43 protein-coding genes (2 of these 43 cut by a window edge) are annotated in these 57671 nt (G+C 74.0%); 26 read left to right on the forward strand and 17 right to left on the reverse strand.

Annotation, left to right across the window (positions count from 1 at the left end; translation table 11 throughout):
• From ACIGHB_RS06710 to hutH, 5 genes are all read left to right on the forward strand, one after another.
• On the forward strand, positions 1-411 hold the final stretch of the coding sequence (locus ACIGHB_RS06710; RefSeq protein ID WP_360310871.1) for a biotin--[acetyl-CoA-carboxylase] ligase. 441 nt of this gene lie to the left of the window's left edge; 411 of the gene's 852 nt are visible here — the last part of the coding sequence; its start codon lies beyond the left edge, outside the window; it ends in the stop codon at positions 409-411.
• Positions 412-572: 161 nt separating this feature from the next.
• The gene (locus tag ACIGHB_RS06715) at positions 573-1733 is read left to right on the forward strand and encodes an adenylate/guanylate cyclase domain-containing protein (RefSeq protein ID WP_360310869.1); all 1161 of its coding nucleotides are present in this window, start codon (positions 573-575) and stop codon (positions 1731-1733) included.
• Between the two features lie 48 nt (positions 1734-1781).
• Positions 1782-2570 (forward strand): enoyl-CoA hydratase-related protein, encoded by a 789-nt coding sequence (locus tag ACIGHB_RS06720; protein WP_360310867.1) that lies wholly within the window; start codon positions 1782-1784, stop codon positions 2568-2570.
• A gap of 85 nt (positions 2571-2655) precedes the next feature.
• Positions 2656-3789 (forward strand): diguanylate cyclase domain-containing protein, encoded by a 1134-nt coding sequence (locus tag ACIGHB_RS06725; RefSeq protein WP_399910080.1) that lies wholly within the window; start codon positions 2656-2658, stop codon positions 3787-3789.
• Between the two features lie 79 nt (positions 3790-3868).
• Positions 3869-5410 (forward strand): histidine ammonia-lyase, encoded by a 1542-nt coding sequence (gene hutH, locus ACIGHB_RS06730; RefSeq protein ID WP_388867579.1) that lies wholly within the window; start codon positions 3869-3871, stop codon positions 5408-5410.
• Between the two features lie 54 nt (positions 5411-5464).
• On the opposite strand, the gene ACIGHB_RS06735 is transcribed toward hutH, so the two are convergent.
• Complete coding sequence (locus tag ACIGHB_RS06735) at positions 5465-5731, reverse strand: hypothetical protein (protein ID WP_399910462.1); 267 nt, start codon at positions 5729-5731, stop codon at positions 5465-5467.
• 114 nt (positions 5732-5845) lie between these two features.
• Between ACIGHB_RS06735 and ACIGHB_RS06740 the strand changes: the two genes are divergently transcribed.
• The 3 genes from ACIGHB_RS06740 to ACIGHB_RS06750 all read left to right on the forward strand — a co-directional run bounded on the left by ACIGHB_RS06740 (position 5846) and on the right by ACIGHB_RS06750 (position 8165).
• Positions 5846-6232: a hypothetical protein gene (locus ACIGHB_RS06740; RefSeq protein WP_399910083.1), complete on the forward strand. Its 387-nt coding sequence runs from the start codon at positions 5846-5848 to the stop codon at positions 6230-6232.
• A 190-nt stretch (positions 6233-6422) separates the two neighbouring features.
• Positions 6423-7688, forward strand: a complete 1266-nt coding sequence (locus ACIGHB_RS06745; protein ID WP_399910086.1) for an Ig-like domain-containing protein — start codon at positions 6423-6425, stop codon at positions 7686-7688.
• Between the two features lie 108 nt (positions 7689-7796).
• Positions 7797-8165, forward strand: a complete 369-nt coding sequence (locus tag ACIGHB_RS06750) for a DUF1330 domain-containing protein (protein ID WP_399910089.1) — start codon at positions 7797-7799, stop codon at positions 8163-8165.
• A gap of 7 nt (positions 8166-8172) precedes the next feature.
• On the opposite strand, the gene ACIGHB_RS06755 is transcribed toward ACIGHB_RS06750, so the two are convergent.
• The 3 genes from ACIGHB_RS06755 to ilvA form a co-directional block, all read right to left on the reverse strand.
• Positions 8173-9033 carry an ABC transporter permease gene (locus tag ACIGHB_RS06755; RefSeq protein ID WP_360310855.1) on the reverse strand — a complete coding sequence of 287 codons (861 nt, stop codon included), beginning with the start codon at positions 9031-9033 and terminating at the stop codon, positions 8173-8175.
• The gene (locus tag ACIGHB_RS06760) at positions 9030-10058 is read right to left on the reverse strand and encodes an ATP-binding cassette domain-containing protein (protein ID WP_360310853.1); all 1029 of its coding nucleotides are present in this window, start codon (positions 10056-10058) and stop codon (positions 9030-9032) included. The genes ACIGHB_RS06755 and ACIGHB_RS06760 overlap by 4 nt, the downstream gene beginning before the upstream one ends.
• A 63-nt stretch (positions 10059-10121) precedes the next feature.
• Positions 10122-11351 carry a threonine ammonia-lyase gene (gene ilvA, locus ACIGHB_RS06765; protein ID WP_360310851.1) on the reverse strand — a complete coding sequence of 410 codons (1230 nt, stop codon included), beginning with the start codon at positions 11349-11351 and terminating at the stop codon, positions 10122-10124.
• A gap of 146 nt (positions 11352-11497) precedes the next feature.
• Here ilvA and ACIGHB_RS06770 point away from each other — a divergent pair, with 146 nt between their 5' ends.
• The 4 genes from ACIGHB_RS06770 (at position 11498) to ACIGHB_RS06785 (ending at position 13101) form a co-directional block, all read left to right on the forward strand.
• On the forward strand, positions 11498-12010 hold the full coding sequence (locus ACIGHB_RS06770) for a MarR family transcriptional regulator (RefSeq protein ID WP_360310849.1): 513 nt from the start codon (positions 11498-11500) through the stop codon (positions 12008-12010).
• 31 nt (positions 12011-12041) lie between these two features.
• A complete protein-coding gene (locus tag ACIGHB_RS06775) occupies positions 12042-12509 on the forward strand; it encodes a sigma factor-like helix-turn-helix DNA-binding protein (protein WP_360310847.1) in 468 nt (155 codons plus the stop codon).
• Between the two features lie 85 nt (positions 12510-12594).
• Entirely contained in the window at positions 12595-12843 is a 249-nt protein-coding gene (locus ACIGHB_RS06780) for a hypothetical protein (protein ID WP_360310845.1), read from the forward strand.
• Positions 12844-12909: 66 nt separating this feature from the next.
• Positions 12910-13101, forward strand: a complete 192-nt coding sequence (locus tag ACIGHB_RS06785; RefSeq protein WP_360310843.1) for a DUF1059 domain-containing protein — start codon at positions 12910-12912, stop codon at positions 13099-13101.
• Positions 13102-13159: 58 nt separating this feature from the next.
• On the opposite strand, the gene ACIGHB_RS06790 is transcribed toward ACIGHB_RS06785, so the two are convergent.
• Positions 13160-14314: a cystathionine gamma-synthase gene (locus ACIGHB_RS06790; RefSeq protein ID WP_399910097.1), complete on the reverse strand. Its 1155-nt coding sequence runs from the start codon at positions 14312-14314 to the stop codon at positions 13160-13162.
• Between the two features lie 72 nt (positions 14315-14386).
• Here ACIGHB_RS06790 and ACIGHB_RS06795 point away from each other — a divergent pair, with 72 nt between their 5' ends.
• On the forward strand, positions 14387-15493 hold the full coding sequence (locus ACIGHB_RS06795; RefSeq protein ID WP_360310839.1) for a hypothetical protein: 1107 nt from the start codon (positions 14387-14389) through the stop codon (positions 15491-15493).
• Between the two features lie 80 nt (positions 15494-15573).
• Positions 15574-16242 (forward strand): peptide-methionine (S)-S-oxide reductase MsrA, encoded by a 669-nt coding sequence (gene msrA, locus ACIGHB_RS06800; protein ID WP_399910101.1) that lies wholly within the window; start codon positions 15574-15576, stop codon positions 16240-16242.
• 90 nt (positions 16243-16332) lie between these two features.
• Here the strand turns inward: msrA and greA are convergent, their stop codons facing one another.
• Together greA and ACIGHB_RS06810 are read right to left on the reverse strand one after the other, a co-directional pair.
• Positions 16333-16830 carry a transcription elongation factor GreA gene (greA, locus tag ACIGHB_RS06805; RefSeq protein ID WP_360310835.1) on the reverse strand — a complete coding sequence of 166 codons (498 nt, stop codon included), beginning with the start codon at positions 16828-16830 and terminating at the stop codon, positions 16333-16335.
• A gap of 190 nt (positions 16831-17020) precedes the next feature.
• Positions 17021-17422 carry a DUF4307 domain-containing protein gene (locus tag ACIGHB_RS06810; RefSeq protein WP_360310833.1) on the reverse strand — a complete coding sequence of 134 codons (402 nt, stop codon included), beginning with the start codon at positions 17420-17422 and terminating at the stop codon, positions 17021-17023.
• A gap of 99 nt (positions 17423-17521) precedes the next feature.
• On the opposite strand from ACIGHB_RS06810, the gene mca reads away from it, so the two are divergent.
• Both mca and ACIGHB_RS06820 read left to right on the forward strand, forming a co-directional pair.
• Positions 17522-18403: a mycothiol conjugate amidase Mca gene (gene mca, locus ACIGHB_RS06815; RefSeq protein WP_360310831.1), complete on the forward strand. Its 882-nt coding sequence runs from the start codon at positions 17522-17524 to the stop codon at positions 18401-18403.
• Between the two features lies 1 nt (position 18404).
• Positions 18405-18671: a hypothetical protein gene (locus tag ACIGHB_RS06820; protein WP_399910106.1), complete on the forward strand. Its 267-nt coding sequence runs from the start codon at positions 18405-18407 to the stop codon at positions 18669-18671.
• A 122-nt stretch (positions 18672-18793) separates the two neighbouring features.
• Here ACIGHB_RS06820 and ACIGHB_RS06825 read toward each other — a convergent pair whose 3' ends face one another.
• The 6 genes from ACIGHB_RS06825 to ACIGHB_RS06850 all read right to left on the reverse strand — a co-directional run bounded on the left by ACIGHB_RS06825 (position 18794) and on the right by ACIGHB_RS06850 (position 29821).
• A complete protein-coding gene (locus tag ACIGHB_RS06825) occupies positions 18794-19933 on the reverse strand; it encodes a glycine amidinotransferase (protein WP_360310827.1) in 1140 nt (379 codons plus the stop codon).
• A gap of 105 nt (positions 19934-20038) precedes the next feature.
• Complete coding sequence (gene panD, locus ACIGHB_RS06830; protein WP_360310825.1) at positions 20039-20410, reverse strand: aspartate 1-decarboxylase; 372 nt, start codon at positions 20408-20410, stop codon at positions 20039-20041.
• A 45-nt stretch (positions 20411-20455) separates the two neighbouring features.
• Entirely contained in the window at positions 20456-20659 is a 204-nt protein-coding gene (locus tag ACIGHB_RS06835) for an MbtH family protein (protein WP_360310823.1), read from the reverse strand.
• A 62-nt stretch (positions 20660-20721) separates the two neighbouring features.
• Positions 20722-27582 (reverse strand): amino acid adenylation domain-containing protein, encoded by a 6861-nt coding sequence (locus ACIGHB_RS06840; protein WP_399910110.1) that lies wholly within the window; start codon positions 27580-27582, stop codon positions 20722-20724.
• A 377-nt stretch (positions 27583-27959) separates the two neighbouring features.
• Positions 27960-28892 (reverse strand): TauD/TfdA family dioxygenase, encoded by a 933-nt coding sequence (locus ACIGHB_RS06845; RefSeq protein ID WP_399910113.1) that lies wholly within the window; start codon positions 28890-28892, stop codon positions 27960-27962.
• Positions 28893-28975: 83 nt separating this feature from the next.
• Complete coding sequence (locus tag ACIGHB_RS06850) at positions 28976-29821, reverse strand: thioesterase domain-containing protein (RefSeq protein ID WP_360310817.1); 846 nt, start codon at positions 29819-29821, stop codon at positions 28976-28978.
• A 181-nt stretch (positions 29822-30002) separates the two neighbouring features.
• Between ACIGHB_RS06850 and ACIGHB_RS06855 the strand changes: the two genes are divergently transcribed.
• Positions 30003-31019, forward strand: coding sequence for a diiron oxygenase (locus tag ACIGHB_RS06855; RefSeq protein WP_360310815.1), 1017 nt, complete (start codon positions 30003-30005; stop codon positions 31017-31019).
• Between the two features lie 197 nt (positions 31020-31216).
• Here ACIGHB_RS06855 and ACIGHB_RS06860 read toward each other — a convergent pair whose 3' ends face one another.
• The gene (locus ACIGHB_RS06860; RefSeq protein WP_360310813.1) at positions 31217-32848 is read right to left on the reverse strand and encodes an AMP-binding protein; all 1632 of its coding nucleotides are present in this window, start codon (positions 32846-32848) and stop codon (positions 31217-31219) included.
• 382 nt (positions 32849-33230) lie between these two features.
• On the opposite strand from ACIGHB_RS06860, the gene ACIGHB_RS06865 reads away from it, so the two are divergent.
• The 5 genes from ACIGHB_RS06865 to ACIGHB_RS06885 all read left to right on the forward strand — a co-directional run bounded on the left by ACIGHB_RS06865 (position 33231) and on the right by ACIGHB_RS06885 (position 49814).
• A complete protein-coding gene (locus tag ACIGHB_RS06865) occupies positions 33231-39758 on the forward strand; it encodes an amino acid adenylation domain-containing protein (protein ID WP_399910118.1) in 6528 nt (2175 codons plus the stop codon).
• Entirely contained in the window at positions 39755-46273 is a 6519-nt protein-coding gene (locus tag ACIGHB_RS06870; protein WP_399910121.1) for an amino acid adenylation domain-containing protein, read from the forward strand. Before ACIGHB_RS06865 ends, ACIGHB_RS06870 begins: the two co-directional genes overlap by 4 nt.
• 245 nt (positions 46274-46518) lie before the next feature.
• Positions 46519-47592 carry a guanitoxin biosynthesis L-enduracididine beta-hydroxylase GntD gene (gntD, locus tag ACIGHB_RS06875; protein WP_360310807.1) on the forward strand — a complete coding sequence of 358 codons (1074 nt, stop codon included), beginning with the start codon at positions 46519-46521 and terminating at the stop codon, positions 47590-47592.
• A gap of 54 nt (positions 47593-47646) precedes the next feature.
• The gene (locus ACIGHB_RS06880; RefSeq protein ID WP_360310805.1) at positions 47647-48417 is read left to right on the forward strand and encodes an SDR family oxidoreductase; all 771 of its coding nucleotides are present in this window, start codon (positions 47647-47649) and stop codon (positions 48415-48417) included.
• Positions 48418-48575: 158 nt separating this feature from the next.
• Entirely contained in the window at positions 48576-49814 is a 1239-nt protein-coding gene (locus ACIGHB_RS06885; RefSeq protein WP_399910126.1) for a cytochrome P450, read from the forward strand.
• 149 nt (positions 49815-49963) lie between these two features.
• Here the strand turns inward: ACIGHB_RS06885 and ACIGHB_RS06890 are convergent, their stop codons facing one another.
• Positions 49964-50767, reverse strand: coding sequence for a thioesterase II family protein (locus tag ACIGHB_RS06890; RefSeq protein ID WP_399910128.1), 804 nt, complete (start codon positions 50765-50767; stop codon positions 49964-49966).
• A gap of 147 nt (positions 50768-50914) precedes the next feature.
• Between ACIGHB_RS06890 and ACIGHB_RS06895 the strand changes: the two genes are divergently transcribed.
• Together ACIGHB_RS06895 and ACIGHB_RS06900 are read left to right on the forward strand one after the other, a co-directional pair.
• Positions 50915-51259 (forward strand): acyl carrier protein, encoded by a 345-nt coding sequence (locus tag ACIGHB_RS06895; RefSeq protein ID WP_360310799.1) that lies wholly within the window; start codon positions 50915-50917, stop codon positions 51257-51259.
• Positions 51256-52995 (forward strand): acyl-CoA dehydrogenase family protein, encoded by a 1740-nt coding sequence (locus tag ACIGHB_RS06900; protein ID WP_399910132.1) that lies wholly within the window; start codon positions 51256-51258, stop codon positions 52993-52995. Before ACIGHB_RS06895 ends, ACIGHB_RS06900 begins: the two co-directional genes overlap by 4 nt.
• Positions 52996-53031: 36 nt before the next feature.
• On the opposite strand, the gene ACIGHB_RS06905 is transcribed toward ACIGHB_RS06900, so the two are convergent.
• Positions 53032-54396 (reverse strand): helix-turn-helix domain-containing protein, encoded by a 1365-nt coding sequence (locus ACIGHB_RS06905; protein ID WP_360310795.1) that lies wholly within the window; start codon positions 54394-54396, stop codon positions 53032-53034.
• 352 nt (positions 54397-54748) lie between these two features.
• Positions 54749-55417: a 4'-phosphopantetheinyl transferase superfamily protein gene (locus ACIGHB_RS06910; RefSeq protein ID WP_360310793.1), complete on the reverse strand. Its 669-nt coding sequence runs from the start codon at positions 55415-55417 to the stop codon at positions 54749-54751.
• Positions 55418-55603: 186 nt separating this feature from the next.
• Between ACIGHB_RS06910 and ACIGHB_RS06915 the strand changes: the two genes are divergently transcribed.
• On the forward strand, positions 55604-56590 hold the full coding sequence (locus tag ACIGHB_RS06915) for a LuxR C-terminal-related transcriptional regulator (protein ID WP_360310791.1): 987 nt from the start codon (positions 55604-55606) through the stop codon (positions 56588-56590).
• A 270-nt stretch (positions 56591-56860) separates the two neighbouring features.
• On the forward strand, positions 56861-57671 hold the 5' portion of the coding sequence (locus tag ACIGHB_RS06920; protein ID WP_360310789.1) for an MFS transporter. The gene runs 1232 nt beyond the window's last position; only the first 811 of its 2043 coding nucleotides appear in the window; the start codon lies at positions 56861-56863; its stop codon lies off the right edge, out of view.

Here is a 57671-nt window from a genome sequence, read left to right on the forward strand (position 1 = left end):
ATCCTCGCCGAGCGGGCCGGCGAGCACGGCGTCGTCGTCGGCCTCGGCATCAACGTCTCCCTCCGCGCCGAGGAACTGCCCGTCCCCGGCGCCGGCTCCCTCCTCCTCGCCGACGCCGTCTCCACCGACCGCGACACCCTGCTGCGGGCCGTCCTGCGCTCCCTCGCCGACTGGTACGGCGCCTGGACGCGGGCCGGCGGCGACCCCGAGGCGTCCGGGGTCCAGGCGGCCTACGCGGCCGGCTGCGCCACCCTCGGCCACCGGGTCCGCGCCGACCTGCCGGGCGAGCGGATGCTGGAGGGCGAGGCGGTCTCCCTGGACGGCGACGGGCGCCTGGTCGTCGCCACCGAGGGCGGCGGCACGGAGGCGGTCGGCGCGGGCGACATCGTCCACCTGCGCGCGACCGGCTGAGGCTTCCGCGCGCGACCGGCTGAGCCTCCCGCGTGCGACCGGCCGATCCCCCGGCCGTTCCGGCGTGAGCCAGCCCACACCTGTCGTATCGTGGAGCGCGATCCAGGCGAACAGATCGGCAGAACAGTGGGCAGCGGCAGGGAACGGGCAGGAGGCGGCCGGTGACCGTCGACGACGCGAACACGGGCGACGACCCGTCCGGCGCGGCCGGGGCCGCGGAGACCTCGGCGTACCCGACCCCCCACCACGCCGTCGACCACACGGTCGAGCCGAGCGACGACCCGCTCGCCATCCGCCTCGAACAGCTCATCCTCGGCGCCGACCGCCGCTACACCCCCTTCCAGGCCGCCCGCACCGCCGGCGTCTCCATGGAACTGGCCTCCCGCTTCTGGCGGGCCATGGGCTTCGCCGACATCGGCCAGGCCAAGGCGCTCACCGAGGCCGACGTGCTCGCCCTGCGGCGGCTCGCCGGCCTCGTCGAGGCGGGGCTGCTCAGCGAGCCCATGGCGGTGCAGGTCGCCCGCTCCACCGGGCAGACCACCGCCCGGCTGGCCGAATGGCAGATCGACTCCTTCCTGGAGGGCCTGACCGAGCCGCCCGAGCCCGGCATGACCCGCACCGAGGTCACGTACCCCCTGGTCGAGCTGCTCCTCCCGGAACTGGAGGAGTTCCTGATCTACGTGTGGCGGCGGCAGCTCGCCGCCGCCACCGGCCGCGTCGTGCAGGCCGCCGACGACGAGGAGATGGTCGACCGGCGGCTCGCCGTGGGCTTCGCCGACCTCGTCGGCTTCACCCGCCTCACCCGCCGCCTGGAGGAGGAGGAGCTCGGCGAACTGGTCGAGGCGTTCGAGACCACCTGCGCCGACCTGGTCGCCGCGCACGGCGGCCGGCTCATCAAGACCCTCGGCGACGAGGTGCTGTACGCGGCGGACGACGCCGGCATCGCCGCCGAGATCGCGCTCCGCCTGATCGAGACCCTCAGCCAGGACGAGACCATGCCGGCGCTGCGCGTCGGCATCGCCTTCGGCACCGTCACGACCCGGATGGGCGATGTCTTCGGCACCACCGTGAACCTCGCGAGCCGGCTCACGTCGATAGCGCCGAAGGACGCCGTCCTGGTCGACAGCGCCTTCGCCGAGGAGCTCACCAGGACCGGCGAGGTGCCCGTGTCGGAGGCCGAGGCGGCGGAGGACGCCGCCCGCGCCGAGAAGGAGGGCCGGACCCCCCGGGCGTACCGCTTCGCGCTCCAGCCGATGTGGCAGCGCTCCGTCCGCGGCCTCGGCGTCGTGGAGCCCTGGCTCCTGAACCGCCGCCCGACCTAAGATCCCTCCCGGTGACTGTGAACCGTCGTTAACCGGGAGGGCTGAGGGATGACCGAGCAGCGTTTTGGTGAGTTCGTGCTGGTCCGCAGGGAGGGGCACGTCGCCGAGTTCGTCCTCGACCGGCCCAAGGCGATGAACGCGGTCTCCTCCGCGATGGCCCGCTCCATCGGCGAGGCGTGCGCGGCCCTCGCCGCCGACCCGGCCGTCCGGGTCACCGTCCTGACCTCGTCGAACGACCGGGCCTTCTGCGTCGGCGCCGACCTCAAGGAGCGCAACTCCTTCACCGACGCCGAGCTGGTCCGCCAGCGGCCCACCGCCCGCGCCGCCTACACCGGCGTCCTGGAGCTGCCCATGCCGACCGTCGCGGCCGTGCACGGATTCGCCCTCGGCGGCGGCTACGAGCTGGCGCTCGCCTGCGACCTGATCGTCGCCGACGCCACCACCGTCGTCGGCCTCCCGGAGGTCTCCGTCGGCGTCATCCCGGGCGGCGGCGGTACGCAGCTGCTGCCGCGCCGGGTGGGCGCCGCGCGCGCCGCCGAACTGGTCTTCACGGCGCGCCGGGTGGAGGCCGCGGAGGCCCGGGAGCTGGGCCTGGTCGACGTCGTCGCGGAGGAGGCCAGGACGGCCGCCCTCGAACTCGCCGGGCGGATCGCCGTGAACTCGCCGGTCGGGCTGCGCGCCGCGAAGAAGGCGATGCGGCTCGGGCAGGGGCTCGACCTGCGGGCCGGCCTGGAGGTCGAGGACGCGGCCTGGCGCTCGGTGGCCTTCTCCGGCGACCGGGCCGAGGGCGTGGCCGCGTTCAACGAGAAGCGGAAGCCGGAGTGGCCCGGCGAGTGACAGAAATGATCCCGTTTTGTACCAGATGTCACTTTCCGTGACGTCTCGAAAGGGAAAACGGATCAAACCTCCCTAAGCTGGAGGAATGGGAGAGGACGTGCGGCTGCGGGCCGTGGTGGCGCTGGCGCAGGCGATGGCGGCGGCGCACACCCCGCGCGAGTTCTGGCGGGCCGCGGCGCTCGGGGCGTCTGCCGGTCTCGACGGGAGCTTCGGCGCCCTGTCGGTCTGGGAGCGGGACCACGGGCGGCTGCGGGTGCTGGTGAACGCCGGGGCGCGGGCGGCCGGCGAGGAGGAGTTCCCGGACGGGGAGACGTACCCGGTCCACCAGTTCCCCGAGATCACCGAGTTCCTGCACGAGCGGTGGGCGGTCGGCGCCGGTCCGCACGCCTGGGTCGAGACCGCCGACGCGCCCGAGGTGACCGGCCGGGTCGCGGGCCTGCGGCGGCGCGGCCGGAGCTGCTGCGTGGTCGCCCCGGTGGTGCTGCACGGGCGGGCCTGGGGCGAGCTGTACGTGGCCAGGCAGATGGGGGCGAAACCTTTCACCGGCGCGGACGCGGACTTCGCGAACGTCCTCGCGGCGGTCGTCGCGGCCGGCATCGCCCAGGCCGAACGCCTGGAAGAGGTCCGCAAGCTCGCCTTCACCGACCCGCTGACCGGCCTCGCCAACCGGCGCGCGGTCGACGCCCGCCTCGACGAGGCCATCGAGCGCTACCGGGCCGACGGCTCCGCGGTCAGCCTCGTCGTCTGCGACCTCAACGGCCTCAAGCGCGTCAACGACACCCACGGGCACGCCGTCGGCGACCGCCTCCTCGAACGCTTCGGCTCCGTCCTCTCCCGCTGCGGCGCCCGCCTCCCCGGCGCCCTCGCGGCCCGGCTGGGCGGCGACGAGTTCTGCCTGCTGGCCGTCGGCCCCACCGCCGACGAGGTGGTCGCGGTGGCCGAGGAGCTCTGCGTCCGCGCCGCCGAACTGGAGCTGGGCGAGGGCGTCGCCTGCGGCGTCGCCTCCACCGGCGACCCCATCGGCCCCCTCAAGTCCGCCCGCCGCCTCTTCCGCCTCGCCGACGCCGCCCAGTACCAGGCCAAGGCCGCCCGCTCCACGAAACCGGTCGTGGCCGGCCGCGACGGCACCGTCATCCGCCTGGCCGACGCCCCGCCCGGCGGCCGCGACCGCCGCCGCTTCCGCGACGCGCCGACGGTGGAACTGCCTCCGGAGCCGTAAGGGGTCCAACGGTGCTCAGGCAGTGACCGATTGCCTAGTGACAGCTTCGTCTTCAATCCGTAGGGTGCTGAATATGGATATGCAGACAGTCGTTCTCGGCACGTCCGGCACGACCCCGCAGGACGTCATCGCCGTCGCCCGCCACGGCGCCCGTGTCGAGCTGTCGGAGGAGGCCGTCCAGGCGCTCGCCGCCGCCCGCGCCGTCGTCGACGCGCTCGCCGCCAAGCCCGAGCCCGTCTACGGCGTCTCCACCGGGTTCGGCGCCCTCGCCACCCGGCACATCGACCACGAGCTGCGCACCCAGCTCCAGCGGAACATCGTCCGCTCGCACGCCGCCGGCATGGGCCCGCGCGTCGAGCGCGAGGTCGTCCGCGCCCTGATGTTCCTGCGGCTCAAGACCGTCGCCTCCGGCCACACCGGCGTCCGCCCCGAGGTCGCGCGGACCATGGCCGACGTCCTCAACGCCGGCATCACCCCGGTCGTCCACGAATACGGCTCCCTCGGCTGCTCCGGCGACCTCGCCCCGCTCTCCCACTGCGCCCTCGCCCTCATGGGGGAGGGCGACGCGGAGGGCCCCGACGGCACCGTGAAGCCCGCCGGCGAGCTGCTCGCCGCCGCCGGCATCGAGCCCGTCGTCCTGCGCGAGAAGGAGGGCCTCGCCCTCCTCAACGGCACCGACGGCATGCTCGGCATGCTGATCATGGCCCTCGCCGACCTCGACACCCTCTACAAGTCGGCCGACGTCACCGCCGCGCTCTCCCTCGAAGCCCTCCTCGGCACCGAGAAGGTCCTCGAACCCGAGCTGCACGCCATCCGCCCCCACCCGGGCCAGGCCGCCTCCGCCGCCAACATGCTGGCCGTCCTCAAGGGCTCCGGCCTCACCGGCCACTTCCAGGCCGGCGAGGCCCCCCGCGTCCAGGACGCCTACTCGATCCGCTGCGCCCCGCAGGTCGCCGGCGCCGGCCGCGACACCATGGCCCACGCCCTGCTCGTCGCCGAGCGCGAGCTCGCCGCCGCCGTCGACAACCCGGTCGTCCTCGGCAACGGCGAGGTCCGCTCCAACGGCAACTTCCACGGCGCCCCCGTCGCGTACGTCCTCGACTTCCTCGCCATCGCCGCCGCCGACCTCGGCTCCATCGCCGAGCGCCGCACCGACCGGCTCCTCGACAAGAACCGCAGCCACGGCCTGCCGCCCTTCCTCGCCGACGACGCCGGCGTCGACTCGGGCCTCATGATCGCCCAGTACACCCAGGCCGCCCTGGTCAGCGAGATGAAGCGGCTCGCCGTCCCGGCCTCCGCCGACTCCATCCCCTCCTCGGCCATGCAGGAGGACCACGTCTCCATGGGCTGGTCCGCCGCCCGCAAGCTGCGCACCGCCGTCGGCAACCTCGCCCGGATCATCGCCGTCGAGCTGTACGCCGCCACCCGCGGCATCGAGCTGCGCGCGGGCCTCACCCCGGCCCCCGCTTCGCGGGCCGCCATCGACGCCCTGCGCGCGGCCGGTGTCGCGGGCCCCGGCCCCGACCGCTTCCTCGCGCCCGACCTGGCCGCCGCCGACGCCTTCGTCCGCGAGGGCCGGCTGGTCGCCGCCGTCGAGCCGGTCACCGGTCCGCTGGCCTGACCCGTACCGAAGTCCTCAGCCGGAGGGCCGCCCCGTGGGGGCGGCCCTTCCGCGTCAGGACGCGCGCCCGTGCCGCCGCATCGCCAGCGCCACGAACCCGGCGCCCACCCCGAGGAAGCCCGTCCCGCCCAGCACGTACGCCGTGGTGTCCGGGCCCCCGGTCTCGGCGAGGCGGCCGCCGCCGGGGGAGGCGGGGCGGGAGGTCCCGGTCCCGGCGCCGGCCGCGCCGTCGGAGGCGTTCGCCGACGGGACGAACCACAGGGCGCACAGCAGGGTCCCCGCCGCGGTGGCGGTCAGCAGCGGGCGTCGGGCGGCGGACACGCGGATCTCGATCTCCCTCACGGAAAGCCCCGCGGGACCCCGCGGTGGCCAGATGGTAGTGAACCCAGCGGGTCGCGGGAAAGCGGAGGCCGGGCAGACCCTACGCTCCCAGCCATGAGCACCTCCGAAACCTCCGGCACTCCCGGTACCGAGACCACCACCCGCCACGTCCGCCTCCGGGTCGACATCGTCCTGGAGATCGACGGGCCCGCCGAGCTGACCGCCGCCGCAGAGGGGCGGGTCGACTCCGACGAGTTCATGCCGGCCGAGGAGCGCGAGCACGCCCGCGCCTCCGTCCAGGAGGACCCGTCCGAGGCCCTGGCGTACCTGGTGGAGCCGTTCGACCTGGTCCGCGACCTGCCCGGCGTCGAGCTCGTCCAGGCCGCCTGGAGCAGCGAGGAGATCGAGTACGACCCCGACGCGATGGAGTGGGAGCTCGACGAGGAGGATGAGGACGGGGACGACGTCGAGGACGACGGCGACGGGGCCGGCCGGCTCTGACGACGGCCGCCCGACCGACCACGGGCCCCGGGACGGCGTCCCGGGGCCTTTTCGCGCCGTTGTGCGGCGGGCGGGAACCGGAACGTTCCGCCGAGCGTGTCGAACAGTGGCGTTCCCCACAAACCCCCCGCTTCCGGAACCGGGCGGGGTGTCATGGGTGTTCTGATGGATTGACAGGGAATCGGCGACGATGGAGAAGCGTGTGATGACGGTCGGCAAGCGCCGCAGGAGCCTGGCAGCCGCGGCGGCGGTGCTCAGCGGCGTACTCGTGCTCTCTGCCTGCAACGACGACGACGGCTCGGCCGCGTCCGGTTCGCCGACCGCCACGTCACAGGCCCAGGTCGACGAGGCCGCCGAGCAGAAGACCTCCAAGGCGCAGATCACCATCTCGCCGGAGAACGGCGCGAAGAACGCCTCGATCAACAACGACGCCAAGGTCGCCGTCGCCGAGGGCAAGCTCACCGAGGTCACCATGACCTCCGCCGAGGGCACCGAGGTCAAGGGCGAGATAGCGGCCGACGGCCTCTCCTGGAAGCCGTCCGGCCAGCTGGAGCGCGCGACCGTCTACAAGATCGCCGCCACCGCCGTCGACGCGTCGGGCCTGGAGGCGCACGAGAACTCCTCCTTCACCACCGTGTCGAAGGAGAACAGCTTCATCGGCAACTTCACCCCCGAGGACGGTTCGACCGTCGGCGTGGGCATGCCGGTCTCGATCAACTTCAACAAGGCGATCACCGACAAGAAGGCCGTCCAGAGCGGCATCACCGTCACCTCCAGCTCCGGCCAGGAGGTCGTCGGCCACTGGTTCGACGCGACGCGGCTCGACTTCCGCCCGGACGACTACTGGAAGGCCGGCTCGACGGTCACCCTCAAGCTGGACCTCGACGGCGTCGAGGGCGCCGACGGCGTCTACGGCGTCCAGCAGAAGACCGTCACCTTCAAGGTCGGCCGCAGCCAGGTCTCCACGGTCGACGTCGCGACGAAGACGATGACGGTCAAGCGCGACGGCAAGGTGATCCGGACGATCCCGATCTCCGCCGGCTCCCCGGACAACACCACCTACAACGGCGAGATGGTGATCTCCGAGAAGTTCAAGGAGACCCGGATGAACGGCGCCACCGTCGGCTTCACCGACTCCGACGGCAAGGGCGAGTACGACATCAAGGACGTGCCGCACGCCATGCGCCTGTCCACCTCCGGCACCTTCATCCACGGCAACTACTGGGGCTCCCGCTCCATCTTCGGCTCCGTGAACACCAGCCACGGCTGCATCGGCCTCGCCGACGTCAAGGGCGCCGGCGACCCCAAGCAGATGGCCGCCTGGTTCTACGACCAGTCGATCACCGGCGACGTCGTCATCGTCAAGAACTCCAAGGACAAGACGATCGCCCCCAGCAACGGCCTCAACGGCTGGAACATGAACTGGTCGGCCTGGAAGGCCGGCTCGGCGCTCTGACCCGCCCGCACGCGCGACGAGGGCCCCCTCCGGCACCGGAGGGGGCCCTCGTCCGTCATGACCTCCGGGGTAATCGACGCCGGTGACCGGCCCCGGCACGCTGGACCCATGACCGCATACGCGATGGCGAACCTGAGCCCGAAGCCCGTCCTCGACCCCGAGGTGCTCGACTACATGGAGCGGATCCAGGCCACCCTGGACCCCTTCGGCGGACGCTTCCTCGTGCACGGCGCCCCCCGGCGCGAGGTCCTCGAAGGCGCCTGGCCCGGCGCCCTCGTCCTCATCGCCTTCCCCGACTTCGACACGGCGAGGGCCTGGTACGACTCCGAGCCGTACCAGGCCCTCCTCCCGCTGCGCACCCGCCACATGGCGGGCGACGTCCTGCTGATCGACGGCACCCCCGACGGCTACGACCCGGCCACGACCGCCGCGGCGCTGCGGGCGGGTCAGTCGGCGGGGGACGGCTCGGAAGGGTGAGCCGGCGTCAGCCGTCCGCCCGTCGGTACTTGCGGACCGAGAGGGTGCGGAAGATGACGACGATCAGGACCGAGTAGATCAGTGACGCCCACACCGGGTACTGCATCGGCCACGCGTCGGACGGGGAGAGGCCCGGATCGCCGAACAGCTTGCGGCACGCCTGCACGGTCGCGCTGAACGGGTTCCACTCCGCCACCGGCTGGAGCCAGCCGGGCAGCTTGCTGGAGTCGACGAAGGCGTTCGAGATGAAGGTGACGGGGAAGAGCCAGATCAGCCCTCCGGAGGTGGCGGCCTCCGGGGTGCGCACGGAGAGGCCGATGAGGGCGCCGATCCAGGTGAAGGCGTACCCGAGGAGGAGCAGCAGGGCGAAGCCGAGCATGATCTTGCCGGCGTTGGTGGGCGCGGCGTAGCCGGGCCGCCAGCCGATGATCAGGGCGACGATCGCGAGGACCAGCAGGGTCACCGCCGTCTGCACCAGGTCCGCCATCGTGCGGCCGGTGAGGACCGCGCCCCGCGCCATCGGCAGCGAGCGGAACCGGTCGATGAGGCCCTTGTGCATGTCGTCGGCGATGCCGGCGCCCGCTCCCGCGGTGGCGAAGGTGACGGTCTGGGCGAAGATGCCCGCCATCAGGAAGTTCTTGTAGACGTCCGGGTCGGTGCTGTTCCCGATCTGCATCGAGCCGCCGAAGACGTACGTGAACAGGATGACGAACATGACGGGCTGGATCAGCCCGAACAGGATCATCTCGGGAATCCTGGACATGCGGATCAGGTTCCGCTTGGTGACGACCAGGGAGTCCGCGAACGACTGGGCGATCCCGCCGCGCGCGGCGGGGACCCGCGGGGGTGTGTCGGTGAGGGTGGTCACGCGGCCGGCTCCTTCCGGGGGGTGCGGCCCCTGGCGGCGGGATCCGTGCCGTTCTCCTCGTCCGTCGCGCGCTCGGCGGTGTGGCCGGTGAGGGAGAGGAAGACGTCGTCGAGGGTGGGGCGGCGCAGTCCGATGTCGTCGATCTCGATGCCGGCGGTGTCGAGGTCGCGGATGACCTCGGCGAGCAGCTTGGCGCCGCCGGTGACGGGGACGGTGAGCTTGCGGACGTGGTCCTCGACGGCGACGGCCTCGGGGCCCCGCGCGCCGGGTCCGTAGCGGGCGAGGATCGTCCGGGCGGGGGCGATGGCGTCCCGTTCGTGGACGACGACCTCGACTCGTTCGCCGCCGGTGCGGTCCTTGAGCTGGTCGGAGGTGCCGCGGGCGATGACCTTGCCGTGGTCGACCACGGCGATGTCGTGGGCGAGGTGGTCGGCCTCCTCCAGGTACTGGGTGGTGAGGAGGAGGGTGGTGCCGCCGGAGACGAGTTCCTTGATGACCTCCCACAGGGCCTGGCGGTTGCGGGGGTCGAGGCCGGTGGTCGGCTCGTCCATGAACATCACGGGCGGGGAGACGACGAGGGCGGCGGCGAGGTCGAGGCGGCGGCGCATGCCGCCGGAGTAGGTCTTGGCGGGGCGGTCGGCGGCGTCGGCGAGGTGGAAGCGCTCCAGGAGCTCGCCGGCCCGCTCCTTCGCCGCGCGGGCCTTCATCTGGTAGAGCTGTCCGACCATCTGGAGGTTCTCGCGGCCGGTGAGGTACTCGTCGACGGCGGCGAACTGGCCGGAGAGGCCGATGGAGCGGCGGACCTCGTTGGGGTGCCGCAGGACGTCGAGGCCGGCGACCGTGGCGGTGCCGCTGTCGGGGCGGAGCAGGGTCGTCAGGACCCGTACGGTGGTGGTCTTTCCCGCTCCATTGGGGCCGAGCAGCCCGAGGACGGTGCCCTCGGGCACGTCGAGGTCCACCCCGTCCAGTGCTGTGACGTCGCCGAAGGTCTTCACCAGTCCCTCGGCGTGGATCGCGCCTGGCATGTCCACACTCCCGGATCATTTCGGGCATTTCTGCCGATCCTAGGGCAGTGTGGGGCGCGGTGCTCAGGCCAGGACGGTGTACCCGGCCTCCCGCAGCGCCCCCTCGACCTCCCGGCAGTGCTCCGGCCCCTTCGTCTCCAGGTGCAGCTCCACCTCCACCTCCGTGAGGCCGAGCCGCGGATCGGTCCGTACGTGACTGACGTCGAGCACGTTCGCGTCGACCACCGTCAGCACCGCGAGCAGCGTCGCGAGCGCCCCCGGCCGGTCCGCCACCCGCAGCCGCAGGCTCAGATACCGCCCGGCGGCCGCCATGCCGTGCCGCAGGATCCGCTGGAGCAGCAGCGGATCCACGTTCCCGCCCGACAGGACCGCGACCACCGGGCCCCGGAACGACGCCGGGTCGCTCAGCAGCGCCGCCACCGGGCTCGCCCCGGCCGGCTCCACCACCAGCTTCGCCCGCTCCAGGCAGAGCAGCAGCGCCGAGGAGAGCGCGTCCTCCGAGACCGTGCGGACCTCGTCCACGTACTCCTGGACCAGCCCGAAGGGCACGTCCCCGGGCCGCCCCACCTTGATCCCGTCGGCCATCGTCACCGGCGCGTCCACCACCACCGGATGCCCGGCGGCCAGCGACGGCGGATAGGCCGCCGCCCCCTCCGCCTGCACGCCCACGATCCGCACGTCGGGACGGACCGACTTCACCGCCAGCCCGATGCCGGCCGCGAGACCGCCGCCGCCGATCCCGACCACGATCGTGCGGACCTCCGGGCACTGCTCCAGGATCTCCAGACCGACCGTGCCCTGCCCGACGATGACGTCCTCGTGGTCGAAGGGGTGAATGAAAACCGCGCCGGTCTCCCGCGCGTACTCCTGCGCCGCGGCCAGCGTCTCGTCCACCACGTGCCCCTGGAGCCGCACGTCCGCCCCGTACTCCCGGGTCGCCGCGACCTTCGGCAGCGGCGCGCCGACCGGCATGAACACCGTCGCGCGCACCCCCAGCAGCTGTGAGGCGAGCGCCACACCCTGCGCGTGGTTCCCGGCCGAGGCGGCGACCACCCCCGCCGCCTTCTCCTCCGGCCGCAGCCCGGCGATCCGCACGTACGCGCCGCGCAGCTTGAACGAACCGGTCCGCTGGAGGTTCTCGCACTTGAGCAGCACCGGCGCCCCCACCAGCGACGACAGGTGCCGGCTGCCCTCCAGGGCGGTCGTCCGCGCCACGCCCGCCAGCATCCGCTGCGCCCCGCGCACGTCGTCGAGCATCGGGCGGTGCAAGGGGTGTCGCGTACTGAAGGTCATGACCCCAAGTCTCGCAGCTCACCGGGGTCGCGGGCGCGCGGGCCACGGCCCCGGAGCCGGTTTGCGCACGGCCGGTACGGAGCCCGCCGCGTCCGCGTACTCTGTCCCCCACACCGACCGCCTCCGCACGAGAGAGCCCCCCAGCCATGCCCCCATCTCAGGACATGACGACTGAGCTTGACCCCGGTCTCCTCGATGCCCTCCAGCACCAGGTGGCCGTCTTCGCCCGCCGGGCCGAGCAGACCCGTCTCGGCGGCACCGGCCAGCTCCGCAACTCCATGGACCGGGCCGCCTACCTCCTCCTCAACCGCCTCGACCAGGAAGGGCCGATGGGCGTCAAGGCGCTCGCGGCGGGCATGGGGATCGACTCCTCGACCGTCACCCGCCAGGTCGCCCCGCTCGTCGACTCCGGCCTCGTCCGCCGCACCTCGCACCCCGAGGACGGCCGCGCGGTCGTCCTCCAGCTCTCCGCGCGCGGCCTGGAGCGCCTGGAGGAGGTCCGCTCCTCGCGGCGCACGCTGATGGCCGAGGTCACCGACGGCTGGACCGAGGACGAGCGCGACTCCTTCTGCTCGCTCCTCACCCGTTTCAACGCCGCCCTCTCCGCCCGCCAGTCGGCGCACCAGACCGGCACCGGGGGTTCCGCGCACGGGGGTTGACCCCGCCTCTCCTCCGGGTCCTTGATGGGGTGTGGCGAAGCGCCGGAACCGATCCGAACACGCCGCCCGCGCCCAGGAGTTCGACGCCTTCGTGGCCGGCGCGGCGGGGCGGCTGCTGCACGTCGCCACGCTCCTCACCGCCGAGACGCGGATCCGCAACCCGTACGCCCACGCCCTGCTGACCGCCGCCCTCGCGCACGCCTACGCGGTCCGCGACCGGGGCGGCGACGAGGACCCGTACGCGCTCACCCGGGACGAGCTCGCCCTGCGCTTCGCCCGCACCGCCTGGCGGCACCGGGCCGGCCGCGGCGGGGTCCTCGGCGTCCTCACGCCCCGGGAACGGCTGGTGCTGGTGCTGCGCCTGTACGAGGGAGTGTCCGAGGAGCAGACCGCCGCGCTGCTCGGCCTCCCGGAGGCCCGTATCCGCGCGGTGTACGCCCGCGCCGTGGCCCGGCTCCGCTCCACCCGAGCAACCACCCGAACACGGGAGGCGGCGTGAGACCGGCGTACGGGGAGGCGGCGGCGGAGAGCGGCGTATGCGAAGGCGGCGGCGTGGTGAGACCGGCGTACGGGGAGGCGGCGGCGTGAGGCACGGTGACAAGGAGGCGGCCGTCCGGCGGCTGCTCGACACCCCGCATCCGCCGGTCCCGGCCGGCCTCGGCGCGCGGGCGGCGGCGCGCGGCGGCCGGGTGCGGCGCCGGGAACGGGCGGTCCGCAGGACCGTCGCCGCGCTGGCCGGGCTCGCGGCGCTCGCCTTCACCGTCTGGGCGGCGGAGGCCCGGCCCTGGGAGCCGCCGCCGGCCGCCACCACCCCGCCGTTCGCCGGGCCGTGACGGCGGCCCTAGCCTGGAAGGAGGGGCCGGCCGGAACACCGTCGCAGGAGATCGCAGGAGGCCGACATGACCAGGAAAGCCGCCGACTGCCGGGACGCGCCGAGCGTGTCGGGCTGCTCGCTCTACATCTCGGGCGAGGAGGAGGAAGTCGTCCGCGCCGCCACCGAGCACGCGGTCTCCGTGCACGAGCACACGGACACCCCGGAACTGCGCGAGGAGGTCCGAGCGGGCCTGAAGGACGCCCTGCCCGGCACCTGAGCACCCGCCGAGGGCCCGGGTACGGCCGGCCGCCGCACCCGGGCCCCGGACGGACACCTCAGCCCAGCGCCTCGCGCAGGTCCGCGATCAGGTCGTCCGCGTTCTCGATGCCCACCGAGAGGCGGACCAGGTCCGCGGGGACCTCCAGGGCGGAGCCGGCGACGCTCGCGTGCGTCATCCGGCCCGGGTGCTCGATCAGCGACTCGACGCCGCCCAGCGACTCGCCGAGCGTGAAGAGCTTCGCCCGGTCGCAGACGCCGACCGCCGCCTCCTCGCCGCCCTCGACGCGGAAGGAGATCATGCCGCCGAAGGACCGCATCTGCTTCGCCGCGATCTCGTGGCCCGGGTGCTCGGCCAGACCCGGGTAGAGCACCTGCGTCACCTTCGGGTGCCGGGTCAGGAAGTCCGCGACCCTCGTCGCGTTCTCGCTGTGCCGGTCCATCCGGACCGCGAGCGTCTTGATGCCGCGCAGCACGATCCACGAGTCGAACGGACCGGCCACCGCGCCCATCGCGTTCTGGTGGTACGCCAGCTCCTCGCCCAGCTCCGCGTCGGCCGCGATCAGCGCGCCGCCGACGACGTCCGAGTGGCCGCCCATGTACTTGGTGAGGGAGTGCACGACGACGTCCGCGCCGAGCGCCAGCGGCTGCTGGAGGTAGGGCGACGCGAAGGTGTTGTCGACGACCAGCTTCACCCCCGCCTGCCGGGCCACGCCCGCGACCGCCTCGATGTCGGTGATGCCGAGCAGCGGGTTCGACGGGGTCTCGACCCAGATCAGCTTCGTCCGCTCGTTGAGCGCGCCCCGCACCGACGCGAGGTCCGAGGTGTCCGCGACGGAGAAGTCGACGCCCCACCGCTGCACCACCTTGGCGAAGAGCCGGAAGGTGCCGCCGTACGCGTCGTTCGGGATGACCACGTGATCGCCCGGGGCGAGCAGCGTGCGGAGCAGGCAGTCCTCGGCGGCGAGCCCGGACGCGAAGGCGAGGCCGCGCCGGCCGCCCTCCAGCGCCGCCAGGTTCTCCTCCAGGGCGGTACGGGTCGGATTGGCGCTGCGGCTGTACTCGTAGCCGCCGCGAAGCCCGCCCACACCGTCCTGCTTGTAGGTGGACACCTGGTAGATGGGCGGGACGACCGCGCCGGTCAGCGGGTCGGCGGTGTTGCCCGCGTGGATGGCGCGGGTCTCGAAGTTCTGGTGACTGTGCTGGTCGCTCATGGTCAGGAGCGTAGTGCCGGGGCCCGCCCACCGCCGCGATTCGTCCACGACGGTGTCCTGGACAATGGACACATGGAGATTCTCTGGTTCCTGATCGCCCTGGGCCTGCTCTTCGGCGTCCTCGGCCCCTACATGCTGCGCCGGCGCTCCGGCGGCATCCGGCAGGTCGCGCCCGGCACGCCCGACGCCGCCGACCCGGAGGCGTACGGGTTCGTCCGCCAGGAGGACCTGGACGTGCGGCTCCCCGGCCCGGACCACGATCTCCTCGACGTCCTCGACGTCGTCCAGGCCACCCAGGACTGGCGGGCCGCCGCCCAGCTCCTCGCCGGCACGCCCAAGGAGGGCGAGGTGCGCTGGCAGCGCGTCCAGGCGTTCGCCGGCGCGGCCTCCCTGGAGCTCGCGGAGAAGCCCGGCGTCGGCGGCGCCTGGCTGCGCGCCTGGCGCTCGGACGCGCCGAAGGACGCGGGCGCGGCGGCCGTGCACGCGGAGTTCCTGGCGCAGCAGGCGTGGCGTTCCTCGGCGGCCGGCTCCGACGACTTCCGGATCATCCTGGAGGAGGCCCGGAAGGTCGCCGACGAGGCCGCGCTGCTCGCGCCCGGCGACCCCGTCCCGTACATCACGCAGCTCGCGGTGGCCCGCGGGCTCGGCTACAGCCACGAGCAGTTCGACCAGGTGTGGGCGAAGGTCATCGACCGGGCCCCGCAGCACATGGGCGCGCATCTGGCGGCGCTGCACTACTGGTGCGAGAAGTGGCACGGCTCGCGCGAGGAGGCCGACCACTTCGCCACCACCGCCGCCGCGCGCGCCCCGCAGGGCTCGCTGCTCGCCGCGCTGCCGCTCTTCGCGGTCTTCGAGCACGTGCCGGACGTGGTGCTGGTGCAGGACTTCTACCGGACGGCCGTGGTGAGCAAGGCGATGGAGGGCGCGCTGTACGCGGTGCACTCGGCCCGCGCCGACGACCCGATGCTCGCGCACGTGCGCCACCTGCTGGTGTGGTTCCTGGTCCGGGGCGAGCGCTGGGCCGAGGCCATGCACCTGCTGGTCCACGTCGACGGACACGTGGGCGCGGTCCCGTGGACGCTCAGCGGCGACCCGGCCGCCGACTACACCCTCCACCGCAACCTGGCGGTCGCCGGGTACGAGGCGAACGGCGGCAGCCCGGCCACCCTCCGGCGGTGACCGGCCCGGCGGCGCGGGGAACAGGGGGAGGCGCGCCGGCGTTGTGAGGACTGCCGAACCGCGTCGAGGAGAGATGTCGCATGTTCCTGTCCCGCACCCCCGTCCTGCCCACGCCGGAGCAGGCCCTGCGCGGCCGCCCGGAGCCGGAGTTCTCCGTCCCCGAGCGCCACACGGTGCTCGGCAACCCGCTGCTCGGGCCGTACCCGGAGGGTCTGGAGACCGCCGACTTCGGCCTCGGCTGCTTCTGGGGCGCCGAGCGGAAGTTCTGGCAGACCGACGGCGTCTGGACGACGCTCGCCGGCTACCAGGGCGGCCACACGCCCCACCCGACGTACGAGGAGGTCTGTTCGGGCCTCACCGGGCACACCGAGGTCGTCCGGGTCGTGTTCGACCCGTCGAAGGTCTCGTACGAGTCCCTGCTGAAGCTGTTCTGGGAGTCCCACGACCCGACGCAGGGCTTCCGCCAGGGCAACGACGTGGGCACCCAGTACCGCTCCGCCGTCTACACCCACTCCCCGGCCCAGGCGGAGACCGCCGAGGCGTCCCGCGCCGCCTACCAGAAGGTCCTCACGGCCTCCGGCTACGGCGAGATCACCACCACGGTCCTCCCGGCCGCCGACCGCCCCTTCTACCCGGCGGAGGCGTACCACCAGCAGTACCTGGACAAGAACCCGGCCGGCTACTGCGGCATCGGCGGCACCGGCGTCTCCTGCCCGATCGGGGTGGCGAAGGCACCCGAGGCGCCGTGATCCACGGGCCCGGCGCTGCCGAGCCCGGGAACGACGGAGGGCCGGTCCCCGTGGGGACCGGCCCTCCGTCGTGTGCGGAAGGAGAGGGGCTCAGCCGGTGTACGGCTTCGCGCTGAGGATCCTCACCATGGCCTTCTTGCCGTTCGGCAGCTCGTACTCGGCGTCGTCGCCGGCCTTCTTGCCGTTCACGCCGACGCCGAGCGGCGACTGCGGGGAGTAGGTCTCGATGTCACCGCTCGCGTACTCGCGGGAGGCGAGCAGGAAGGTCATGGTGTCGGACTCGTCGCCGTCGAAGGCGATCGTCACGACCATGCCGGGCTCGACGACGCCGTCGTCCGCCGGGGCCTCGCCGACCTTCGCGCTCTGCAGCAGCTGGGTGAGCTGGCGGACCCGGAGCTCCTGCTTGCCCTGCTCCTCCTTGGCCGCGTGGTACCCGCCGTTCTCGCGCAGGTCGCCCTCCTCGCGCGCGGCGGCGATCTTCGCGGCGATCTCGGTACGCGCGGGACCAGACAGGTACTCAAGCTCGTCCTTGAGCTTGTTGTACGCCTCCTGGGTGAGCCAGGTGACGTTGTCGCTGGTCTGGGTCACAGGTGCTCCTCGTAGGTACTGGGAATACAAAGCATCGCCCTACGCGGGAAACCCTTCGCTTCCCGGGTGGGCGAAAGCACGAGCCTAACAATGAGTGGCGGAAAGCGGGAGGACATAAACCATCGGGATGGCGTCGGTCCAGGTCACCGCGGCGACCCGCCGGAACTCGCTCTTCCTCACCTACCCACCGCTACCGCGCCGTACACCCGATCAGCTCGGCGCTGGTGGCGCGGGCGGTGGTCCGGAGGGAGTACACGCGGTCGACCCTGCCGTCCGGCTCGTCGACGGCGACGTCCTTGCGGGCCACCTCGGCGCCGTCCTCGGCGCGGGAGCGGAGCGTGCACACGCCCTCGACGCCCTGGTCCTTGCGGATCTCCAGGTGCACCTGCACCTCGGTGTCGCTCACCACGTCGAACTTGATCAGCTCGGCGCTGATCTTGTTGCCGGCCACGTGGTGCCAGCCGAACCAGCCGATCATGGCCACGAAGAGGACCCCGAGGACCGCGCCCAGGATCCGGAGCTTCCGGTCGGCCCGCTCGTCCGCCGAGCGCCCGTAACGCCCCTCGGGCAGCTGCTCTCGCACGGCGCTCATGTATCGGTCCTCTCGGGGGCGGGGGCGGCGGAATTTTCCTCCCCCCGATTCCGTCACTATAGAGACCACCCTCCGCGTCGAATCACTGAGGATCGAGTCTTGACTGAGCAGCTGCGCCTGATGGCCGTTCACGCCCACCCCGACGACGAGTCGAGCAAGGGCGCGGCGACCATGGCCAAGTACGTGTCCGAGGGGGTGGACGTCCTGGTCGTGACGTGCACGGGCGGCGAGCGCGGCTCGGTCCTGAACCCCAAGCTCCAGGGCGACCCCTACATCGAGGAGAACATCCACGAGGTCCGCCGCAGGGAGATGGACGAGGCCCGGGAGATCCTGGGCGTCGAGCAGGAGTGGCTCGGCTTCGTCGACTCCGGCCTGCCCGAGGGCGACCCGCTGCCGCCGCTCCCCGAGGGCTGCTTCGCCCTGGAGGACGTGGACCACGCGGCCGGCGAGCTGGTCCGCAAGATCCGTTCCTTCCGTCCGCAGGTCATCACGACCTACGACGAGAACGGCGGGTACCCGCACCCCGACCACATCATGACCCACAAGATCACGATGGTGGCCTTCGACGGCGCGGCCGACGCCGAGAAGTTCCCCGAGGCCGAGTACGGCCCGGTCTTCGAGCCGCAGAAGCTGTACTACAACCAGGGCTTCAACCGCCCGCGCACCGAGGCCCTGCACCAGGCCCTCCTCGACCGGGGCCTGGAGTCCCCGTACGGCGAGTGGCTGGAGCGCTGGAAGGAGTTCGAGCGCAAGGAGCGGACGCTGACCACCTTCGTCCCGTGCGCCGACTTCTTCGAGACCCGTGACCGGGCGCTGATCGCCCACGCCACCCAGATCGACCCCGAGGGCGGCTGGTTCCGGGTCCCGATGGAGATCCAGAAGCAGGTCTGGCCGACGGAGGAGTACGAGCTCAGCAAGTCGCTGGTGCCGACCTCCCTCCCCGAGGAAGATCTCTTCGCGGGCATCCGCGACAATGCCTGACATGAGCGCACACCTCGCACTGACGCAGCTGGTCCCCTTCGCCGCCGAAGAGCTGGACAAGAACAAGGTGACGCCGGGCGTCCTCGGCTTCGTCGTCTTCGCGGTCCTCGCCCTCGCGGTCTGGGCGCTGATGAAGTCGATGAACCGCCACATGAACCGCATCTCCTTCGAGCAGCCCGAGGACCCGGCCGAGGCCGGGGCGGCGGCGGGGGAGAAGGCCGGTCAGAAGGCCGGTCAGAAGGCCGGAAAGGCGTCCGCCGCCTCCTAGGCCCCTGGACAGCACACCGGCCCGTATCCGCGCGGAGCGGATACGGGCCGGTGCGGTGTGTCTCGGCCGGGGTGGCGTGTCTCAGCCGGTGCGGCGTCTCCCGGCCGGGGTGGCGGCGGGGGTCAGACGAGGGGGCGGTAGTCGAGGTTCGGGAAGTAGTCCTCCCGCACGCCCTCGCGCCGCACGTCCCAGGTGGCGCAGTGCAGCGAGCCGCCGTACTCGAAGACGTTCCGGAAGGGCACCGGGAAGACCTCGAAGCCGAGGCCGTCCAGCATGTCCTGGAGCGGCTTCTCCTGCTCCTCGCAGATGACCTTGGTCGGCGAGATGCTGAGCACGTTCATCGACAGCCACTTCGACGACTGGCAGTACTGCGGCATCTCCTCGTTGGTGAGGACCGGCTCCGGGACGTCGACCAGCTTCCAGTCGTTCTCCAGGAACATCCGCTCCTCGCCCTCGCGCAGCGGGCGGTCCGGGTTGGTCAGGATCAGCCCCGGGCGCACCGGCACGAAGGTGCAGTCGATGTGCGAGGGGAAGAAGTCCAGCGGGAAGTGGACCGGGTGGACCCGGAAGCCCTTGGGCTCCAGGTGCCGCTTCAGCCAGCGGACGCCGGCCCGGTTGGTGGTCATCGACTCCTGGACGAGGACGTCACGGCCGAACCGGCTCATGTCGGCCGCGTCGAAGATCACCTCGTCCTGGTTCACGCAGAACTCGAAGCTGTGCATCCGCGCGTGCCGCTCCTCCAGCGGCCAGTCCCAGAACTCCTCGCGGTACATGCCGTCGGCCATCGACGGCTTCGGCGCCGTGGTCCACTGCACGCGCGGATCGGCGTCCCAGTACTCGTAGACCAGCTTGCGGTAGGGCTGGTACTCGAAGTACCGGGCCCGGCGCGACATGGTCGCCTCGATGATCTCGTTGCCCAGGGTGATCATCACGTCACGCGGGCAGACCGCGCAGTACTGGTTCTCCACCTCGAAGTCGGGCGTGCTCACCGGGGCGGAGAAGTCGTGGGTGTCGGGCCTGCGGACCGTGATGCCCTGGCTTTCGAGCACCTTCACCAGACCGGCCAGCTCCTCGTTGGCCAGGTCGATGGCCTCCTTGGACTTCGGGCCGGTGGGGAAGGGGGTGTCGGGGCGGTTCCGGATGCCGGGCCGGCTGCCGGGCTCCACGGGTTCGAACTGGGCGTCGTCGGCGGAGCCGACCACGATCTCCTGGAGGGGGTCCCACTCGTTCCACGAGTTGACCTGGGGAAAGTTCTGCTGCATGGGTGGCTGCCTGTCTGTGGGGTGCGGACGGGGAGCAAGAGGTGGGGGGTGTGCAGGAGAAGGGACAGGGATCGGGGACCGGCCCGCCGGACGACGCGCCGTGGATCAGGAGGAGAGGTCGGAACCCAGCTTCAGGGGCCGGTTCTGCTCGTCGACGAAGACGACCTTCGGCTCCAGCTTCTCGGCCTCCTCGTCGTCGACCGAGGCGTAGCCGATGAGGATGACCAGGTCGCCGGGGGCGACCAGCCGGGCGGCGGCTCCGTTGAGGCAGATGACGCCGGAGCCGCGCTCGCCCTCGATGACGTACGTCTCCAGCCGGGCGCCGTTGTTGATGTTGACGATGTGGACCTGCTCGCCCACGAGCAGGTCCGCGGCCTCCATCAGGTCGCGGTCGACCGTCACGGAACCGATGTAGTTGAGGTTGGCCTCGGTGACGGTGGCGCGGTGGATCTTGGACTTGAGCATGATGCGCTGCATGGCGTGTGTGGCTCCTTGACGGCGGGGCGCACCCCGGCGGATCGGTCAGACGGCGTCGGCGAGGCTCGCCGGTCGCATATCGGTCCAGTGCGTCTCGATGTATTCGAGGCAGCTCTTGCGGTCGGTCTCGGTGACGACGACGTTCCAGCCGGGCGGCACCACGGCGAAGGCGGGCCACAGGCAGTGCTGGCGCTCGTCGTTGACCAGCACCAGGAAGGTGCCGTCCTCGTTGTCGAACGGGTTGGTCATGGCGTTCTCGTCCTTGTCGTCGGTCTCTGTGACGGGGTCGGCGGTGGTGTCGGCGGTGGTGTTCAGGCGGTACGGGGGCGGGCCAGGGCCGCGGCCAGGGCGCGGGCCGTGCGGGCGCGGTAGACGGCGGCGACGTCGACCGGGTGGCCGAGCTCGGCCTCCAGGCGGCCGGCGAGGCGCAGCGCGACCAGCGAGTCGCAGCCCAGGTCGAAGATGTCCTCGTCGCCGCGGACGGCGTTCCTGCCGAGGACCTCGGCGACCAGCTCCGCCACCCGCCCGAGCAGGGCGCCGTGCGGGTCGGGCTCCGGTGCCAGGAAGCGCTGGACCGGTTCCGTCATGGCGTCGGGCAGGCCGTCGAGCAGTTCCCGCAGCAGGCCGGCGACCTCCCCGGCGACCTCCTCCCCGACGAGGTCGGGACGGTGGCCGAGCTCCAGGCGCAGCCGGTCGCCGGGCACCACCATCAGCTTCAGCGGGTAGTGGTACGCGTCGTGGCCCGAGACCTCCACCAGGCGCAGGGTGTCGTCGGGGTCGGCCGGCAGCTCCTCGGCGCCCGGGAAGTTCTCGAAGACCACGCAGGTGTCGAAGAGCGGCCCCAGACCGGCGGCCCGCTGCACGTCCGGCAGCGGCACGTGGTGGTACGGCAGCAGCTCGGCGTGCTCCTCCTGGAGCCGGGCGAGGAGCGCCGCGACGGTCTCCTGCGGCTGGAGCCGCACGCGTACCGGCAGGGTGTTGATGAACTGGCCCACCATGTCCTCGACCTCGGGCAGTTCCGCGGGCCGGCCGGAGACCGTCGCGCCGAAGACGAGGTCGTGGCTGCCGGTCCGCCGGTGCAGGCAGAGCGCCCACGCGGCCCTGACCAGGGTGTTCACGGTGACGCCGTGGGCGCGGGCGGCCGCGTGCAGGGCCGCGGTCCGCTCCTCGGAGAGTTCGACGACCGTCGTCCGGGGCAGCGCCCGGACCCGGGCGGTCTCCTCGGGCGCGGCGAGCAGGGTGGGCTCCCGCAGTCCGGCGAGCGCCGCGGACCAGGCCGACAGGACCTCGGCCGGGTCCTGGGCGGCGAGCCAGGACAGGTACCGGGGGTACTCCGGCGGGGTGGGCAGGGCGGTGCCGGCCGGGTCGTCGTACAGGGCGAGCAGGTCGCGGAGGACGAGCGCGGTGGTCCAGCCGTCGACCAGCAGGTGGTGGAGGGTCAGGACGAGCTGCCGGCGGCGCGGGGCCAGGTCGATCAGGGTGCACCGCATCAGCGGCGGGCGGGCCGGGTCGAAGCGGTGGTGCCGGTCCTCGTCGAGGAGCGCGGCGAGCCGGTCGTCCCGCTCGGCCGGGTCGAGGCCGGTCAGGTCGTGCCGGTGCCAGGGCATCCGGGCCTCGGCGGGGATCGCCTGCACCGGCTCGCCGGAGCGGAGCTGGACGAAGCCGGCCCGGAGCATCGGGTGGCGGCGCAGCAGCGCGTCGCAGGCCGCCCGCACCCGGTCCGGCTCCAGGTCGCCCTGGACCTCCAGGACCATCTGCACGGTGTAGACGTCGAGGTTCCGGCTGTCGTACCGGGCGTGGAAGAGCAGGCCCTCCTGGAGCGGGGTCATCGGCAGCACCCGGGCGACCGGCAGGCCGGTGCGGGCGGTGAGCCGCGCGAGCTCCGCGGGGTCCGCCTCGACGGTGCCGGACGGCAGCCGCCGGGCGCGTACCGTCTCCGCGTGCTCCGTGAGCGCGCGGAGCGCCGCGGACCACAGCCGGCCCAGTTCGGCGGTCTCGGCGTCGGTCAGGTGGAGCCGGGCCCAGAGCCAGTGGGCGACGAGCCGGGGGCCGGTCGGGGAGTCGTCGATGGCCGCGTTGACCTCGACGACGTGCGTCATGGGCATCCGGGGGTCGGCGCCGAGGGGCAGCGCGTCCGCCTCGGGCGCCACGCTCCAGTCCTCGTCGCCGTCCTCGGAACCGCCCTGCCTGCCCAGGTAGTTGAAGCCGATCTGGGGGGCGGGGCAGGCGGCGAGCTCGGCGGCCGTCTCCCGGTTGAGGTGGCGCAGCAGTCCGAAGCCGATGCCGCTCTCCGGCACCTCGGCCAGCTGGGCGGCGACCCGGCGCACGGCGGCGCCGAGCCGCGGGTCGGCCGGGTCGCCGTCCGCCGTCCAGCCGCCGGTCCCGGCGTCGACGCGGACCGGGTACATCGAGGTGAGCCAGCCGACGGTGGCCGACAGGTCGGTGGTGTCGTCGAGCGGCTCGCGGCCGTGCCCCTCCACGTCGATGAGCACGGCGGTGCCGCCGTCGGCGCCGGTCCCGCGCCAGGCGGAGACCGCGAGGGCCAGGCCGGTGAGCAGCACGTCGACGGTCCGCACGCCGAAGGCGGCGGGCACCGACGTCAGCAGCGGCGAGGTCAGCTCGGACGGCAGGGTGAGGACGAGCTCGCCGGCCGTCGCGTAGATGTCGTGGGCGGGGGAGAGGCGGGCCTCGCTGAGCGGTACGGAGCCCGCGCCGAGCGTCCGCCGCCAGTACGGGAGCTCCCGCAGCACCTCGGGGCTGTGGGCGGCGGCGTCGAGGCGCCGGCTCCACTCGCCCAGCGGGCACGGCACCGGTTCGAGGGCGGGCGCGGCGCCCGAGGCGACGCTCCGCCAGGCCGTGTACAGGTCGGTGAGGAGGATCCGCCAGGAGACGGCGTCCACGGCGAGGTGGTGGATGGTGACGAGGAGCCGGCCGGGCCGGGCGGGGCCGAGGTCGAACCAGGTCGCCCGGACCATCGCCCCGCGACGGGGCGCGAGGGCGGCGGCGTCCTGCCGGGCGTGGACCGTGAGCGTGGCGCGCAGCGCCTCCTCGGTCAGCCCGGTGACGTCGACGCGGCGCACCGCCTCGCGGATCGCGGCCTCGTCGACCGGCTCCACGACCAGGCCGCCGGTCTCGTCGAGACGGCCGCGCAGCGACTGGTGACGCTCCGTCATGGCCTGTACGGCGGCGGTCAGATGGTCGATGCCGAGGCCCGGAGGTACGCGCAGCAGCGTCGACTGGTGGAAGGCGTCGACGGCGCCGCCGCTCTCGTGCAGCCAGCGCATGATCGGCGTCGCGGGCACGGACTCGGCGGGCGGTCCGTCCTGCCGCGGCGGGCGGGGGGCGGCGGCCGTCCTCCGGGGCGCGGTGTCGGCCGCCGGGCTGGACGTGGTCGTGGACGGGGACGGGGCCGGGGGCGGGGTGGGGGCGTTCTGCTGGAGGAAGTCGGCGAGGGCGGAGGCGGTGCGGTGGGTGAAGATGTGCTTCGGGGTGAGGCGGATGCCGGCCTTGCGGGCGCGGGCGACGAGCTGGATGGCGGTGATGGAGTCGCCGCCGAGGGTGAAGAAGTCGTCGCCGTCGGCCGCGTCGTCCAGGTTGAGGACCTGGCCGAAGAGCTCGCGCAGGGTGGAGATGATCTCCCTGTCGTTCCCGCTCTCGGACTTCTCGGACTTCTCGGACTTCTCGGCCTTCCCCGCCTGCTCGCCCTGCCCGCCCGGGGCGTCCTTCGCGCGCGGCGCCTCCGCCCGGTCCGCGGCCGGCGGGGTGGGGGCGTTCTGCTGGAGGAAGTCGGCGAGGGCGGAGGCGGTGCGGTGGGTGAAGATGTGCTTCGGGGTGAGGCGGATGCCGGCCTTGCGGGCGCGGGCGACGAGCTGGATGGCGGTGATGGAGTCGCCGCCGAGGGTGAAGAAGTCGTCGCCGTCGGCCGCCTCGTCCAGGTGGAGCACCTGGCCGAAGAGGCGCGAGAGGGTCTCCCGCACCGACGGGGCCGGCTCCTCCTCGGCCCGGGGCGGGGCGGTCCGGCCGGCGGACTCCCGGCGCGGCTCCTCCCGCCCGGCCGTGCGCTGCGACGGCTCCTCGCGCCCGGCCGTGCGCTGCGAGGGTTCCTCCCGCTCGGCCGTGCGCTGCCTCGGCACCTCCTCGGCGGTGACCGGGGGCTGCTCGCGCGGCTCCTCCGCCCCGGTGGGGGCGCCGCCCGGGGCCCGTACCGGCTCCTGCTCGTGCTCGGGTCCGGGCGCGGGCAGCGCTCCGCGGTCCACCTTGCCGTTGCGGGTCACGGGCAGGTCGGCCAGCGGGACGAAGGCCGCCGGGACCATGTAGGCGGGCAGCCTGCGCGCGGTGCGCTCCGCCAGACCGGGGAGCTCCGCGTCCCGGCCCGCCGCCGGCACCACGTACGCCACGAGCCGGGCCCGGCCGCGCCGGTCGGGGCGGACCGCGACCGCGGCCCTGGCCACCGCCTGGTCGGCGCCGAGGGCGCTCTCCACCTCGCCGAGCTCGATCCGGTAGCCGCGGATCTTCACCTGGTCGTCCACCCGGCCGCCGTAGACCAGCACGCCGTCGGGCCGCCACCAGGCGACGTCGCCGGTGCGGTACATGCGGGCGCCGGGCGCGCCGAACGGGTCGGCGACGAACCGGGTGGAGGAGAGCCCCGGCCGGTTGAGGTAGCCGCGGGCGAGCACCTCCCCGCCGATGTAGATCTCACCGGGCACGCCGGCCGGCACGGGGCGCAGGAAGCCGTCGAGGACGTGGATCCGGGCGTCCGGCACGGGGCCGCCGATCGGCACCGGGCCGGTGGGCAGCGGGTCGCCCGGTGCGAGGCGGTACTCCATGCAGCCCACGGTCGCCTCGGTCGGACCGTACTCGTTGACCACCGTCACGCCGGGGTGCAGCTCCCGCCACGACGCCAGCGCCTCGCCGGTCAGCTGCTCGCCGCCGAGGACCAGTTCGCCGGTCGGCGAGAACGTCTCCTCCGAGGCGTCCAGGATCGGCAGGTGGCTCGGGGTGGCCTTCACGAACGCGGGCGGCGTCCGCAGGTCGAGGGCGGCGTCCGCCTGGTGGTCGTCCTCCAGGTCGATGACCCGCACCAGACCGCCGGCGGTGAGCGGGCCGAAGATGCCGGTGACGGTCAGGTCGAAGGACGGCGGCGAGTGCACCAGGGCCTCGGCCGCGAGGCCGGGGTAGGCGGCGCGGGCGAACGCCAGGTAGCTCTGCACCGTCCGGTGCTCCACGGCCACGCCCTTGGGCAGGCCGGTGGAGCCCGAGGTGTAGATGACGTACGCGAGGTCCTCGGGCCGCGCCGGGCGGCCGCGCTCGGCCTCCGAGGGCGCGGTGTCCGGCATCAGCAGCAGCTCGGCCTGGACCGCCGGGTCGCCCAGCGGGAGCGGCGCCGGGTGTCCGGCGAGCGCCGGGTGGGAGGTGTCGGCGCACAGCACGACGCGCGGCTCGACGTCCTCCAGGACGAAGGTGATGCGCTCCGCCGGGTGGGAGAGGTCGACCGGCACGTAGTACGCGCCCGTCCGCACCACCGCGAGCAGCGAGACGATCAGTTCGGTGCCGCGCGGCATGGCGACGGCGACCGGGTCGCCGGGCCGCACCCCGCGGTGCAGCAGCAGCCGGGCCAGCCGGTTCGCGGCCGTGTCCAGCTCCCGGTACGTGAGGGAACCGCGGGCGTCGGCCACCGCCGGGGCCTCCGGGCGGAGCAGGACCTGCTCGGCGAAGCGGCCCAGAATCGTTTCCCCCGCCTCCGGAGCCGCGCCGGCGGACCCCGGCCGGCGGCCCCAGGTCTCCAGGACCCGGTGCCGCTCCTCCTCGGTCAGCAGCGGGACCTGCGCCACGGGGGTGCCGGGGGCGCGGGTGAAGGTGTCGAGCAGCAGCCGCAGCCGGGAGGCGACCATCTCCACCCGCGCGGTGTCGAACACGTCGGCGCGGTGGTTGAGTTCGAGGCGGAGCCGGGCGCCGGGGACGGCGACCACGCTCAGCGGGTAGTGCGTCGAGCCGCTGATCCGCTGCTCGTCGCCGTCGCGCTCCCCTTCCGGCGCATCGTCCTCGGCGAGCGGGCTGAGCCGCAGGCCGGGGGCGATCTCGGCCATGGACGCCCAGTCGGAGGGGGCGTTGCCGAAGCCGGTGGAGGTGTCGTACAGGGCGCCGAGTCCGGCCAGCCGCTGCACCTCGTCGAGGCCCAGGTGCTGGTGCGGGCCGAGCGCCAGCTGTTCGGCCTGCACCCGGGAGAAGAGCGTGGCGAGCGACTCGCCGGGCGCGATCCGCACCCGTACCGGTACGGCGTTCATGACCAGGCCCACCATCGCGTCGGCGCCCGGCAGTTCGGCGGGCCGGCCGTGCACGGTCTGCCCGAAGACCACGTCGTCCCGGCCGGTCAGCAGGGAGAGCAGCAGCGCCCAGGCGCCCTGCACCACGGTGTTGAGCGTGAGGCCGTGGGCCCGCGCCGTCGCCGTCAGCGCCTCCGTGGCCTCCTCCGACAGCGTCAGCGGCACCATCGCCGGCATGGCCCCGGCGCCCGCGGGCGCCGCGCCGGGCGCCACCAGGGTCGGCTCCTCAAGCCCGTGCAGGGCCTCCTGCCACGCCTTGCGGGCGGTGTCGCCGTCCTGCCGGCCGAGCCAGCGCAGATAGTCGGGGAACGGGGTGGCCGGCGCGAGGGAGGCGCCCGAGGGGTCGGCGTACAGCGTGCACAGGTCACGGATGACCAGCGGCAACGACCAGCCGTCCAACAGAATGTGATGGTATGTCAGGGCAAGGGCGTGCCGCTTCTCGGCCAGCCGGATCAGGGTGAAGCGCATCAGCGGGGGCGCCGCCATGTCGAAGCGGCGCAGCCGGTCCTCCTCGAAGAACGCGAGCAGCGCCGCCTGCCGTGCCGCGCCGGCGCGGTCCGACAGGTCGAGCTCGGTCCACGGCGTCGTCACCGTGCGCCGCACCAGCTGCACCGGCTGCCCGTTGGCCCGCACGCGGAATCCGGTCCGCAGGACGGGGTGCCGGGCCAGGGTGCCCGCGCAGGCGGCGCGCAGCCGCTCGGCCGAGACCTCCCCGTGCAGCTCGAAGGCCGCCTGGATGGTGTACACGTCCACCGCTTCGGTGTCGTACAGCGCGTGGAAGAGCATGCCCTGCTGGAGCGGGGTCAGGGGCAGAGCTGACTCGATCGGCGACTGGGTCTCTTCGTTCACTGGAGGTCCTCCCCGGACGCGGGCGGGGCTCGGCTGCGCAGGGGCGCGCAGGGCGGGTGGCAGGGGGTCGGCGGGCGGGGGAGGGGGGAAGGCCGCCGCCTCGGCACCGGCGATGCTTCCGTGCGGCCGGAGGCAGGGACCAGGCACACGACCGGCAACTTCCGGCCGAGCCCGGCCCGGTCGCGATCCGGGCGGCCGGAATCAGCCCGTCCGCGACCCGGTCACGCGGGATCGGATCCGTCCGGGACCCGGTCGCCCGGGATCTGGTCCGTCCGGGACCGGGTCGGCCGGGATCTGGTCCGTCCGGGACCGGGGCGCGGGGGGCAGGAAGGGGCCCGTCCGGGACCGGGGCGCGGGGGAGCCGGCCCGCCCGCGACTCAGTCGCGGGTGATCAGGTCCGTCATCGAGACCAGCACCCGGCGCTCCCCGGTGAACGCCTCACGCCCGTGCGACCAGCGCATGTTGTCGATCACCATCAGGTCGTGGAGCTCCCAGTCGAAGCGCTGCGTCCGCCGGCCGAACGCCTCCCGGACCTCCGCCACCAGGGCGTCCGGGATCGGCTCGCCGTCCCCGAACAGCACGTCGTTCGGCAGCCCGTCCTCGCCCAGCACCGCCACCAGGTCCTCGCGCAGGCTGCCCGGCAGCGACGACTGGTGGAACAGCACCAGGTGGTTGAACCACAGCCGGCGGCCGGTGCGCGGGTGCACCGCGAGCGCGGGCGCCCGGCGCACCGTCCGCAGGCAGTCGTCCTCCAGCCACGCCCACTCCATGCCGGCCGCCGCGCAGAACCGGTCGACCTCGGCCCGGTCCTCGGTCTGGAAGGCGTCCCGCCAGTCCAGACCGGCGCCGCTGCCGTAGTTCCGCACGTACATGAGACCGCGCCGCTCCAGCTCCTCGACCACCGCGGCCGGGATGTCGTCGAGCACCCGCGTCACGTCCGTGATCGGCGTCGCCCCGCCGGTCAGCGCCGGCACGGCGCTGAAGAACGCGAGCCGCCCCGGCCACGCCCCCGCGTACGAGGACTCGCAGTGCTGCGGGATGATCTCGCGCGCCGGGTACTCCGTCGACGTGAAGACACCGTCCCCGACCTCGCTGCGCGGGGTGGAGCGCTCCGTGTACTGGAGCGGGTCGAAGCCGAGCCGCTTCAGCGCCCGCCCGAACTCCTCCGCCCCGTCGGCGACGGCCCCGCGGACCAGGACCGCGCCCGCCTCGGCGACGGCCGCGCCGATCTCGGCGGCGTGGTCCTTGGTGTAGGACTCCAGGCCCGCGCCGGCGGCCTCGAAGACGACTATGCCGGTCAGATCGTTCAACTCTTCCAACTCCCTGGGAATGAGCGGCGGAGCCGGTGCCCCGTGGCGGGGCCGGCCGGGGCGCCGGGCCGGCGCCGGTGCCGTCAGAGCAGCGTCGCGGCCAGCGCGGCGGTCATCGCCGCCGCGCCGGTGAACAGGTAGTCGTGCCCGCCGGGCAGCAGCCGCGAGGTGAACCCGCCCGCGGCGCACTCCCGCCACAGCTCCAGCTGCTCCGCGCCCACCAGCGGGTCCTCGGCCCCGCCGAACACGTGCAGCGGGCAGCCGACCGGGACGGCGGCGGCGGGCCGGTACTCCTCGACCAGGGCCAGGTCGCGGCGGACGGTGCGCAGCGCGTACGTCAGGTAGGCGGGGTAGCGGGACAGCTCCGGCGGGAAGCCGCCGAACCCCTCCAGCCACGCCAGCAGCCCCGCGTCGTCCAGGTGCGAGACGCGCTTGCGCACCGGGGCGTGCGGCGCCCGCGAGGCGGACACCACGAGCGCGGACGGCGGGCGCAGGCCGCGCTCCGCCACCCGGACCGCGATCCGGTGGCCGAGGAGCGCGCCGAAGCTGTGGCCGAACAGCGCGTACGGCATGTCCAGCTCGTCCCGCACACCGTCGATCACGGCGTCGGCCAGCTCTTCGAGGGTGTCGGGCATCGTTTCCCCGCTGCCCACGCCCCGGCCCGGCAGTTCCACGGTGGCCAGCTCGAAGCCGGGCAGCCCCATGGCCAGCCGCCAGGGCGCGAACGAGCCCGTGCTGCCGCCGGCCTGGGGCAGGCAGAGCAGCCGCAGCCGGTCCTCGGGGCCGCCGACCCGGCCGACGATCCACGGGCGGCCCGCCGCGCCGGCGGCGTCCCCGCCGTGCCGGTGCGGCGGCGCGTCCGCGACCCCGGGCCCCGGTCCGCCCGCCGGGGCGGGCTCCGTGGCGAGTTCCGCGGCGTAGGTGCCCATCCGCTCCCCCGATTTCCTCGTCTGCGCTCCGGCCGGCGCCCGCTGGGGGCGGCGGCCCGTTGCGCACATCGTGGGCAGGAGGCGGGCGCGGGACCAGGCACAGGCACCGGCAACCGGGCTGCCGCCTAGTTGCCTCGCCGGTTCCTGGAGGGGGGCGGAGGCCGCGTCGCACACTCCTGCCATGACCACTGTTCCCGATGAGGCGTCCGCAGCGACGTTCTTCACCCTGGACTCCGTCGCCGCCGAACTCATGGAAGTCGACGCGGTGTTCAAGGCGTGCATGAACTGGAACTACGGAAACCGAGACAGCCGTGTGTGGAGCCTCTACGAGAAGAACAAGGTCTCGCAGTGGAACGCCGCCACCGACATCGACTGGAACCACGACATCCAGTTCGGTGCCCCGCTGACCGAGGAGAACGGCGCGAAGCTCGCCTCCTTCGTCGTCGGCGAGGACAGCCCCGTGCCGCACCACATGCTGACCGACTTCCGCTGGGAGTACCAGGCGTGGATGTGCAGCCAGTTCCTCCACGGTGAGCAGGGCGCGCTCGTCACCACCGCGCGCCTCGTGGAGACCGTGCCGGACATCGACGCCAAGACGTACGCCGCCTCCCAGGTCGCCGACGAGGCCCGGCACGTGGAGGCGTTCGCCAAGTACGTCGACGAGAAGCTCGGCGTCGTCTACCCGATCAACCCCGGCCTGAAGACCCTGCTCCAGGACCTTCTGTCGGAGTCCCGCTGGGACATCGTCTACCTCGGCATGCAGGTCGTCGTGGAGGGCCTGGCGATCACCGCGCTGCGGCTCGCCAGCAGCAGCTTCGGCGACCCGATCATCCGGCAGATCACGCGGATGGTCGCGCAGGACGAGGCCCGTCACATCGCGTTCGGCGTCTCCGCCCTCAACGGCATGTACGCGGACGTCACCTCGGCCGAGCTGAAGGACCGCGAGGACTTCCTCCTGGAGGCCATCCGGCTGATGTCGCGCCGGTTCATGCTCCGCGAGATCTGGGAGCGGATGGACCTGGACGTCGAGCGCGGGCTGCTCTTCGCCCGCCACAACCCGATGATGGCGGCGTACCGCCAGATGCTCTTCCAGCAGATCATCCACATCCTGCGCCAGCTGGGCATGCTCTCGGACAAGGTCAAGGAGCTGCTGATCGCCGAGAACCTGGTCCGCTCGGAGGAGATGCAGCTGCGCTGAGCCACCGGCCGGCGCCATCCGCCACGGGTGCCGCGCGATCCCTTCCCGGGGGGCGCGCGGCACCCCTTTCGCATGCCCTCACACGGCCGGCCGGCCATGCGGACGCCTCCACGGGCCGGCCCCGGGAACGCCACAGGGGGCCGGCGCGGATCGCGCGCCGGCCCCCGGCGGGGCAGTGCCGGATTCTGTCCGGACGGCTACCCCGCGGTCAGCGGTGACGTGGACGTCTCGTACCGACCCGCGCAGAGGGCCTTCCACATCACACGGCGGCGGGGCTTGCCGCTGGAGGTGACCTCGATGCCGCCCCGCCCGACCTCGACCCCGAGCAGCCGGGCGTCGCCCAGCCACTCGGACAGCACCTCGTGGGCCGCCTCGCGCCAGCCGGGCCGTACGTTGCCGAAGACGGCGACACCGGTCGGCACGCCGTCGCGCACCCCGAGCAGGACCGCGACCTGCCGGTCCGGGATCCCCCGCTGGTGCAGCAGCGTCTCCAGGCTCTCGGCGAAGACCATCTTGCCGCTCACCTTGAGCCCGTCGCCGAGCCGGCCGATCACGTACAGCTGCCCGTCCCGCACGAAGCCCGCGTCGCCGGTGTGCAGCCCGGCCTCGCCGAGCGCCGTACCGGACGCCGAGCTGGTGTCGCCGACGTACCCGCTCGCGATCGAGACGCCGGTGACGACGACCTCGCCGACCTGCCCGTCGGGCAGCTCCTCGCCGTCCTCGGAGACGATCGAGACCGTGCGGTTCTCCAGCGGCGTGCCGCAGCCGACGACGGCGGTGCCGGCCAGCGCCGACGCGTCGCCCTCGTCCGGCGAGGCGATCGTCCACCCCGCGCCGGGCGCGAGACCGGTCACCGCGAGGGTCGCCTCCGCCCCGCCGTACGCCGGCAGCAGGGAGCCGCGGTCCAGGCCGTGCGGGCCCATCAGCGCGTGGAAGTCCTCCAGGACCTCCGGGTCGACCCGCTCGGCGCCGATGATGATGGCCCGCATCGAGTCGAAGCGCAGCCCCTCCAGGCGCTCCGGCCGGACTCGCCGCAGGATGTAGGCGAGGCCGAAGTTGGGCATGCCGGTGATCGCGGTCCGGTTGTCGCTCATGCACTTCAGGTAGCGCAGCGGCGAGCGGATGAAGTCGTCGGGCTGCATCATCCAGCCGCTGGCGCCGGTGACGACCACGTTCAGCAGATAGCCGACCAGGCCCATGTCGTGGTGGACCGGCAGCCAGCAGACGCCGGGCAGGTCCGGCGTCCAGCCGAAGCGGCGGCGCATCCCGGTGAGGTTGGCGCGCAGCGCCTCCGACGAGATCAGCACCCCGCGCGAGTAGCCGCTCGACCCCGACGTGAACTGCATCAGCGCCGTCTCGGGCAGCGGCAGCGGGGCGGCCAGCGGCTCGACGCCGTCGACCAGGGAGTCGAAGACGACCGGCTCGGGCAGCGACAGGCCGGCGGAGAGCTTGCGGATCCGCTCCTCCGACTCCTCGTCGCAGATGATCAGCTTGGGGTCGGCCGTCTCGAACAGGCGGGCCACGTGCGTCTCGTACTCGTCCGCCCGCTGGAACGCGAACGGCGGCGCGATCGAGCACGGCGTGGCACCGGCCGCCAGCGCGCCGAAGAAGCCGGCCACGAAGCCGGGGCTCGACCGCAGCACCAGCGCCACCACGTCACCGCGCCCGACGCCGTTCGCCCGCAGCGCGGCCGCGGTGCGCAGCGTCAGATCGGCGAGTTCGCGGTACGACCGGAAGTCCCAGCCGTCGTTCTTCTCCGCGTAGTACAGGCCGCGTTCGGCGGACGCCTCGTCCAGCCAGTCGAGCAGACCTCGGTCCGGGATCGCCAACGTCCTCGTCCTCTCCGGGATTTCAGGGCAGGCCCGGCGCACCCGAGTGGGGGACTCGGGTACACCGGACCGTCGGCATCCTCGCCCCGCCGGCCGGCCGGGGCCAGGCAAGCGGCCGGTAACTCGGCGGGCGCCGGGCGGCAGCTGACCGGGCACCCCGATTGCCGGTCGGTTGCCTGGTGACGGGCGCGGGGGGCGGGGCAGCATCGTCGCGCACCGTCCGTCCCCGGCCCCGCCGATGCCCGCCCCGCACAGGGCGGACCGGGCGGCCCGCGCCGCCCCGCACGGAGCGGCTCGGGCGGCCCCGCCGGCCCGGTCCAGGGGACGGTCCACCGGGACGGCGCACCGAGAGCGGCTCACGAGAGAGCGGTTGACGATCCGAATGACTTCACGTGACGCGGAGACCTCCGTCCGCCCTGAGGCCGGCGGCCCGCTGCCGCTCACGGCCGCCCAGCGCGGCGTCTTCTACGCCCAGCGGCTCGCCCCCACCGACCCGGCCTTCAACACCGTCGTCGTGATGGAGGTCCGCGGACCGGTGGACGGGCCGCTGCTCGCACGCGCCGTGCGGGTGGCCGAGGGCGAGAGCGGAAGCTTCGACGTCGCGTTCGAGGAGTCGGCCGACGGCCCCCAGCAGCGCCCCGTCGCCCCCGGCTGCTCGACCTGGCGGGAGCTGGACCTCACCGGCGAGGCGGACCCCTTCGCGGCGGCCCACGCCCTCATGGACGAGGACCGGCGCACGGCCAACGACCTGTTCACCGGTGTGCTGTCGGCGCATGTGCTGATGCGGGTCGGCGAGGACCACTACCTCTGGTACCAGCGCAGCCACCACATCCTCTCGGACGGCTACGGCTCCGTGCTGCACTCGCGCCGCATCGAGGAGGTGTACGAGGCGCTGGTCGCCGGCGAGGAGCCGGCGGGCCGGCCGCTGGGCCCGCTCACCGACATCCTCGCGGACGAGGCGGAGTACCGGGCCTCGGAGCAGTACACGGCCGACAAGGAGTACTGGACCCGCGCCTTCGAGGACCGGCCCGAGACGGTCAGTCCGGCCCCCGGCGTGCCCACAGGCGCCTCCGGGATCGCCCACGCCGCCTCCACCGAGCTGGGCGAGGACGACTACCGGGCGCTGCACGGCGCCGGACGCGCGGCCCGCGCCCCGTGGAGCGTCGCCATGCTCGCGGCGGTCGCCGCCTACTTGCACGGCATGACCGGCGCGCGCGACCTGACCCTCGGCGTCCCGGCCACCGCCCGGCTCGGCCCGCGCTCCCAGAACGTGCCCGGCATGCTCTCCAACACGCTGCCGCTGCGCCTCACCGTCGACCCCGCGGCGAGCCGCACCGAGCTGATCCGGCACGTCGGCAAGCGCCTCGGGGAACTCCTCACCCACCAGCGGCACCCCTACGACGAGCTCCGCCGCGACCTGCGCCTGCTCGGCTCCAACGAGCAGCTGTTCGGCGTGCTGGTCAACATCATGCCCGCGGGGTCCGAGAGCAACTTCGCGGGCCGCGAGGCCACCCTGACCGCGCTCTCCGGCGGACCGGTCATCGACCTCAACCTGACCTGCCACCCGGAGCCGGACGGCAAGGGCGTGCGGATCGCCTTCGAGGCCAATCCCGACCGCTACACCGAGGCCGAACTCGCCGCCCACCAGGAACGGTTCACCGCCTTCCTGGACCGCTTCCTGGCCGCGCCCGGCGACCTGCCGCTCGCCCGCGTCGGCGTCGCCACGGACGCCGAGCTCGCCCGTCACCTCGCCGCCGGCCTGCCGGCCGCGCCGGCGGAGCCCGCCCGCACCTTCCCCGACCTGTTCGCCGCGCAGGTCCGCGCGACCCCGCACCGCCCCGCCGTCGTCTCGGCGGACGGCGCGCTCGACTACGCCGGGCTCGCCGCCCGCGCGGGCCGGCTGGCCCGGGAGCTCGCCGCCCGCGGCGCCGGCCCCGAGCGGGTGGTGGCCGTCGCCCTGCCGCGCGGCGTCGCCGCGGCCGTCGCCGCCGTCGGCGTCCTGACCTCCGGCGCCGTCCACCTGCCCATCGACCTCGCGTACCAGCGGTCCCGGGTGACCGCCATGCTCGACGACACGGCGCCCGCGCTGCTGCTCACCTCGCGCGCCACCGACGACGCGGAGCTGGCGCCCGGCGTGCCCCGGCTGTACGTGGCCGAGGACGGCACCGTCGAGTCCGCCGTCGAGTCCGCCACCGGGCCCGACGCGGGTCCCGCCGACGCGACGCCCGCCGGTCTGCGCCCCGGGCACCCCGCGTACATCATCTACACCTCCGGCTCCACCGGCCGGCCCAAGGGCGTCGTCGTGACGCACACCGGGCTCGCCGGGCTCCTGGCCCACCAGCGGACGCTCCTGGAGACCACCCCGGACCGGCGCGTGCTCCAGTTCGCCTCGCCCGGCTTCGACGCCTCCGTGTGGGAGCTGTGCACCGCGCTGCTGACCGGCGCGGCCCTCGTCGTCGCCCCCGCCGAGCGCCTCACCCCGGGCCCGGAGCTGGCCGCGCTGATCCGCGAACTCTCCGTGGACTGCCTGCTGATGGCGCCGTCCGCGCTGGCCGCGATGCCGGCGGACGGGCTGCCCGAGGGCGTCACCCTCGTCGTCGGAGCCGAGGCGTGCTCGCCCGAGCTGGTCGACCGCTGGTCGCCCGGCCGGCGCATGGTCAACGCGTACGGCCCCACCGAGTCCACCGTCATCGCCACCCAGACCGGCGCCCTGTCCGGCCGGATCGTGCCCCCCATGGGCGGTACCGTGCCCGGCAGCCGGGTGCGCCTCCTGGACGACGCCCTGCGCCCGGTGCCGCCCGGTGTCGCCGGCGAGATCCACCTGGCCGGCGACGGCCTCGCCCGCGGCTACCTGGGCCGGCCCGGCCTCACCGCCGAGCGGTTCGTCGCCGACCCGTACGGTCCGCCCGGCAGCCGCATGTACCGCACCGGCGACCTGGCCCGCTGGACCCCGGGCGGCGACCTGGAGTACCTCGGCCGCTCCGACCGGCAGGTCAAGGTGCGCGGCTTCCGCATCGAGCCGGGCGAGATCGAGAGCGTCCTCGCCGGCGCGCCCGGCGTCGCCCGGGTCAGCGTCGTCGTCCGCGAGGACCGTCCCGGCGTGCGCCAGCTCGTCGCGTACGCCGTCCCGGCCGACGGCGACGCCGTTCCCGACGCGGGCGCCCTGCGGCAGCGGGTGCGCGACGCCCTGCCGCCGTACATGGTCCCCGCCGCCGTGGTCTTCCTCCCCGACCTGCCGCTCACCGCGAGCGGCAAGCTGGACCAGCGGGCGCTGCCCGCCCCCCGGTACGTCGGCACCGCCTCCGAGCGGGCCCCGCGCGACGAGCGCGAGGCCGTGCTGTGCGGGCTCTTCGCCGATCTCCTCGGCGCCACGGACGTCGGCGTCGACGACAGCTTCTTCGAGCTGGGCGGCGACTCCATCGTCGCCGTCCGGCTCGCCTCCCGCGCGGCCCGCGCCGGCATCCCGCTCACCCCGCAGGACGTCTTCGCGCACAAGACCGTCGCCGCGCTCGCCGCCCACGCCGGTGACGATCCCGCGCGCGACGCGGGGCGGACCGCCCCCGCGTACGACCCCGACGCCGAGCTGGTCGCCCTGCCGGCGGGGGAGCGCGAGCGGCTCGCCGCCGCCTGGCGGCGCCCGGACGCCGACGGCGGCGGCCTGGCGGACGTGCTGCCGCTCACCCCGCTCCAGGAGGGCATGCTCTTCCACGCCGAGTTCGGCGACGCCCCCGACGCCTACACCGTGCAGAAGGTCTTCGGCCTCGCCGGCCCGCTCGCCGCCGACGCGTTCCGCGACGCCTGCCAGGCCCTCGTACGCCGCCACACCGCGCTCCGCGCCGGCTACACCCGCTCCGCCACCGGCGAGGCGCTCCAGCTGGTCGCCCGCGACGCCGAGGCCCCGGTCCACGAGCACGACCTGCGCGGGCTTCCGGACGCCGACCGCGAGGCGCGCCTGGCCGCCCTGCTCGCCGAGGAGAAGCGGACCCGCTTCGACATGGCCAGGCCGCCGCTGCTGCGCTTCGGCCTGGTCCGGCTCGACGACGAGCGGCACCTGCTGGTCCTCACCGGCCACCACATCGTCTTCGACGGCTGGTCGGTGCCGCTGATCCTGCGCGACCTGCTCGCGCTGTACCGGGGCGACGCCGCCGCGCTGCCCGCGCCGGTGCCCTTCCGCGCCTACCTGGCGTGGGCGGCGGCGCAGGACCGTACCGCCGCCGAGGAGGAGTGGGGCCGGGCCCTCGCGGGCCTGGACGGCCCCACCCTGGTCGCCCCCACCGCCCTGGCGGCCGAGGGCGGCGAGGCGGACTCCGCTGCCGGGGACGCCGACGCCCTGCCCGGTCTGCTCGTGGCGGAACTGCCCGCCGAGCTGACCGCCGGCGTCCAGCGGGCCGCCCGCTCCCGGGGCGTCACCCTCAACACCGTGGTCCAGGGCGCCTGGGCCCTGCTCCTGCACACCCTCACCGGCCGCGACGACGTCGTCTTCGGCGGCACGGTCTCCGGCCGTCCGCCCCGGCTGGACGGCGTCGACGAGATCGTCGGCCTGCTGATGAACACCGTCCCGGTCCGCGTCCGGCTCCGCCCGGCGGAGCCGCTGGCCGGTCTCCTCGCCCGGGTCCAGGGCGAGCAGCTGGCCCTCGGCGACCACCACCACGTCGGCCTGCCCGACCTGCACCGGATCGCCGGCCACCCCGAACTCTTCGACACGTCCGTGGTGTTCGGCAACGCGCCGATCGACCGCGAGCAGATCGTCGCGCACGCCCACGGCCTGGGCATCACGGTGGAGGAGGCCGACCCGACCGGCGGCACCCACTACCCGCTCAGCCTCTCCGTCGTCCCCGGCGACCGACTCCGCCTCGAACTCACCCACCGCACCGGCCTGTTCGACACCGAGGCCGCCGAGAGCTGCCTCGCCCGGCTGCGGATGGTCCTGGAGACCTTCGCCACCGACCCGGAGCTTCCGGTCGGCCGCCTCCCGCTGCTCACCGACGCCGAGCGGCAGGCCCTGGAGCCCGCCGCCGACGAGGCCGGGAACCCGGCCGGTGGCCCCGACGCCGATCCGGCCGGTGACCCCGACGCCGATCCGGCCGGGCACCACGCCGCCGCCACGCTGCCCGCGCTGTTCGCCGCGCAGGCGCGCCGGACCCCGGACGCCGTCGCCGTCGTCTGCGAGGGCGAGCGGATCCGGTACGCGGACCTCGACGCCCGGGCCGGCCGCCTGGCCACGGTCCTGGCGGACCTGGGCGCGGCCCCCGGCCGGGTGATCGGCGTCCGGCTGCGCCGCTCGGCCGAGCTGATCGTGGTCCTGCACGCCATCCACCGGGCGGGCGCCGCCTATCTGCCGCTCGACCCGGAGTACCCGGAGGAGCGCGTCCGGCACATGCTGGACCAGGCCCGGCCCGCCTTCGTCGTCGACGACGCCTTCCTCGCGGCGCACGCCGCCGAGGCCGGCGCCGCCGCCCCGTACGACGGCCCCGGGACCGCGCTGCGGCCGGCCCACCCGGCGTACGTCGTGTACACCTCCGGCTCCACCGGCCGCCCCAAGGGCATCGTGGTCACCCACGCCGGCATCACCAACTACCTGGCCGGCATGCAGCGGCGGCACGCCCTGACCGCCGCCGACCGGGTGCTCCAGCGGACCTCGCTCAGCTTCGACCCGTCGGTGTGGGAGATCTTCTGGCCGCTCCACCACGGAGCAGCCGTGGTCGTCTCCCGCCCCGACGGCGAGGACGCCCCCGGCTACCTGCCGGGCCTGATCCGCGAAGAGGGCGTCACCGTCGCCCAGTTCGTGCCGTCGACCCTGGAGGTGTTCCTCCGCGAGCCCGGCAGCGACCGGTGCGACACCCTGCGCCGGGTCTTCGTCGGCGGCGAACAGCTCACCGGCGCCCTGACCGACCGCTTCCACGCCGCCGTACCGGCGGAACTCCACAACCAGTACGGGCCCACCGAGGTGTCCGTCTACACCACCACCGGCCGCGCCGAGGCCGGCCGGCACCGTACCGCCGTCCCCGTCGGCACCCCTCTCGCCGGACTGCGCCTCCACGTTCTGGACGGGTTCCTGCGTCCGGTGCCGGTGGGTGTGGTGGGGGAGATCTACATCGCTGGTGCGGGTGTGGCGCGGGGTTATGTGGGCCGGCCTGGTCTGACGGCTGAGCGTTTCGTGGCGGACGTCGGTGGTGGTGTGGGTGCGCGGATGTACCGGACGGGGGATCTGGGGCGTCGGCGTGCGGATGGGTCGGTGGAGTACTGCGGTCGTGTCGATTTCCAGGTGAAGGTGCGGGGTCACCGTGTCGAGCTGGGGGAGATCGAGGCGGTTCTCGCGGGTGACGCGGGGGTGGCGCAGGCGGTGGTCGCGGTGGTCGCGGATGCCGTGGGGACGCGGCATGTGGTGGGTTATGTGCGGCCGGTCGCGGGTGCGGTGGTCGAGGGTGAGGTGTTGCGGGACCGGGTGGCGGGTGTGCTGCCGGATTACATGGTTCCGGTGCGGGTGATCGTGGTGGACGATTTCGCGTTGACGCCGAACGGGAAGGTGGACCGGCGGGCGTTGCCGGCGTTGGAGTTGCGTGCGGTGCGGGAGTACCGGGCTCCGTCGTCGGAGCGTGAGCGGGTGCTGCACGAGGTGTTCGCGGAGGTGTTGGGCCGTGAGCGGGTCGGTGTCGACGACAGTTTCTTCGACCTCGGCGGCGACTCCATCGTCTCGATGCGCCTCGCCGCCCGCGCCCACGCCGCCGGACTCGTCCTGAGCGCGAAGGACGTCTTCGTCCACAAGACCATCGCCGCCCTCGCCCTCGTCGCCACCGACGCACCCGACGACGACAACGACTTCAACAAGCCAGCGAGCGCCGACGCCCTGATGAGCATCGACGCGGACGAATTCGACGAGCTCGAAGCCCAGTGGGAGGCAACGCCGTGAGGCAGACGACACTCGAAGCGGTCCTGCCGCTCACCCCGCTCCAGCAGGGCATGCTCTTCCACGCCCTCTTCGACGGCGGCGAGGCCGACGCCGGCGGCGTCGACTTCTACAACGTGCAGACACCTCTGGAACTGGTCGGTGCCCTCGACCCGGAGGTGCTGCGCGACTCCTGCGCCACCCTGCTGGCGCGCCACGGGAGCCTCCGCGCGGGGTTCCTCAGGCGCCGCTCGGGCGAGGCCGTCCAGGCCGTCGCCCGAGCGGTGGAGCCGCTCTGGGAGGAAGTCGACCTCTCCGCCTTCGGCGAGGACGAGCGCCGCGTCCGGCTGACCCGGCTGCTCACCGAGGACCGGGCCCGCCGCTTCGACATGGCCCGCCCGCCGCTGCTGCGCTGCACGCTCGTGCGGCTCGCGGCCGACCGGCACGTGCTGGTCGTCACCCACCACCACATCCTGCTCGACGGCTGGTCCGTGCCGCTGGTCCTCGGGGACCTCTTCCGGATCTACCGCGACGGCGGCTCGGCCGACGCCCTGGAGCCCGCCGTCCCCTTCGCCGACTACCTCGGCTGGCTCTCCGCGCAGGACCGCGACCGGGCCGAGGACGTCTGGCGCACCGCCCTCGCCGACGTCGACGGCCCCACCCTGGTGGCCGGCGGCCACGGCACCCAGGACTCCGACCGGGGCCAGCGCCGCGTGGTCGCCGAACTCTCCGAGGCGGCCACCGCCCGCATCGCGCAGGCCGCCCGCGCCCGCGAGGTCACCGTCAACACGGTCGTCCAGGCCGCCTGGGCGCTGCTGCTGACCTCGCTGACCGGCCGCCCGGACGTCGTCTTCGGCAACACCGTCGCCGGCCGCCCCCCGGAGCTCGCCGGTGCCGACCGCATGGTCGGCCTGATGATCAACACCGTGCCGGCCCGGATCCGGATCGACCCCTCCGAGACCGCCGCCGCCCTGCTCGCCCGCGTCCAGGCCGAGCAGACCGAACTCCTCGGCCACCAGTACCTCGGCCTCTCGGACATCCAGCGCGCCGTCGGAGCCACCGAACTCTTCGACACCACGCTGGCCTTCGAGAACTACCCCGTCGAGGAGGCCGTCCAGGGCGCCCAGGTCGCCGGGCTGACCGTCGGCGTGCTGCGCGACGCCGCCGAGGACACCCCGGAGGGCACCCACTACCCGCTGAGCCTGGCCGTCTACCCGGGCCCGCGGCTCCGCCTCGAACTGAACCACCGCGAGGACGTGTACGACACCGAGGAGGCGACCGCGCTCCTCGACCGGCTCGCCCCGCTCCTCGAAGCCCTCGCCGGCCGGCCCGACGCGCCCGTCGCCCAGCTGCCGGTGTGGACCGCCGACCAGTTCGCCGCGCTCCTGGCCGCCGCGCGCGGCCGCACCGCCGCGCACCCGCCGCGGACCCTGCACGAGCTCTTCGAGGAGCAGGCCCGCGCGACCCCGGACGCGATCGCCGCCGTCGACGCCGCGGGCCGGCTCACCTTCGCCGAACTGGACGCGGACGCCGACCGGCTCGCCCGGCTGCTCACCGCCCACGGCGCGGGACCGGGCCGGCTCGTCGCCGTCGCCCTGCCCCGCACCACGGCCGCCGTCTCCGCGATCCTCGCCGTCCTGAAGTCCGGCGCCGCCTACCTGCCGCTCGACGCCGACCAGCCGGCCGACCGGATCGCCGCCCTGTGCGCGGAGGCGGACCCGGCGCTCCTCGTGGCCGACGCGACGACGAAGGACGCGCTGCCCGCCGGCGTACCCGTCGTGCTCGCCGACGCCGCCTCCGACGCCGACGCGCTCCCGGACGCCGGCGAGGCTCCGGCCCGGAAGGCGGCGGGCCCCGCCGACCTCGCGTACGTCGTGTACACCTCCGGCTCGACCGGCCGCCCCAAGGGCGTCGCCGTCGAGCACCGCAACCTCGTCAACATGTTCCACAGCCACCGGGCGAACTTCTTCACCCCGGAGCGGGAGACGGCCGGCGGCCGCCCGCTGCGCGCCGCCCTCACCAACTCCCTCGGCTTCGACGCCTCGTGGAGCCAGCTGCTGTGGATGGTCGGCGGCAACGAGCTCCACATCGTCGACGACACCGTCCGCAAGGACGCCCTCGCCCTCGTCGCCCACGCGGCCGAGGCGGCGATCGACGTCCTCGACACCACCCCGTCCGTCGCCCGCCAGCTGCTCGCCGCCGGGCTGCTCGACGGCTCCGGCGGCCGGCACCGCGTCCGTACCCTCGCCCTCGGCGGCGAGGAGGTCGGCGACGACCTGTGGACCGAGCTGCGCGCCATCCCCGGCCTCTCCGTCTACAACCTCTACGGCCCCGCCGAGTGCACGATCGACGCCATGTTCTGCCGCGCCGACGACAGCGAGCGGCCCTCCCTCGGCGGCCCCGCCGACAACACCGACATCCACGTTCTGGACGGGTTCCTGCGTCCGGTGCCGGTGGGTGTGGTGGGGGAGATCTACATCGCTGGTGCGGGTGTGGCGCGGGGTTATGTGGGCCGGCCTGGTCTGACCGCTGAGCGTTTCGTGGCGGACGTCGGTGGTGGTGTGGGTGCGCGGATGTACCGGACGGGGGATCTGGGGCGTCGGCGTGCGGATGGGTCGGTGGAGTACTGCGGTCGTGTCGATTTCCAGGTGAAGGTGCGGGGTCACCGTGTCGAGCTGGGGGAGATCGAGGCGGTTCTCGCGGGTGACGCGGGGGTGGCGCAGGCGGTGGTCGCGGTGGTCGCGGATGCCGTGGGGACGCGGCATGTGGTCGGTTATGTGCGGCCGGTCGCGGGTGCGGTGGTCGAGGGTGAGGTGTTGCGGGACCGGGTGGCGGGTGTGCTGCCGGATTACATGGTTCCGGTGCGGGTGATCGTGGTGGACGATTTCGCGTTGACGCCGAACGGGAAGGTGGACCGGCGGGCGTTGCCGGCGTTGGAGTTGCGTGCGGTGCGGGAGTACCGGGCTCCGTCGTCGGAGCGTGAGCGGGTGCTGCACGAGGTGTTCGCGGAGGTGTTGGGCCGTGAGCGGGTCGGTGTCGACGACAGTTTCTTCGACCTCGGCGGCGACTCCATCGTCTCGATGCGCCTCGCCGCCCGCGCCCACCGCGCCGGACTCGTCCTGAGCGCCAAGGACGTCTTCGTCCACAAGACCATCGCCGCCCTCGCGGAGGTCGCCCGCGACGTCCCCCAGGACGGCGGCGACCCGAGCGCCACGGCCACCGGCCCGCTGGTCGACCTGGACGACGCCGAGCGCGCCGAACTCGACGCCCTCGCCGGACCGGACGCCGAGGTGTGGACGCTCACCCCGCTCCAGCAGGGCATGCACTTCCACGCCCTCCTCGCCACGGACGCCATCGACGTCTACGTCACCCAGCGCCCGCTGCGGCTCACCGGCACCCTCGCGCCGACCGTGCTCCGCGACGCCTTCGACACGCTCCTCGCCCGCCACCCGGCGCTGCGCACCTCCTTCGTCACGCTCGGCTCCGGCCGCTCCGTGCAGGTCGTCCACCAGGACGTCCGGGTGCCCTGGGAGGAGCGGGACCTGTCCGCCCTGGCCCCCGCCGAGCGCGAGGCCCGGCTCGCCGAACTCCTCGACGAGGACCGGGTACGCCGCTTCGCGACCGACCGGCCGCCGCTGCTGCGGGTCGCCCTGATCAAGCTCGCCGCCGACGAGCACCTGCTGCTCGTCACCCACCACCACCTGCTGCTCGACGGCTGGTCGCTGCCGCTCGTCTTCGGCGACCTCTTCGCCTCGTACGCCCGCGGCGGCGCCGGCACCGGCACCCCGCCGGTCCCCTTCGACCGCTTCCTGCGCTGGCTCGGCGCCCAGGACGAGCGGGCCGCCGTCGAGGCGTGGCGGGCGGAGCTGGCCGGACTCGACGAGCCCGCCCTGGTCGCCCCCGGCTTCGACGCCGCCACGGCCACCGTGCCCGACCTCGTCGCCACCGCCCTCGGCCAGGAGGCCACCGAACGGCTGACGGACACCGCCCGCCGCTCCGGCCTCACCCTCAACACGCTGGTGCAGGGCGCCTGGGCGGTCGCCCTCGGCCAGTTCCTCGGCCGCGACGACGTCGTCTTCGGCGCCACCACGGCGGGCCGCCCGCCCGAGCTGCCCGGCGCCGAGTCCATGGTCGGCCTGCTGATGAACACCGTCGCCGTCCGCGTCCGCCTCGACCCGGGCCGCCCGCTCGGCGCCACCCTGACCGGCCTCCAGGAGGCCCAGGCGGGACTGCGCCCCTTCCAGCACCTGGGCCTGGCCGAGGTGCAGCGCGCCGCCGGCATCGGCGAACTCTTCGACACCGTCGTCGGCTTCGAGAACACCCCCGTCGACGGGGACGCCGTCCAGGCCCAGGTGCCCGGACTGCGGATCAGCGTGGACGACACCCCGGCGCCCGGCGCCTCGCACTACCCGTTCAGCCTCGTCGTCGTCCCCTCCGCCGACCGCGTCAGCCTCGAACTCACCTACCGCACCGACCTGTTCACCGCCCCCGAGGCGGCGGCGGTGCTCCACCGGGTCCGCGCCGTCCTCGACGCCTTCGCCGAGGACCCGGACGTCCCGGTCGGCCGGATCGACCTGCGGACCGACGCGGAGCGCGCCGAACCCGTCCGCACCGGCGGACCGACCCCGCCCCGCACCACCTTCCCGGCGCTCTTCGAGGGCCACGCCGCGGCCCGCCCGGACGCCGTCGCCCTCCACGACGGCCCGTACGAGGTCACCTACGGGACCCTCGACGCCGAGGCCAACCGGCTCGCCCGCGTCCTCGCGGCACGCGGCATCGGCCCCGGCAACGTCGTCGCCGTCGCCCTGCCCCGCTCCGCCCGCTCGGTCCTCGCCGTCCTCGCCGTCCTCAAGAGCGGCGCCGCCTACCTGCCGCTCGACCTCGGCTACCCGCCGGAGCGGCTGCGCTACATCCTCGACGACGCCCGGCCCGACCTGGTGCTCACCACGGCCGACGGCAGCGCCGTCACCGCCGCGGCGGGCGCCGGCGCCGGCCGCACCCTGAGCCTCGACGGGGACGGCGGCGCCGTCCTCGGCCCGGACGACCCCTTCGGCCTGGCCCTGGAGCTCACCGCCGGCATGTCCGCCGCCCCGCTCGGCGACGACGAGCGCTCCGCCCCGCTGACCCCGGGCTCGGCCGCGTACCTCATCTACACCTCGGGGTCCACCGGCCGCCCCAAGGGCGTCCTCGTGCCGCACACCGGCATCGCCGCCCTCGCCGCCCAGCAGCGCACCGGCCTCGCCCTGCGGCCGGACGAGCGGGTCCTCATGTTCGCCTCGCCCAGCTTCGACGCCTCCGTCTGGGAGCTCGCCACCGCGCTGCTCACCGGCGCGAGCGTCGTCGCGGCCCCGGCCGACGACCTGCTCCCCGGCCCCTCGCTGGCCGCCACCGTCGCCCGCCACGGCGTCACCACGCTGCTGCTGCCGCCGTCCTCCCTCGCGGTGCTGCCCGACGGCGCCCTGCCGCCCGGCGTCACCCTCGTCGTCGGCGGCGAGGCGTGCGCGCCCGACCTCGTCGAACGCTGGTCGGCCGGGCGGCGCATGGTCAACGCCTACGGCCCCACCGAGGCCACCGTCATGGCCACCATGAGCGGCCCGCTGGCCGGCCGGACCCACCCGCCGCTCGGCGAGGCGGTCACCGGCGCCCGCGTGTACCTGCTCGACAGCGCGCTCCGGCCGGTGCCGGTCGGCGCGCCCGGCGAGCTGTACCTGGCGGGCGAGGGCCTGGCCCTCGGCTACCTGCGCCGGCCCGGCCAGACCGGCGAGCGCTTCGTCGCCGACCCGTACGGCGCCGCCGGCTCGCGCATGTACCGCTCCGGCGACCTGGCCCGCCGCCGCGCCGACGGCACCCTGGAGTACCTCGGCCGGGCCGACCGCCAGGTCAAGGTGCGCGGCTTCCGCATCGAGCCCGGCGAGATCGAGGCCGTGCTCGCCGAGGACGCCGCCGTGGCCGGCGCGGCCGTGGTCGTCCGCGAGGACCAGCCGGGCGTACGCCGCCTCGTCGGGTACGTCGCTCCGGCCGGCGAGGCCCGGCCCGAGCCGGCGGCGCTGCGCGAGCGGGTCGCCGCCGCCCTGCCGCCGTACATGGTGCCCGCCGCCGTCGTCGTCCTCGACCGGCTGCCGGTCACCCCGGGCGGCAAGCTCGACCGGGACGCGCTGCCCGCGCCCGACTTCGGCGCCGCCGTCGACAGCCGGGCCCCGCGCGACGCCCGCGAGGAGCAGCTGTGCGCGCTCTTCGCCAAGGCGCTCGGCACGGACCGGGTCGGCATCGACGACGGCTTCTTCGACCTCGGCGGCGACTCCATCGTCTCGATCAAGCTCGTCACGCTGGCCCGCGCGGAGGGCCTGGACATGACCCCGAGGGACGTCTTCACGCACAAGACGGTGGCCGCGCTGGCCACCGCGGTGAAGGAGATCGACCCCGCCGGCGGGGCCCCGGACCCCGGCGACGGCGCCGCCGCCGAGGAGGAGCCGCTGGTCACCCTCGACCAGGACGAGCTCGCCGAGTTCGCCGAGGACTGGAGCGACGACCCGGCGTGACCGGGCGTGGCCGGGGCGGTCGGGCGGGAGCCGTACGCGCTCCCGCCCTCGGCCGGCCCCGGCACGCCACCGCACCACCGTACGAACAGCGCCACCGCACCACCCGCACCACCACTGGACCAGTACGGCCGGGACCCTGCTCGGCCGGTCCGGTGGGCGACACCACGTGCTCCGGCGTCCGCGCGGAGCGCACAGGACCGAACGACCGACGACCCCCGTGGTCCCGACCAGGTGAGGACACCGACATGACTTCCACGACGCAGGCCACCGCCCCGCTCCCCCTGGACGAGGCCGGCTCCGGCGGGCTCGACACCCCCCTGGAGTTCCGGCTCGACGCCGACGAGGCCGCCGAACTGCTGACCGTCGCCGAGAAGCTCGGCGACCTGTACGGCGCGCCCTCGCTCCCCGAGTTCTACGACCGGGCGTACGCCGCCGAGGACCTGCTCCCCGCCCGGCTGCGTGCCTTCCTCGCCGACTTCCGCCGCACCGAGCGGTCCGCCGCCTGCCTCGTGCACGGCTTCCCGGTGGACCAGGAGGCCCTCGGCGCGACCCCCGGGCACTGGCGCGACGCGGTGCGCGGCGAGACCGCCCGCGCGCAGGAGCTGTGGCTGGCGCTGTGCGGCCTGACCCTGGGCGACCCGTTCGGCTGGGTGACGCTCCAGGAGGGCCGGATCATCCAGAACATCCTGCCCATCCGCGGGGACGAGGAGCGGCAGAGCGGCTACGGCAGCGAGGCGCTCCTCGAATTCCACACCGAGGACGGCTTCCACCCCAACCGCTGCGACTACCTGATGCTGTTCGGGCTGCGCAACCCCGACCGGGTGCCCACCATCGTGGCCTCCGTGCGCGACGTGCGGCTCGACGCGCACGACCGCACGGTCCTCGCGGAGAACCGGTTCCACATCATGCCGGACACCGAGCACATCCGGCAGCTGGAGAACCACGACCCCGACCACCCGGCGCTCCCGGGCCTGCGGGCCATGCGGGACAGGCCGGAGCCGTCCGCCGTCCTCTCCGGCGACCGCCTCAACCCGTACCTGCGCATCGACCGCCCCTTCATGGACGTCCTGCCCGGTGACACCGAGGCCGAGGCCGCGCTCGACCGGCTCATGGCCGAACTCCAGCGCGTCCAGCAGGACATCGCCGTCGGCCCCGGCTCGCTGCTCCTCGTCGACAACTACCGGGCCGTGCACGGCCGCCGCCCCTTCACGGCCCGTTACGACGGCACCGACCGCTGGCTGAAGAAGCTCACCGTCAGCCGCAACCTGCGCCAGAACCTGAACGGTTACGCGCTCCAGCACCCGCGCGTCATCGTCTGAGCCCGGCCGTCGGAGCAGAGAGCAGCGAGCAGCAGAGAGAGGCAGGCACACCCCATGCGTACCGTCATCGTCTCCGGCGCGTCGAGCGGCATCGGCCACGCGACCGCCGAGCGTTTCGTCCGCTCCGGCGACCACGTCGTCAACCTCGACGTGCAGGCCCCGCCCGCGTCCACCGCGCAGGGTCCCCGCGAGGGCGGCGGGCACCTGCGCTGGATCAAGACGGACGTCGCCGACTGGGAGGGCGTCCGGGCCGCGGTCGACGAGGCGCAGGCCGAGCACGGCCGGCTCGACGTCGTGATCGCCAACGCCGGCATCAGCGTCCGGCACGGCATCCTCGACCTCACCGAGGCCGAGGCCCGGCGCACCCTGGACGTCAACCTGATGGGCGTCCTCGCCCTGTGGCGCCACGCGACCGGGCACATGCTGCGCCAGGGCGGCGGTGTGCTGCTCGCCACGGCGTCCGTCAACGGCGCCCGCGGCTACCCGCTCTACGCCGACTACAACGCCTCCAAGGCGGGCGTGAGCTCGCTGTGCCAGACCTTCGCGATCGAGCTGGCGCCGCTGATCCGCACCGCGTGCGTGGCGCCCGGCGCGGTGCTGACGCCGATGCAGCGCGCGGAGTACACGGACGCGATGCTCGACGAGGTCAACGCCCGCATCCCGCTCCGGCGCCACGCGGCGCCCGAGGAGATCGCCGACGTCTTCCACTTCCTCGCGTCGGACCGGGCGTCCTTCGTCTCCGGCCAGGAGTTCGTGGTCGACGGCGCCGAGACCGCGGGCGCCACCACCGCGTTCTTCCCCGGCCCGACGGAGCCCCTCCGCTGAACCTCCGCGCCGCCCCGCCGACCGCGGGACGGCGACCGAACCGGCCGCCCCGCCGACCGCGGGACGGCCACCGGACGGGGCCGCCCCGCGAACCGCGGGACGGCCCCGCCCCCGGCACCGCCCCGATCCCCGCGTCCGCACCACCGCCGGAGAGCCAGATGACCGCCATGACCAGCCGCCCCGCGCTCGGAACGAGCACCCTGGAGGACGTCGACCTCGCCGATCCGCTCCTGCACGCCCGGCACGACCTCGGCGCGCACTGGCGGCGGCTGCGCGAGGAGGAGCCGGTGCACTGGCAGCCGCCGCGCGCCGGCCGGCCCGGGTTCTGGGTGATCAGCCGCTACGACGACGTCATGTCCGTCCTGGCCGACAGCGCCGCCTTCACCTCGGAGCACGGCAACGTCCTCGACACCCTCCTGGCCGGCGGCGACTCGGCCGCCGGCAAGATGCTCGCCGTCACCGACGGCCGCCCCCACAAGGCGCTCCGCAGCGCCCTGCTCAAGCCCTTCTCGCCGCGCGCCCTCGACGTCGTCGTCGACAGCGTGCGGCGCGGCACCCGCGCCCTGGTGGCGGAGGCCGTCGGGCGCGGCACGGTGGACTTCGCCACCGAGGTCGCCGCGCACATCCCGCTGGCAGCCATCTGCGACCTGCTGGGCGTCCCGGTCTCCGACCGGCGGCACATCATCGACCTCACCTCCTCCGCCCTCTCCTCACCGGACGGCGTGCCCACCGAGGAGGCGACCTGGGCCTCGCGCAACGGCCTGCTGCTGTACTTCTCCGAGCTGGCGGGCTCCCGCAAGGAGAAGCCGCTCGACGACGTGGTCAGCCTGCTGGTCACCCGGGAGATCGACGGGCGCCCGCTGACGCACGAGGAGATCGTCTTCAACTGCTACAGCATCATCATGGGCGGCCACGAGACCACGCGGTTCGCCATGATCGGCGGGCTGCGCGCGCTGATGGAGCGGCCGGACCAGTGGGAGGCCCTCGTGTCCGGGAAGGCGGCCCTCGCGCCGGCGGTGGAGGAGGTGCTGCGCTGGACCACGCCCGCCCTGCACGCCGGCCGCACCGCCGCGCAGGACGTCGTCCTCGGCGGCCAGTTCGTCGAGGAGGGCGACGTCGTCACGACCTGGATGTCGTCGGCCAACCGCGACGAGCGGATCTTCGACCGGCCGGACGAGTTCGACCTGGCCCGCACGCCCAACAAGCACGTGTCCTTCGCCTACGGACCGCACTTCTGCCTGGGCGCCTTCCTGGCCCGCGCGGAGCTGACCGCGCTCCTGGAGAGCCTGATCGAGCTGGTCGGGCACGCCGAGCCGGCGGGGGAGGAGTCGTACGTCTACTCCAACTTCCTCAGCGGTCTGTCGTCCCTCCCGGTCGCCCTGCGACCGCGGACCTGACACACTCCGGCGCGGACCTGACACACTCCGGCGCGGGCGGGCCACGTCTCACGGCGCCCCGCCCGCCCGGAGCCGTACACCCGGAGCGCCCCCACCGCCCGCGCGGGCACCGAGACCGGCACCCTCCAGGCGCTCCGGGCGGCCCCGTCTCAGACCGCCGCCATCGCCGCCAGCTCCGCGCACACCGCCTCGACCGTCTCCCGCGCGTGGCTCTGCGGGAAGTAGTGCCCGCCGGGCAGCACGCGCAGCGCGTGCGCGGCGGTCGTGTACCGGTCCCAGGGCCGGACCTGCGCCACCGTGGACACGGTGTCCTCCGCGCCCGCGAACGCCGCCAGCGGGCAGCCGACCGGCTCGGGGGCCGCCGCCAGGTACGCCTCGGCGAACGCCATGTCGCCGCGCACCGCGCGCAGCAGGTCCCGCAGGAAGTCGGGGAATTCGAGCAGCTCGGGCGGCAGCCCGCCGCTGCCGCTCAGCCAGTCGATCAGCCCGGCGTCGTCGCCGGAGGCCACCGATTCCCGTCCCAGCGGCACGTGCGGCGCCCGCGACCCCGACACGAGGAGCGCGCTCGGCGTCCGCACCGCGCCCCCGGCCGCCGCCTCGCGCTCGATCCGCAGGGTCAGCTCGTAGCCGAGCAGCGCCCCGAAGCTGTGCCCGAAGAAGGCGTACGGCAGGTCGAGTTCACCGCGCAGCCCGTCGAGGAGTGCGTCCACAAGCGCGTCCATCGTCGCAGGCATCGGCTCGTCGATGCGGGAGCCGCGGCCCGGCAGCTCCACCGGGGCCAGCTCGACGCCCGCCGGCAGATGGGCCCGCCACGGGGTGAAGACGCCGACGCCGCCGCCGGCGTGCGGCAGGCAGAACAGCCGCAGCCGCGGCACGCCGCGGGCGTACCGGGCGCTGATCCAGGGGGTCGGGGCGAGCGGGCCCCGCGCGGACGCGGTGTCGTATGTGGTCATGGCCGCAAGACTGGGTGCGGCCGGCCGCCGTCGGCCAGGCAGCTCCGGCAACTTCGCCGCAAGTCGCCTGTGGTCCGCCGAAGTTGCCGCGTGGCTGCCGGGCGGGATGCCTGGGGGGAGGGTCGCGCCGTCCCTAGCGTGAGCCGCATGACGAACACTCCTGCCGCCGTCGGCACCGACGCCGTCTCCGCCATCGTGAGCGGGATGGTCCAACTGATCGCCCCCCGCAAGGTCGACTCCGTCGGCCCCGACCTGCGGCTGATCGGCGACCTCGGCTTCCACTCCCTCGTCCTCGCCGAGCTCGGTTACAACCTGGAGGAGCTGTACGGCCTCCGGTCGCTCAACCCCGAGGAGGCCATGCGCCTCCAGAGCGTCGGCGACGTGATCGAACTGGTCCGGGCCGAGGTGGCCGCGGGGCAGGCCGCGCTCGCCGAGGACGAGGTCGTCGAGGACGTCTTCGCCCGTTACGGCGTCGAGAGCCCCCTTTCGTGACCGGGCGCGCCTTCGACCGTCCGGCCTTCGCCCTCGCCGAGGACCTGGACCGGGCCCTCGGCGACCCCGAGGCCCCGAGCGGTCCGTTCAGCTACGCCGAGATCGTCGAGCACGAGGAGAACGGCGCCCTGCCGCCGGGCGCGGTGGACACCATCCGCGCCTGGGGCTTCGCCGACCACCTGGTGCCGGAGACCTTCGGCGGGAAGCTGCGCAACCTGGAGCAGCTGTTCCTGCTGACCCGTTCGCTGTCGCGCCGCAACGTCACCGTCGCGGTGATGTTCGGCTCGGCCGTGCTCGGGGTGAACCCGGTCTGGCTGTGGGGCACCGACGAGCAGCGGCGGCGGGTGGCCGAGGGGTTCCTCTCCGGCGACCTCGCCTGCTTCGCGGTCTCCGAGCCCGACCACGGCAGTGACCTGGGCACCAACGAGACGACCGCCGCCCGTGACGGCGACGACTACGTCGTGACCGGCGAGAAGTGGCCGGTGGGCAACGCCACCCGCGGCCGCTTCGTCACCGTGTACGCCAAGGTCGAGGGCGCCGGCTCCTCCCTCCTGCTGATCGACAAGGAGCAGCAGGAGGAGGTCACCTGGGACAACCACCCGTTCGTGCGCACGGTGGGCCTGCGCGGCCACGACCTCAGCGGCCTCACCTTCCGCGGCACCCGGGTGCCGTCCTCCGCGCTGATCGGCCGGCCCGGCGCGGGCCTGCCCGAGGTGCTCCAGGTCCTCCAGATCACCCGTACCGCCATCGGCGCCCTGTCGGTCGGCACCATGGACTCGGTGCTCCGGATCGGGCTGCGGCACTCCCGGGACCGGATCCTGTACGGGGCCCCGATCTACGAGATCCCCGTCATCCGGCGGCACCTGCTCGGCGGCTTCCTCGACCTGCTGATCGCCGAGTGCACCGCGCTGCCGGTGGCCCGGGCGCTGACCGTGGCACCGTCCCGGCTCAGCCTCTGGTCGTCGGTGGTCAAGTACCTGGTGCCGACGCTGGGCGAGGAGGTGGTCCAGGAGATGGCCCGCGTCCTGGGCGCCCGCAGCTACCTGCGCGAGGGCGTCGCGCACGGCGCGTTCCAGAAGCTCCAGCGCGACCACGCGATCGCGAGCATCTTCGAGGGCACCACCCACGTCAACCTGCACGGCATCGCCGCGCAGCTGCGGGCCGTGGCCCGGGTCGCGGAGACGCCCGCCCGCAAGGGCGAGGAGGTGCTGGGCGCGCTGTTCGACTGGTCGGAGGAGGCGCCCCGCTGGGAGCCCTCGGGCCGGGCGCTGCGGCTCACCAACGCCGCCGAGGACGAGATCACCCGCGGCTGGGGCCCGGCGGTCGAGGAGGCGCGCCGGATCGCCGGGAGCGAGCTGCCGGCGGCCGAGGCGGCGGCCCTGGTGAAGGTGCTCGACGCCTTCGGCGAGCGCCGGCGGGCGTTCTACGCCCGGGTGGACAGCGACGCCTTCGACGCGGTGTCCACCGAGGGCCAGGACCTGGCCGCGGAGCACTGCGTGCACCACGCCGCGGCCTCCTGCCTCTACACCTGGCTCCACTCCTTCGGGGCGGAGCGCGCCGCCGAGGGCGGCACCGGCTGGCTGGTCCTGGTCCTGCAGCGGCTCCTCCAGCGGATCGACCCCGCGGCCGAGCTGGACGAGACCTTCCTCCCGTGGCTGGAGGAGCGGATCCTTGCCTCGCTCGACGGCCCGGAGCACTTCTCGCTCCGGACCGTCAAGGAAGCGGTCGGCGCCTGACCCCCGCGATCCTGCGCCTTGACGCCTGGTGTTCCGTCAGCCGACGGCGCACCAGGCGTTTTCCTGTGCCGGTTCGGCGACCTCGGTGACGAAGTGCCGGACCAGGGAGGGGACCCGGTAGTTGTACTGGCGCTCGCGGTGGATCTGCACCAGCGAGGCGTCGGCCAGTTCGGCCAGCAGATGGGCGACGTGCGGTGCGCGGGCCGTGTCGTCGGGGCCCGGGATGGTGAGCGCGTCGTCCAGGGAGAACGTCCTGGGCAGGGCGGTCAGCCGGTGCAGCAGGTCCCGGTGGGGCGTCGGCAGCAGCTCGTAGCTCCAGCGGACGCTGCTCGACAGGGTGCGGTGCCGGGAGAGGTCTCCGGCGTCGACCCGCGCCAGCAGGTGGAAGAGCGTGTCGTCGTCCAGGAGCGAGGTGAGCGGCAGCGAGCGGAGCCGGCCGGCCGCTAACTCGATGGCCAGGGGGATCCCGTCGAGCAGGGCGCACAGCTCGCGGACGAGCGGCAGCCGGCTGCTCAGGTCGAGCGTCGGCAGGCTCGCCTGCACACGGCGCAGGAAGAGTTCCACCGCGCTCGGCACGGCGGACTCGCCCCGGGCCAGCATGCCGGTGTCCAGCGGCTCGACCTCCCAGGTCTCCGCCGCGCTCACCGCCATGGTGCGGCGCGAGGTGACCAGGACGTGCAGGCCGGGGTGGGCGTCGAGCAGCCCGCGGACCACCCGGGCGGTCTGCTGGACGACGTGCTCGGCGCTGTCCAGGACCAGCAGCTGTCTGCGCATTCCGGCGTCTTCGCGCGTAGAGATGTCGGAGCGGACCAGGTCGCCGGTGATGCGGTGGAGCTCGCTGGCGGCGCGGACGGGGTCGAGGTGCTCGGGCGGGCAGTCGTGCAGTTCGGCCACGGCCACCCCGTCCTGGAAGAGCGGCAGCAGCCGGGCGGCGGCGGCGAGCGCCAGCCGGGTCTTGCCCACCCCGCCGGGTCCGGTCAGGACGACGAGCCGGCCGCGCTGGACGGCGCCGAGGAGGTGCCGCAGGTCGGCCTGGCGGCCCACCAGCGGGGCCGGCAGCGGGCGGGGCCCGTACCACGGCGGCGGTCCCGAGTCGGCCGCCGGCCGCTCGGTCTCGGGGTGCGGGACGGGGGCCGGCCAGCCGCCGCTCTCCGCGGGAGCCCCCTTGTCGAGCGCCGAGGCGGTGGCGCCGAAGGCGCTGAGCAGCAGGGAGACCGAGCTGCGGCGCGGGTTGATGTTGGAGCCCGTCTCCAGGTTGCGGATGGTCCGGACGCTGACGCCGGACCTCTCGGAGAGCTCTTCCTGTGTCCAGCCCGACATTCTGCGTTGGTGGAGCAGGAAGTCTCTCAGGCTGTGGATGTCCGTGGGTCGGAACGGGATGGTCTCGTTCGGGGTCTGCATGGGGAAGAACACCCTCCGGATCGTGTGCGGAATGCGTGCAACGCGCAGGTGGATCGGCGGTGTTGTTCCGGCGGCGACATGACAATGTCGCGGCCGCCTGGTGCCGGGGCCGATCCGCGGGTCCGGGACGTGGATGGTCCCGAATTCCCGCCGGTGTTTGCCTTTTTCCGAGGTTTATCTGTGGGGCCGGTGAAAGGTGACGGTTGCAAGCGGGAGGCGGCCGATCGGGATCAGCGTAACCGGGAAGTGTGGACGGGACTGTGGCAGGAAGTGCTGGCTGGCAGCTTGGTGCCACTGATTCATAGCTCCTGGAGGGGGCGGGGAGATGAGGAAGAGGTGAACTGACGACAGGTCAGATTTCACTTTGTTGAACGAGCAAACTTGTCAGCAGAATCCCCGACCGCGCCGACCAGCGCCCCAGCAGGCCCTCTTCCGGAAGTGCCGGGAGAGACGTTTCCGATTCCGGCGGTATCGCGAGGAAAGTGCCGTCCGGGTACGGTCGCACCGTGAAGTCCTGGAATCCGAACCGGCCCCCCAGCCACGGCGAGAACGCCTTGTACGCCGCCTCCTTGGCGCTGAACACCAGCCGGTCGCAGGGCAGCCCGCCCGGCGGGAAGTCCTCCCGCAGCCACGCCCGCTCCACCGGGCCCACCACCCGGGCGGCCACCACCGCGGGCAGCGGCTCCAGCGGCTCCGCGTCGATGCCCAGCGACGCGTACGCCGAGACGCGCGCCACCGCGGCCGCCCGGTAGCCCGCGCAGTGCGTCATGCTGCCCACCACCCCCGCGGGCCAGCCCGGCGCCCCCAGCGGCCCCGGGACCAGCGGCGCGGGGGCCGCGCCCAGACCGGCCAGCGCCGCCCGCGCGCAGCCGCGCACCGTGGTGAACTCGCGGAGCCGCTCCGGCGACACCCCCGCCACCGCGGCCCGCTCCGCCGGGAAGAGGACCGCCCGGCCCGCCGGACCGTCGTCCCCGAACGCCTCCGCCGCGCACACCCCGGGCGGCAGCAGCCCGGCGATCACCGGGCACCCGCCCCGGCGTCCGGCCCGCCCCGCCCGCTAGCCGGAACCGGATTCACCCCTTCGGACCTCTTGATCGCACAAGCGGTTGATCGGGTAGAAAGTGGAAGAGCCGGGAGCGCACGCGTCCGACCGAACGACCAGCCGCGCGCGCTCCGAGGGTAACGGGGAACAGGGGGACGCGAGCACATGCTCGGAAGACTAGGACGGTTAGGGTTCGACCACCTCGCCGCGGCCGTGTACCGGGGCCTGATCGGGGGCAGTTCGAAGAGCGTCGACGACCTCGCCAAGGAGCTTGCCCTGCCCGCGGGCGAGGTGCGCTCCGCCATCGAACGCCTGGAGAAGATGGACCTGCTGCTGCCGCAGCGGGAGGGCCGCAGCCGGCTCGTCGACCCGAACCTCGGCCTGAAGTCCCTGCTGCTCCGGCAGATCGCCGGGATAGAGGACCGGATCAGGGAGTTCGAGGAGGACCGGGCCACCGTGCTCGACCTGCTGGCGCAGTTCGCGGACCGGCACCCCGGCGGCCTGGAGGCCGGCGGCGTCCACGTGTCCGGCCGCGAGGCGGTGACCGACCGGCTCTGGCAGCTGGCCGGCGACGTGGAGGCCGAATGGCTCGCCTTCGTCCCCGGCGGCGTCCGCAACACCGAATGGCTGGAACTGGCCGCGGCCCTCACCGTCCAGGTCCACAACAGAGAGGTGGCCAACCGCACCGTCTACACCGACGGCATCCGCACCGACGCCGCCGCGCTGCGCCGCGCCACCCGCTGCAAGGAACTGGGCTGCCCGGTGCGCACGGTCCCGTCGCTGCCGGTGCACATGCTGCTCATCGACCGGAGCAGGGTCCTGCTGCCGGTGGACCCCGGCGACCCCTGGTACGCGGTCATGGAGATCACCTCGCCGGGCGTGATCGCGGCCCTCCAGGCGCTCTTCGAGCACGTGTGGGAGAGCGGCGTCCCGCTCGGCACCGACACCGGCACCGACGAACACGGGCTCAGCCCGCAGGAGCGCGAGCTGGTACGGCTGCTCTCGCGCGGTCTCACCGACGGCGCCGTGAGCAGACGCCTCGGCGTCTCCCTGCGCACCGTCCGCCGGGTCGTCGCGGACCTCTCCGCGCGCCTCGGCGCGGAGAGCCGCTTCGAGATGGGCTTCAAGGCAGCCGAACGCGGCTGGCTCTGACCCGGGGGGCGAGTGCTCCGACCTCCGCCCGGGCCGCCCGGGGCGAGCGTTCCGACGCCCGCCCCGGGCCCTCCGGAGCACGTCGGCGCGGCCCTCCGGAGCACGCCGGCGCGGCCCTCCGGAACACCCCGCCGCCGCCCTCCGCCGTGGCGGCAACTCCGGCCGGAAGTTGCCGGTGCACTGCCTGGTCCGGCCGTCCCCGGGTGGACGAGCATCGGCGGGAGCCGGGAGGTGTCCCCGGGCACCGCACGGCATGGAGGAAAAGAGCGAATGGCCACGGCGCAGCCGCGCTCCGAAGAGGACGAGCGGACCGAGGAGGTCGACGCCCGCCCCCCGTCGCTGTGGCGCAATCTCGACTACATGTACTGGTGGACCGGCAACGGCGTCTCCACCCTCGGCACCAGCGTCTCCACCCTCGCCTTCCCCCTCCTGATGCTCTCCGCCACCGGCTCGGTGGCCCAGGCCGGCGCCATCACCGCCTGCCACATGATCGGCACCCTGGTCATGCTGCCCGTCGGCGGCGTCCTCGCGGACCGGGTCTCCCGCCGCGCGCTGATGGTCTCCGCCTCGCTCGGCCAGGCCCTCGCCATGGCCGCCGTCGCCCTCCTCGTCTACCGCGGCGACCCGGTGATCCTCCTCCTGGACCTGCTCGCCCTGGCCGGCGGCCTCGCGGCCGGACTGCGCAGCGGTGTGTCGATGTCCGCCCTGCGCCGTATCGTCCCCAAGGAACAGGTGCCCACGGCCACCGCGCAGGGCATGGGCCGCGACATGGTCGCCCATCTGCTGGGCGCCCCGCTCGGCGGCCTGCTCTACTCGCTGTCCCGCTGGATGCCGTTCCTCTTCGACGCGCTCTCCTTCCTCTTCGTCACGCTCGCCTCGGCGCTGATCCGCCGCCCGCTTGGCCCCGACCGGTACACGGGGGAGGGGCCGCGACCCGGCCTGTTCACCGAAATGGCCGATGGCCTGCGGATGGTGCGCGGCAGCCGGTACCTGGTGTTCACCATCGTCTGGGGCGCCCTGCTCAACGTCGTCGCCGAGGGCTTCACCCTGCTCTTCGTGGTCCTCGTGCAGCACCGCGGCG

This window comes from Streptomyces sp. NPDC085460 (assembly GCF_044541975.1).
In the GTDB taxonomy this organism is placed as follows: Bacteria; Actinomycetota; Actinomycetes; order Streptomycetales; family Streptomycetaceae; genus Streptomyces.

Excerpts from the sequence above, each read along its gene's own strand:
- ACIGHB_RS06865 (WP_399910118.1), top strand. The coding sequence starts at position 33,231 with ATGACTTCACGTGACGCGGAGACCTCCGTCCGCCCTGAGGCCGGCGGC.
- msrA (WP_399910101.1), top strand. The coding sequence starts at position 15,574 with ATGTTCCTGTCCCGCACCCCCGTCCTGCCCACGCCGGAGCAGGCCCTG.
- ACIGHB_RS06855 (WP_360310815.1), top strand. The coding sequence starts at position 30,003 with ATGACCACTGTTCCCGATGAGGCGTCCGCAGCGACGTTCTTCACCCTG.
- ACIGHB_RS06770 (WP_360310849.1), top strand. The coding sequence starts at position 11,498 with ATGCCCCCATCTCAGGACATGACGACTGAGCTTGACCCCGGTCTCCTC.
- ACIGHB_RS06880 (WP_360310805.1), top strand. The coding sequence starts at position 47,647 with ATGCGTACCGTCATCGTCTCCGGCGCGTCGAGCGGCATCGGCCACGCG.
- ACIGHB_RS06790 (WP_399910097.1), bottom strand. The coding sequence starts at position 14,314 with ATGAGCGACCAGCACAGTCACCAGAACTTCGAGACCCGCGCCATCCAC.
- ACIGHB_RS06905 (WP_360310795.1), bottom strand. The coding sequence starts at position 54,396 with ATGCAGACCCCGAACGAGACCATCCCGTTCCGACCCACGGACATCCAC.
- ACIGHB_RS06885 (WP_399910126.1), top strand. The coding sequence starts at position 48,576 with ATGACCGCCATGACCAGCCGCCCCGCGCTCGGAACGAGCACCCTGGAG.
- ACIGHB_RS06760 (WP_360310853.1), bottom strand. The coding sequence starts at position 10,058 with ATGCCAGGCGCGATCCACGCCGAGGGACTGGTGAAGACCTTCGGCGAC.
- ACIGHB_RS06825 (WP_360310827.1), bottom strand. The coding sequence starts at position 19,933 with ATGCAGCAGAACTTTCCCCAGGTCAACTCGTGGAACGAGTGGGACCCC.
- gntD (WP_360310807.1), top strand. The coding sequence starts at position 46,519 with ATGACTTCCACGACGCAGGCCACCGCCCCGCTCCCCCTGGACGAGGCC.
- ACIGHB_RS06820 (WP_399910106.1), top strand. The coding sequence starts at position 18,405 with ATGAGCGCACACCTCGCACTGACGCAGCTGGTCCCCTTCGCCGCCGAA.
- ACIGHB_RS06740 (WP_399910083.1), top strand. The coding sequence starts at position 5,846 with ATGAGCACCTCCGAAACCTCCGGCACTCCCGGTACCGAGACCACCACC.
- ACIGHB_RS06785 (WP_360310843.1), top strand. The coding sequence starts at position 12,910 with ATGACCAGGAAAGCCGCCGACTGCCGGGACGCGCCGAGCGTGTCGGGC.
- ACIGHB_RS06915 (WP_360310791.1), top strand. The coding sequence starts at position 55,604 with ATGCTCGGAAGACTAGGACGGTTAGGGTTCGACCACCTCGCCGCGGCC.
- ACIGHB_RS06835 (WP_360310823.1), bottom strand. The coding sequence starts at position 20,659 with ATGACCAACCCGTTCGACAACGAGGACGGCACCTTCCTGGTGCTGGTC.
- ACIGHB_RS06890 (WP_399910128.1), bottom strand. The coding sequence starts at position 50,767 with ATGACCACATACGACACCGCGTCCGCGCGGGGCCCGCTCGCCCCGACC.
- ACIGHB_RS06795 (WP_360310839.1), top strand. The coding sequence starts at position 14,387 with ATGGAGATTCTCTGGTTCCTGATCGCCCTGGGCCTGCTCTTCGGCGTC.
- ilvA (WP_360310851.1), bottom strand. The coding sequence starts at position 11,351 with ATGACCTTCAGTACGCGACACCCCTTGCACCGCCCGATGCTCGACGAC.
- ACIGHB_RS06745 (WP_399910086.1), top strand. The coding sequence starts at position 6,423 with ATGGAGAAGCGTGTGATGACGGTCGGCAAGCGCCGCAGGAGCCTGGCA.
- ACIGHB_RS06810 (WP_360310833.1), bottom strand. The coding sequence starts at position 17,422 with ATGAGCGCCGTGCGAGAGCAGCTGCCCGAGGGGCGTTACGGGCGCTCG.
- ACIGHB_RS06750 (WP_399910089.1), top strand. The coding sequence starts at position 7,797 with ATGACCGCATACGCGATGGCGAACCTGAGCCCGAAGCCCGTCCTCGAC.
- ACIGHB_RS06725 (WP_399910080.1), top strand. The coding sequence starts at position 2,656 with ATGGGAGAGGACGTGCGGCTGCGGGCCGTGGTGGCGCTGGCGCAGGCG.
- ACIGHB_RS06895 (WP_360310799.1), top strand. The coding sequence starts at position 50,915 with ATGACGAACACTCCTGCCGCCGTCGGCACCGACGCCGTCTCCGCCATC.
- ACIGHB_RS06850 (WP_360310817.1), bottom strand. The coding sequence starts at position 29,821 with ATGGGCACCTACGCCGCGGAACTCGCCACGGAGCCCGCCCCGGCGGGC.
- hutH (WP_388867579.1), top strand. The coding sequence starts at position 3,869 with ATGCAGACAGTCGTTCTCGGCACGTCCGGCACGACCCCGCAGGACGTC.
- ACIGHB_RS06720 (WP_360310867.1), top strand. The coding sequence starts at position 1,782 with ATGACCGAGCAGCGTTTTGGTGAGTTCGTGCTGGTCCGCAGGGAGGGG.
- panD (WP_360310825.1), bottom strand. The coding sequence starts at position 20,410 with ATGCAGCGCATCATGCTCAAGTCCAAGATCCACCGCGCCACCGTCACC.